Raw genomic sequence first — 57245 nt, forward strand, 5'->3', positions numbered from 1 at the left:
GCTGCTGCTTAAGCATTTTGATGATAGGTACGGGTTCTTCGAGTGGCAAGCTTTATCCAATCCTGACGTATATCAGCTTACTTTCGTCGATGGCTTGCCTAGCATTCAGCGAATCTGGACAGTATGATTGCATAACAAAGGGGCCGATAGCCCCAGATCATGCGGGTGGAATTGAAGCATTCATTCCCTTAGCAGCGTCCTGTTGTTCTTCGCATATTCTCTCGGCGATTTGCCGACCGCAGCTTTGAAATCTTTGCTGAAATGAGCTTGATCCGTATAGCCAAGGTCCATCGCCAAGTGAGCCAGGTCCAAGCCCTGCTCGATCAACTCTCCCGCTTCATGCATTCGGTATCGTTGAATCATCCACTTGGGACTCACACCAATGTATTGACGAAATAACCGTTGTAGCGTTCGCTTCGTCATGCCGAACCGCTCCACGACATGTTCGACTTGCGTAATTTCACGATCTTTCACAATGCCATTGATTACATCGTTCAATATAACAATGGTCTCATCGCGGTCAGGCATCCATTGCACCAATAATCGCTCCACCATCTCAATTCTCTTCCCATGATCCTCTAGCGAAAATAGTTCTTCTTCGAATGTACGACAATCGATGGGGAAGTAATCGGAAAGAGGTGCGGTGTGATCGTTCAAGGTTGCTGCGGGTGTTTTAAAGAAACTATAAAATGCACCTGGTCTGAACAATACACCCACAATCTGTCCCTCTTCTTGGAGCAGATTAACGGACTTTCTGCGATCAATACCGCTTATGCGAGAGTTGCCCTGTTCGAAAACAATATTCACCCCCGGATGCTGCAAGACTTCTTGCGTGTATGGCTCCTGTCCGCGCAAATCCCACGCAATAAGCCAATAATGTTGTATCCAGAACCCTAACTCTCCGGAAGAAGGATAACGAGAAATCGAAAACTTGGTTTTCCCTGTATTAAAATGTAGAATCCCCTGATTCGGATTACGTTCCATAGGTATCCCCTTCACCTCTCAGCACCGAATTTTACAATTGCAAGAAGCATAGCGCGTTTTTACAAGAATGCCAGCTGACATCGTGTTAAGATCGCTGTATTCGAGAGAAATTCAACTCGTATAGAGGAGGTATTTCACATGAAGCTGGAATATACGTTCTACATCAACACAAACCCTGAACAGGTATGGGAGGTTCTGTGCGATCCTGAGAAATCATTCCACGCCTTCATGGGCGGGGTCATCCGGTCAAGCTATCAGATCGGTGATGATATCACGTTCGTAGGACCCGGCGCTGATGGCGAGCAAACTATCCATATTTACGGAAAAATACTGGCATATGAACCGTATCGGATCCTAAGCTATACAGACCACCCTGGGCCCTCCCACTATTCGCAGCACGCAGAGATGGAAAGCCGCGTAACTTTAACACTTGAACAAGTCGGTTCATGTACTCAATTGCATCTCATCAACGATGCTTGGACCGAGGACAACCCACTCTTCGGCAAAACAGAGCGGTTTTGGTGGATGATTCTAAGCAATATCAAGACGATCGCGGAAACCGGAAAATCACTTGATTTTGGGTTCTAATTGTTCATTATTTGTTATACTTCACCCGAATCTCATCCAACTTCGAACGAAGCTCATCTTCCAAGTCATATTCGAAATAGTTCGCTAATTTACAGAGATAAGCCAGGCAATCAGCCAGTTCTTTGCCTAAGTTCTCACGAACTTCTTGCTTCGCCTGTAAAAAAGCCGCATTCTGAGCCATCCCCTTCTCGGTCAGGTCTTTCGTTCGATAGAGAATCGTTCGGAATTCTTCAGCAACTTCGGCGACCTCCGTCGTTAACAGCATGTGAATGTATAATAAGAACTCCTTGCTGGATTGAAAATCTTGTGGATCAACCTTGTCCCAGCCCATTTCCTCTTGGAAGGTTTGGTAGTATGCTTGTACGTCCTTCAAGTCATGTCCATCCTCTCGTCACCAATTCTCTAACCCTTATTTTAAGTTGATTTCTATTGAATTGGAAGATATTATGGGGTATGCCTTTTTATCATCATACAAGGACTGCATGGTGGGGTTGATATATCCATCGACTACGCGGATACCTTTGTGTATCTGCTTTTTTTTATTGTTCGACGGAAATAAACCATCTCGATTGACCTACATGATCGCGTCCTCAACCTATGGAGGGAATACGTTATGACACAATTACACCGTCAAATCGCCATCGTTACAGGGGCCAGCAATGACCGCGGTATCGCTGCTGCAATCTGTCGCAGGCTAGCCGCGCAAGGAATCGATATTTTCTTTACATACTGGAAGTCGGAGCCGGAATGGCCCGATGTATTTCAACAGGAGATCACCCGTCTGGGCGTTCGATGTGCAAGCATAGAGATTGATTTATCGCGGATCGATGCTCACACTTCGTTGCTAGATAGCGTATCAGAACAGCTCGGTTTCCCTACGATTCTGATCAATTGCGCCGCCCATTCTATCGACTCGAACTACATGGATCTCGATGCCAAGACACTCGATGATCATTACTATACGAACGTCAGAGCAACGTCCTTGTTAAGTGTGGAGTTTGCTCGTCGTTACGAGCGATTGAACTTATCTTCAGGTCGAATTATCAATTTAACGTCGGGTCAAGCTCTAGGTCCGATGCCTGGGAATCTGGCTTATGTGGCATCCAAAGCAGCCATCTCTGCGTTCAGCCAATCTTTGTCCGCGGAGTTAGCGCCACTTGGGATCACGGTCAATGCGGTGAACCCTGGGCCAACCGATACGAATTGGATGACGGATGAGATCCGAGATCATCTCTTGCCGAAATGCCCCATGGGACGAATCGGTATTCCGGAAGATGCAGCGCGTGTGATCGCGTTTCTGGCGAGTGAGGATGCTGGTTGGATCACAGGACAAGTGATTCATTCGGAGGGTGGATTTTATCGGGGTTAACCCGTACGGCTAGCACATCCTAAAGCGCGGTATCACCGGACGGCTAACGAACCCCATGAAGCTTATTTCGTCCAAAAAAGGTGTTTTGACATTGTAATGAATCTCAGAATCGTTATTCCCATCAAAAGCGCCACATTCCACCTAAAATTTACGAAATAACATCGCTAGAGTTCGTTAGCTTGAAAAAGAAGCTATTTTCCGGGCAATAAGTAACGTACGATTCGTTAGCGGATAGAGACACCTCATCCACACGACAATCATCATCAAAAAGAGGGGCTTTCGCCCCTCTTTTTTCCATCACGTTCCGAAGCTCACACTTCTGCATGATCCTGCAACAGCGATGCATAAAAAGATCGTTTATCCTCCGCGATCCCCTTCACGCGCTCTAGTTGCTCCATCTGCTGATTCAACCATTCGATATGATGATCCAGTATTGCCATTCTTTTCTGCAACGTTCCTGGTAAATCTTCGATCCCCTCACCATCCTGCTTCAGCAGGCAACCGTCTTCGGTGAATGATGCAATATCTTCGAGCTTCATACCTGTCTGCTTCAACCCATGGATGAACCGAATATACGAGAGGTCTTGATCGCTATATCGCCGTATCCCATTTGGCTTGCCGTCATGCCGTGCAGGGCTGGGAAGAATGCCTATTTTCTCGTAATAACGCAAGGTGTATGCCGTAATGCCTGTCATTTGAGATATTTGTTGGATCGAATACATAGACCGCACACCCGCTTTCTGTATCAGTTAATCAGTACAATTTTACCGACAGATTGGGATTTCTCCAGCAATTCCTGTGCATATGCCGCATCATGCAGCGGAATGCGTTGAGAGATAACCGGGTTAATACGGCCTGCTGCTAACCACGTGAACACCACCCCGGCATCCTCACGGAACCAGTCCAATCGTTCTCTGCGCAGCGCAGTAATACTATAGACATGAATCGGTTGGCCTGCATCGGTTGTTCCCCGAGACGCAAGATTCGTCCAATCCTTGACCCAATCTTCTGGCTTGCCATCAGCCAAGACCGAAGTGTAGCCATAACCTACGAACCTCCCTTGCCGGCTTAAAGTCTGAAGCGACCGCTCGAAGTTCGCTCCGCCAATCGGATCGAATACAACATCCACGCCTCCGGGTGTCACCTGCTGCAGTACCTCGACGAAATCCTCTTGCATATAGTCTATCGGAATGGCTCCGAACTGCGCAACGACATCATGCTTCGACCTCGATGCCGTGCCGTACATCTCCAGCTTCGCTAACCTGCCCAGTTCCAGCAATGCAGTGCCGACCCCTCCACTTGCGCCGTGGATCAAGATTCGCTCTCCCACTTCGACCTCCGCAATCCGGTAGAGCATTTGATATGCTGTTACATAGTTCAGCATCGCTGCTACCGCGGCGCCGGCATCGACTTCTACCGGCACAGGGACAAGCTCCTCCACCTGTGCATACACGTAATCTGCATATCCACCGACACCGTCAAAGAAAGCTGCAACGCGATCTCCTTGGTGATATCCTTCTACCTGCGCACCCACCTCATCAACGATACCAACCACATCATAACCCGGGGTAAAAAAAGGCAGAGGCGATTTCGGGTATTTCCCCTCTCTTCGCATAATATCAGCAAGCGCAACCCCCGCACTCTGAACGCGAACCCTAACTTCCTGCGACCCTACTGTTCGCAAAGGCTCCTCTATCACCTTGAGCACTTCCGGTCCTCCGTAACGCGTTACAATGACACGATGATTCATCATCAGCATTCATCCTCCATCCATAAATATGTAATGTCTGGATTATAGAAGTTCGAGTTGACTCGAAGTCAAGCGACTTTCACGGACTTTTATGGTATCCTTATATGTTATGACGTAAATGATCCAAATCCGTTCCATATGAAGGAGACAATATGACTTTTAACGACTTACAATTAAACCCTGCTATATTACAAGCTTTAGCTAAAGAGAACTATACAACGCCAACACCGATACAAGAACAGGCAATCCCCTCCGTGTTAGCCGGCCGAGATCTGCTTGGCTGCGCACAGACAGGGACAGGGAAGACGGCTGCCTTCTCGCTGCCGATCATTGATCGATTACTGAACCAACCGCGTAAATCCGGTTCGATTCGCCCAATTCGTTCCCTCATCTTATCACCGACACGCGAGCTTGCGATCCAAATCGCAGATAATATCACCGCGTATTGTCAATTTACAGATTTGCGCTGTACGGCGATCGTTGGAGGTGTGTCCCAGCGCGTACAAGAGCGAGCGCTCAGCCGAGGAACGGACATCCTAATTGCAACACCGGGAAGACTCATTGATCTGCTCAACCAGAAGTGCATCCAGTTGCATGATGTGCACACCCTCGTGTTGGATGAAGCCGATCGTATGCTGGACATGGGCTTTATTCATGATGTGAAGCGGATTCTGAGCAAGCTGCCGCGTGAGAAGCAGACGTTATTCTTCTCCGCCACGATGCCGCCAGAGATTACGAAATTGGTCAAATCGATTCTCGTGAATCCCGTGAAAGTCGAAATTACACCTGTATCTTCGACCGTGGACCGCATTCAGCAATCCGTCTATAAGGTAGAAAAGGGCAATAAACGACATCTCTTGAAGCACTTGCTGGAGGATCCATCGATCGGCTCAGCATTGGTATTCACTCGGACCAAGCACGGCGCAGACCGCATGGTGCGTGAACTGAAGAAAGCGGATATTACAGCGCAAGCCATTCATGGTGATAAATCGCAGAATGCGCGTCAATCAGCGCTCTCTAATTTCAAGAGCGGCGCAACTCGTATCCTGGTCGCAACGGATATTGCCGCGAGGGGTATTGATATCGAGGAGCTCTCGCATGTCATTAATATCGATCTGCCGAACATCCCTGAGACTTATGTTCACCGCATTGGGCGTACAGGACGGGCGGGGATGAGCGGAATCGCCATTTCCTTCTGTGAAGAAGAAGAGTTCCCTTACCTGAAGGATATTGAGAAATTAATTAAGAAGCAGATCCCCGAGGTGAAAGAGCATCCTTATCCGATCGGAAGCTTCGTCCCTGCTCCGCAGACCGACAAGCCTTCGAGACCAGCAGGAATGAGGCCTTCCAAACCCAAAGCGCGTACACACGCACCACGAGGCAAGCATCATGCCGGACAACGAACGGTATAAAAGATTAAGAGTACCTCTCCGAACGAGAGGTACTCTTTTTTCATGTTGGCATGGCATCAAATTTCTAGTAAATTCAATGATCAGCAGCAGCTTGTGTGTTCTTGCGATAATCATTCGGCGTAATGCCGTTGTTTTTCTTAAAGATCCTATAGAAGTACGAACTGTTCGTAAACCCGGTTTTTTCAGCGATTTCAGAAACCGTATACTCGGAAAGGCGCAACAGCTCTTTCGCTTTGTTCATGCGCATTTCACCGATGACATCAGACAGCGAATTAACGGTTAGCTGCTTATACAGCCGGCTTAGATAAATCGGTGATATCGATAGCTGATCCGCGATGAAATTTAATGAAAGATTCGGATCGCTGTAATGCTGAGCGACGATCTCGTGCACTTTGTTGACAAAATCCTCATGTTTCGTGCTGCGTTTCTCCTCCAGCATTCTGCTGATATCTTCGAACAATTTGAAAAAAGGCAAATGGATCTCTTCCATCGTTTCGGCTTGATTCAATGATGAGACGGACATATCGAAGTCAGGCGTAACGATAAAAGCATTATTCTTTTGCAAGGATCTTAAGATGTTGTTGATCGTAATCGTTAAATGAGAAATGACCAGTTGTAGTACCGCAAAGGGATATTGTTCTGTTTCACTTACGATTACGCAGAAAATGCTCTGGGATTCGTCCATACTGCCCTTCATGATACTTTCTGAGAGCTGTTTCTCTTTATGTGCGGGGAAAACATATTCCTTGGATTTCAAATTCATGATGTCTTGCGAAAAGATGATGCTCCCATGTCCCTTAAACAGCCGATGCATGGAAGCTTCCATGATTTGTATGTACGCTCCGGTCCATTGTTCGACCGACTCATTCATCGGACTTGCAGTGAAAGAGACGGAGAGCTTGATGTGATTGAGAATTGAAGTTTGCATTTCATGCATCATGTCCAGCATCGCTTCCTGATTATGTTCCTGCAGCGGATCGCGAATATTCAGGATCAGCAAAATATGATTCTCTCCCATGTCAATGGTCTCAACGTTAAAGGTAGAGGACGCAATTTCTGCGCTAATATTCATGATGGCATACTTCATTAGCTTCAAATCTCCATGATAATGCTCCAACCAATAGGCGTATTGATCGATCTTGAGCAGAACGAGGCATGATGGATGATCTACGATTAATTTCGATTCAAAATATTGCAGCTTTTCCTGTATAACTCCTGAAAGATTCGTTTCCCGCCCCAATATCGTATTCCTCAGAAAATCTTGCTTCAAAATATACTGATGATCTCGTTTTTCGGCCTCCAGCGTCTTGAACTTGCGAAGGACTTTATCGAACGGAAGGTAAACTCTGTGGGAATAAATATAAGAAACACATAATCCTAAGAGCAGTATACCTCCAATAATATAAAGCGTCCGAAAACGCATTTTGCTAATGTCATGTGTAATGTTGCCATAAGGGGTTATGCGAACATATCTCCAGCCTAACGTATCCGGAGACGTGTAAGAGATTAATGAACGAACTCCATTCACCGTATCTACAAAATAAGAAGAGGAATCCGTGTCCGTAAGTATCTTCTGAATATAGCTTAGATCGGATAAATCGGTAAGTATGGGCTTGATCCAGTTTTTAGAATATAGAATTCCGTCCTGATTCATGATAAATGTCTGTTCCCCCGCAGGATTCCCATCCGTTGGCTCCACACGCTGAGTTAGCCAGGAGTCCGCAATGTTGACAACTACCGCTGTATTTAAGAAGTCATTATCGTTGATGACACTGTAGCACAAGTAGGTGTAGCTGGACACTTTGGTCTTCTCGATCGAACCGATGTTGTACGTTCTCGGAATGGGCTGAAAAGGCTTATATTTTTTGAAATTATTAAAAATATTCAAGATTCCTTCGTCGTCCAGCCCGGCTTTCGGTTGGATTCCGTTTCGCATGCTATGTGAGCTGATGTAGAACTGTTTGGATTTTGCGTTATACACATAGATGGATTCAATAAATGGCAATGATGCCCGATAATTATCCAATTGCTGCTGTGCGAAGATCGCATCGTAAATGTTCGGATTCTCATAATACAGTAATTTCGATACGGCTGAATCGTTGTAAATTTGTGATGATAGGGAAGTCGCGGTTTCGGTCATCTTGGATACTTCGTTCTTGATCTGGACAAGACTGTTGGAATTGGCATGGTAGACTTGCTTGAGCGCAATATCCTCGAAGTTCATGTACAAGATTGTAGATGTCGCGAGCAGAGTAAGGATCACACAACCAATAAAGCTCATCAGGATTCGTATATATACTTTCTTGTGCTCCCTGGACTCTGGAACTGTCATCATTTATGAAACCCCTTTCAATATGTACTGAAAGTATACAATATCAATTTATGCCTTTCAATTATTGAATTCGTAAAGGGTGCAAATGTAGAAAAGATTCATGAATGTACAAAAAGTTCACTCCCGAAAAGTGCAGTTTTGTCAGCGATATGCGGCAGGATACAGTATATTTGTCGGAACACTCTGATCTACACTGTGAACATAGCAAGCAACACACTTCATATGGGGGAGGCCGTAGAACATGTTAAAGAAGAGAGGCTTTTTTTACGAATTGAACAAAAATAAAGTCATGTTTTTAATGCTATTGCCGACAGTTATTTTTTTCTTGATCAATTCCTATTTTCCGATGGTCGGTATTTATTATGCATTCACAAGCTATGATTTTGCAGGCGGTTTGTTCGGAAGTCCGTTTGTCGGACTCGATAATTTCAAATTTCTATATCAATCAGGGGCATTATGGAAGCTAACGATCAATACGATCGGATACAATGTTGTGTTCATTATATTAGGTAATGTATTGGCTATTGCAATCGCAATTCTAATTAGTGAGATTCGCGGCAAGTTATTCAAGAAATTTTCCCAATCGATTATGTTTTTGCCCTACTTTATGTCTTTTGTGCTTCTTAGCGTTCTCGCATATAACATGTTTAATTTCGAATCGGGATTTTTCAATCAGGTTTTAAAATCGCTAGGGATTGCACCGGTGGATATTTATAATACGCCTTGGGTTTGGCCGATTCTTATCACGGTATTTTATATATGGAAGAATCTCGGCTACAGTATGATCATTTATTTGGCCGCAATTATGGGGATCAGCGACGAATATTATGAGGCTGCCAAAATTGACGGAGCTAATATCATGCAGAGAATCTGGCACATTACGGTGCCGATGCTTAAGCCAACCTTTGTGATCCTCTTGTTATTTGCGCTTGGCAGCATTATGAAGGGACAATTCGATCTATTCTATCAACTCGTAGGGAATAACGGTCTACTGTTTGATGTCACGGACATTATCGATACGTATGTTTACCGCTCGTTGAAGGTGAATTTTGATATCGGTATGGCTACAGCAGCTGGCTTGTATCAATCGCTGTTCGGATTTGTACTTATTATGTCGGTGAATTATATCATCAAAAAAATAAACGAGGATTATGCCTTGTTCTAGACGGATATAAAGGAGGGACTACCTTGAAAGATAATAATGCCGGCATGTCGTTGTTATTTAAAACGTCAGCCTATTTGATCATCATGCTGTTTTCACTTGCTTGTCTCTTTCCCTTTCTACTTATGATTTCGGGTTCATTGACATCGAACGAATCGATTATCCGAGACGGATTTCATTTGATTCCAAAAGTGTTCTCACTGGAAGGGTACAAAATGATCTTCACATTCCCGGACCAACTACTGAAAGCTTATGGCGTAACGATATTTGTGACGGTTGTTGGAACGGTAACCGGACTATTTCTCATCACCATGACAGGATATGTCTTGCAACGGAAGGATTTTAAGTATCGCAATAAATTCTCCTTCTTCATTTATTTCACTACGTTGTTCGGTGGCGGACTTGTACCGTGGTATATCATGATCACCAAATATTTCAATTTGTCAGACACATACGCCGTTCTTATTTTGCCGGGATTGATGACGCCGTTTCTCATCATTTTGATGAAAAATTTCATAAAATCAGCTGTTCCCGAGGAATTATTCGAGTCGGCCAAAATCGATGGGGCAGGTGATTTCAAAATTTACTATAGCATTGTGCTTAAGTTATCCATGCCGGGCGTAGCGACGGTTGGGTTGTTCTTGGCGCTGACCTATTGGAACGACTGGTTCTTATCTTCACTGTTCATTAATGACACAAGCATGTACCAGCTGCAGTACTACTTATACAATACGGTCAATACGATGCTGTTTTTATCGCAGATGGCAACAGGCACAGGTGTTACCCTTGCTAAAGAAATTCCGACGGAATCTACCAAAATGGCAATGGCGCTTGTCGTTACAGGACCTATCGTGTTCCTGTACCCGTTCGTGCAACGGTATTTTGTAAAAGGGTTGACGATTGGCGCAGTTAAAGGTTAGTACCGAAGTAAACAAATCTATTGTTGTTTGCATTCGGCTGACATATATTATTCTATTATAGGGGGAATACGGATGGTAAAGCGTAGGATAATTTCGGTATGCATGATCATGACGCTCGCGGCAAGTATGCTTGCAGGGTGCGGTGGCAGTAAGGAGAAAGACGCCGGGAATACGACGACCGACAGTACACAGACGAAGGACAACGGAACTGCAGCCAACACTTCGGATTCAAAGGATAATAAGCCGGGTGGGATCGATACCTCCGAAAAGGTCGAGCTTCAATTCTACATGCTGGGAGACGCGCCGAAGGATTTGCCGATCATTCAGGAAGAGATCAACAAGCTGGCAACGGCCGATTTGAACGCAACGGTGAAGTTCAATTTTACGACATGGACAGACTGGGAACAGAAATATAAGCTTCTGTTGTCTTCGGGGCAGCCGATTGACCTGATCTTCACAGCAGACTGGACGCAATATCAATCCTATGCGAAGAAAGGCGCCTTCCTTCCATTAGACGATCTACTGCCAAAGGCTGCGCCAAAATTAAATGAGTTTGTACCGAAGGACATGTGGGAAGGAGTCAAAGTCGACAAGAAGATTTACACCGTTCCTGCAACATGGAAAGAGTATGTTAACGAAGGTATTGCTTATAGAGAAGATTTGCGCAAGAAATACAACTTGCCGAAACCTGAATCGATTGAAACATTAGAGCAATATTTGGACGGAATCCGTAAGAACGAGCCGAATATGCTTCCATTAGCCGATAATCAAGGGTATCAAACAGATGCAATCCTTCAATTAACAACCAAGATCATTAACAGCAGTGGTAACATTCCATATGGTCAGATTATGATGTATGATACTCCAAGAGATATAACTTCTTATTGGGGTTCTCCGAAGCATCTTGAAGATTTGAAAATGTACAAAAGATGGGCTGACAAAGGGTACTGGCCAAAGAACGTCCTGAATGTAAAAGATAGTGCGCATGATGTATTTGCAAGCGGTAAGGCAGCTGCTGTTCTGGGTGGCGAAAATCCGAACCGTTTCAACGATTCCGTCATCAAAATCAAATCGACTCACCCGGATTGGGAGCTAGGTTACTTCCCTTATCCAAATGCGAAAGGGTTTGCTTCGCCGGTACATCCAATTCATAATGGGTTTGCCATTCCGCGCAGCAGCAAGCATCCAGAGAGAGCGCTTGCTTTCTATGAAAAATTGGTTACGGATAAAAAATACAATTGGCTGACACAATACGGAATTGAAGGTAAAAACTTCGAAGTTGAGGACGGCAAGTATTATAAAATGATCGGTGACTCGCAGTCGAGCGGTTTCCCGAGAGAAGGTATGCAGAGCTGGGCATGGAGAAATCCGGAGTTCATGCTGTTTGATAAGAGCTTTGATTCTGTATTGGCCATGTTCAAAGAATTCGATAAAGTTGCGAGACCAGAAATTTTCCAAGGGTTCCCTGAGGATTGGACGCCATATCAAGCTGAGAAAGCAGCTGTTTTACAAGTGGAAAAGCAATATCTATACCCGCTTAACGTAGGTCTTGTTAGTGATGTTGAGGGCGGCTTGAAATTGTTCATGGAGAAGGCCAAGCAAGCAGGGCTGGACAAAATTCAGGCAGAATACAAGAAGCAATGGCTCAAATATATGGATGATATCGGGAAATAACTTTTAGACAAAAGCCACAACCAGACGGTTGTGGCTTTTGGTCTGTGATTCTCGCCGTGGCTTCTCATCCGAGGCTGTATTGCGCTTGCATCGCATCCATTTTACGCTGAAAATATAACGGCTTCCCCGAGCTACTTCACATAGACGTGCATCAGCGGGAGCTTGCGATCGGGGAATACAGTAGAAGCAACCTCTCCAATTCGCTTCGCTCCCATTATGGCATAGAACGCTTCGGCATAAGGATCGCTATCTAATGTAAATTCTGCAATATGCAGCGCCTTCACCTTGCTTAGCAGATCGGACCACATCTGCTTGCCGTAGCCCTTCCCGATATGCTCCGGGTCAATAAACAACGCATCCAGCTTCTTGTCCTGGACCGAGAAACTATAAAATGCTATAAGTTCGTTATCTCGCTCCATGACATGCACAAGATGCTGCTCCAAATAGGCTTCGGTTACTGTCAGATCATCTCTGCATTTCGCAAGGAAGTCCTCGGAATATCCCCAGTGCGCTTTGGATCGATAGGCTAGGTTACTTAGGTTGTGGCAATCTTCTGTCATGGCTTTGCGTATCATCATAACTTATCTCCTCTGTTATGTATAAAGATCCCCGTTATCGATTGCATAACGAGGATCTTGGGGTTGATTATTTGCGTGCTACGATCATAAATCGTTCGGAATTCGTTCGAATCCCTCGATCGTACTGATGCTCCTCTACGAACTGATGGAGGATCGTATAGTCCATCTCGTCCTGACCGAAGTTCGGAATGATCGGCGTATGCTTCAATAGGAATAGGAGATCTTGAACGGATTCATAGTAATCCGTCGCATTGTATTCATAGACTTGAATGTCCTTCAAGCCTGCGTCCCTTAACTCTTGGATATATCGACGCTGCAAGGTGCCATCCGAGATTCCCCAGGATTGCCCTCTTCCGAACGCTTGCTTCAAGTTCCATTTGTCTCGTTCACTGACCTGCTGCGTGAAGAAGATTCCGTCGTCGGCTAGTACTCTAGCAACCTCTTGCGCATGAAATTCAGAGTGTCTGCAAGAGACGATATTGAACAACCGATCTGGAAAAACGAGTCGCTCCGCATCCATTTGATGGAATCGTACATTGGATTTCCCCGCTTGTCTTAAGTTATTCTCTGCCGTCTTCATCATGCCAGAAGAACAATCTATGCCAATTGCTAGTAGTACGGCATCCGCAATGGCTAACAGCGCTTCTCCCCCACCCGTACCGATATCCAGGAGGAGATCCGACTTTCTGCAGACCCTCGTGACTTCTTGATAGAGATCCCACTGTATCCCTTCCGAGACCACTTTCATCCTGCTGAAATCCCAGCCGTTCATTGCACCAACCTGATCATAAAATTGTCGATATTCTTGTTCATTCATGTCTATTTCTGCCACCTTCCATAATGATTCATATACAAACGAAAAAGCCTGCCAATTGACCTTAGTGGATATTCTCCGTTATGCAAAAGGGCATACGACCCCCTTGATAGCTGGTACGCGTGTTACCCAGCCCGGAGACTATCTACCTCGAATCATCTGGAAAGCCATGTTCCGTTCACCTCAATTTGGAAGAATACTTTAAGTATACTAGGTGGGGTTCTTTACATTCAAGTAAGCGGGACGGTCGTTACACGCCCATGCGGCTTTTTACCGTGATCATCGTCACTTGCTTGAACGTATCAATGTCTCGCATTAATTGCGTGATCGTGTCGCTATATTTCTGTTGTAGCGAATCTGTCAAAGACACTAGATTGATCTGAGCCGTCAACAAAGCCGATTGTGCCGCAGCCTCGAGCAAGATCGCGCTGATTCCTAGATCAGAGAGCACATGCGGATTGCAGCAATCAGCGATTCCCTTCGCGTACCGCACCCCCGCAAGGCATGCTTCGATCAGACGGATCGGCACATCAATCGCCTGAATCGTCGCTTGTTCCAGTGCCTGTTTACGTGCTTCTTTCTCCGATTCGGAGTTCCGCGGCAGCTTGAGAGCGGCCACGTACTGCTCGAAGCAATCCATATCCTGCGCAAGCAGTTGTTCATAGATTGTCGTGAGCGTGTTCACCCGCTCTAATGTCTCATGAATCTGCTCCTGATAAGCTGCATATTTCTCGCCTTGCGAGAGGTTGCCTACCATCGAGGTCATCGAGGCGCCTAATGCCGCAACAAGCGCAGCGACACTGCCTCCACCCGGTGTAGGACTTGAGCTCCCCGCTTGTTCTATAAAAGTCCGAATGGATTGATCCCATAGGTTCGTACGCATGATTAACGCACCTCCTTCTGCAGACGGATGGCCTTCATGAGATTCTGATAGAGAATGGCCGTCGTTAACGTCCCAACGCCGCCAGGTACGGGGGATACGGCTTGTAAATGTGGGGCCACGTCAGGCGAAATATCTCCGACAATCTTCCCTTCATCCGTTTCATTAATGCCTGCATCAATAAAGACGAGCTTCGCATGCACCATATTCGGTTGAATCATATGTGCGCGCCCTACCGCTGCAATCGCAATATCCGCATGATGCAGATGCAACGCAATATCTGGCGTTCTCGAATGGCAGACCGTCACAGTCGCTTGTTCATGCTGAAGCAGATGGAATAACGGCAATCCTACCGTCTGCCCCCGGCCGATCAAGGTCACATTCTTCCCTTCCAATGGATAGCCGTAATGCTTCAGGAGCTGAATGCAAGCCTGCGGCGTAGCTGGATAGAGTCCCGCTTCCCCTGTAATGGTCGCTCGCTGATTGCTCGGGGTCACCCCATCAATATCTTTCCATGGTGCGATCGCATTCACAATGGTTGTCGCCGATAGATGCTTCGGCAAAGGAAGCTCTAGCATAATCCCGTGCACGTCGGCATCGGCATTCAGCTGTGCCACTTGCTGCATAATCTCTTCCTCATGCACCGCTTGCGGGTATTCATAGAGATCGAATGCAACCCCGAGCCGCTGTGCAATCTTCTGCTTTGACTGCGCATAATACGCGGATGCCGGATCCCCTTCCACCAGGATGACGGCTAGCCGGGGCTCGTGCCCTCTCCCCTTCCATTCTTCTACATGCTGCTTCACATTCTCATACACTTGGTCTGCTGCTTCCTTCGCCTTCATTATTGTCGTCATTTCGACAACCTCCTATTTGAATAAAATAAGAAACAAAAAAAAGTATTCACAGCAGACTCGTACCATACGAATCTTCTGCAAATACTTTTCCCCAGGCGAACGGATCGGTAGAGCGGGAGGCTTCCTCGTGGTTCATTCCACTCATTTTCGCCAGTCACATCCCGCTTTTTTTCTTATTTTAGCAGAGATGATCTTAAGATGCACCCCTTGATTCTCAGACGAGACGTACCCTCCGCTATTGACACCCAATTTTGGAATATGGTATATAGAAGTAAGAATTAGCACTCATTCATCCAGAGTGCTAATCACCCTTGCAGCCGTACTACATAATCATAGCAGCAACACATATCTGATTTTTTAACCTTGAAAGGAGATTTATTCATGACTAAGAAGCAATTTCAAGCCGAATCCAAACGATTACTGGAAATGATGATTAACTCCATCTATACGCAGAGAGAAATTTTCCTGCGTGAGTTAATCTCGAACGCGAGTGATGCCATTGACAAAATGTACTATATGGCCCTTAGCAATGACAATCTTGTTTTTGACAAAGAGAACTATTTCATTAAGGTCACTGCGAACAAAGAAGCTCGTACGCTGACGATTACTGATACGGGGATCGGGATGACGAAGGAAGACCTTGAGAACAATCTCGGCGTGATCGCGAAGAGCGGATCGCTAGCCTTTAAGAAAGAGAACGAAGCGAAAGACGGACACAACATCATCGGTCAATTCGGCGTCGGCTTCTATTCGGCTTTCATGGTTGCAGACGAAGTGAAGGTATACAGTAAGGCTTTCGGAAGTGACGAAGCTTATGTATGGGCATCAGCAGGTGCTGACGGCTACACGATTGAGCCATGCGAGAAGGCTACAGTGGGAACAGAAATTGTCCTTAACATCAAGCCGAATACGGAAGAAGATCAATACGATGAATATGTAGAGGAATATCGCCTCAAATCCATCATCAAGAAATATTCCGACTTCATCCGCTACCCAATTAAGATGGATGTGCAAGGCAAGCGTCCCGTTGAAGGTAGCGAAGAACTAGAGGATTACCAAGAAGAACAGACAATCAACAGCATGGTGCCGATCTGGCGCAAAAATAAAAACGAGTTAACAGCCGAGGATTACGATAATTTCTATGCGGAGAAACGCTACGGATTCGACAAGCCGCTGAAGCATTTGCATATCAGTGCTGACGGTGCTGTCGTATATAATGCGATCCTCTACATTCCAGAGAGTACACCTTTCGATTATTACACGAAAGAATATGAGAAAGGCCTTGAGCTATACTCCAACGGCGTATTGATCATGAATAAATGCGCAGACCTGCTGCCGGACTACTTCAGCTTCGTCAAAGGTTTGGTCGACTCCGAAGACCTCTCCCTCAATATTTCCAGGGAGATGCTGCAGCATGACCGCCAGCTGAGCTTGATCGCGAAGAACATCAAGAACAAAATTAAGAGTGCATTATCTAGCCTCTTGAAGGATGACCGCGAGAAGTATGAGCAGTTCTTCAAAGCTTTCGGCAGACAGCTGAAATACGGTGTATACAGCGACTACGGCATGAACAAAGAAACACTGCAAGATCTGCTCATGTTCTATTCTTCCACCGAGAAGAAGCTGGTTACGCTGGATGAATATATCGCGCGTATGCCGGAAGATCAAAAGTACATCTACTACGCAGCAGGCGAATCCGTCGAGCGGATCGAGAAGCTTCCACAGACCGAGCTTGTGGCGGATAAAGGCTACGAAATCTTGTTCCTCTCCGATGATATTGATGAGTTCGCGATCAAGATGATCATGAACTACAAGGATAAAGCCTTCAAATCCGTATCCAGCGGCGATCTTGGCATCGAAGCGGATGCGAACGACAAGGCTGCAGAAGCGGAAGAACAGGATAATCAAGCCTTGTTCGACCACATGAAGACGATCCTCGCAGGCAAAGTGAATAACGTCAAAGCTTCGAAACGCTTGAAAAGCCATCCGGTCTGCCTCTCCACGGAAGGTGAGCTTACGATTGAGATGGAGAAAATCCTTAGCGCTATGCCGAACAACCAAGATGTAAAAGCCGACAAGGTGCTTGAAATCAACGTCAACCACGATGTGTTCAAATCGCTCAAAGACGCTTATGCTGGGGATCAAGAGAAGTTAAACTTGTATGTGAATCTTCTCTACCACCAAGCGCTACTCATTGAAGGATTGCCGATCCAAGATCCGGTTGCCTTCACGAACGATATCTGTAAAGTTATGGTGTAAGAACCAAGTAACACAAAAGGCAGTTCCCACAATGATGGGAGCTGCCTTCCTCTTTTTACATAGGGTCAAGAACGGATTTACCATTTCGTAACTGCTTTATAGTATATCGACTCACTCGCTTGAATCGCAATCGCTTCTGACGTATCAACGCCTTGGATTGCGAACAACTTGGTTCCTGGCGGATAGGAAGTCGCATGATTATTCGGGGTTTCCAGCATCTCGTCCGTCGATTGCGTTGCAATCTCGCCGATTTCTTCCCCGATATCCGTCACTTCTTCCGTTGTCTCATGGTACACACGATCATTCCATTTCACACTCGGTGAAGAAATAGAAGCGATGGCATGATTCACCGTGACTGTATCTGTCTTCTCCCCGATCTGACTCGCCGAGCAACTTGTTAATAGTAATAATGCTAGTAGGATCGTTAAAGTTTTCAAGAGCAAATCACCTCAATCTTCTAACGTCATTCGATGTTCTCCGAATCGTTTATACCCGTCTTGACTGGAATACGCTCCAGAATAATTCCATCCTTCGACCGATTAGTCAGAATAAAATTCTGTTGATAGAAACCGAGAAAACCTGAATATGTCCATACCTTCTCCATTTCTATACTCGAGAGAACATTGCCTTTCTGATCAACCTGCGTCATCGTACTTGTGTCCGAATCCATCAACAGGAGTTGTTGTCGATCATATTTCGTCCTCCAAAAGCTTTCATTGTTATGGAAAACGACTCTTTTTTCATAAATCGGTTTACCTGTTGTGATATCATACCTTCCATAGACCAAGTTACCGGGGGCTGGCAAGGGTCCGCCCGGACCTGGTGTAATACTTGAATTATTAACCACTAATACGCCTTGTTCTATCGTAAAATCGCTGGAGGTGTTCCAATCCATCAGAATATCGACTTTTTTCTTCGTGACTGCATTGTAGATGGAATAGAACTCCCGCACTTGCACTAGAGCTCCCCCCTCATGCTGGACAATGAGATAAGGCCATTCCAATTCAAACTCCCCTGTTAAGACTCTTTCATATGATGAACTAGGTGGGATATTCACATCGATTTTCGACAATGGTTTCTTCCAAGGATATTCATAGATCAATACCGGACCTTCCGAATAAACGGCAAGCTTTTCTGTCGAACCAGAGGCGGGAGGTGACCAACTGATATGGACAGATTTGTTCTGTTTCATCCACGTCTGAACTGTAGGAATTACAATTCCCTGCTGCGTCAGAACTTTCCCCCTCGGTACTTAGCGTAAATTTCATCACTTTGCCCCTGTCTTTGGCGATGACGATGATCTTGGATGGATTATTCATTATCCGAATGTCATAGATGAAATCAAACTTCTTTTCCCACAATTGTGTAAATGTTGCTAGATCAATGCACTCGATTTTACCCAAGAAATTGTCAATCAAAAGACGGTGCTGGTCATCGATCGCTTTCGAACTCCTAAAATCAAACGAGATCATAGATTGATTGACTTTAGATGTATCCGATGCAACTGCCAATGAAGGGACGAATAATAACAAGACCATGATCATCCAACATATTTTTTTCATCCTACATAGATCTTCCTTTCCTCGAAATACATAACATCTTAACGTGATTCTCAATACAAAAGTTGCTAGTATTTTCCTAAAATTACAGAAAACAAACGCGGCAAACAAACCGTATTGTGCCAACTAATTATTCCACTTTTTTGTCATATATAGGAAAATATTTTCATAGAAAGAAGGTTTTTGTAAATTTGTACAGAATGATATATTTGTCATTTATTAACATTGTAGGAGGTTTTATGATGGGAAGAAATCAACAAAGGCTGGGTACCATGGCTGTAGCCGTAGCTACCAGTCTTACTTTATTGCTTGGCAGTACGCCTATGTTCGCAGCACCAACATCCTTCGGGAAATGGGCTAGCCGTACGCAAACGCTATCTGTCTCTAGTAGTGCAGATTTATCGGCTTGGTCTAGTGGAGCATCCAAATGGAAGAATTCCTCGAATTTCCAGGTGACTGCGAAATTGGGTGTGGATGCAACGTATTATGCGACAGATCTTTATAATGCAAATGTAGATTGGGATGGAAATGCCTCCTATTCCACGTTGAGCGGCACGATTACAAAGGCGACATTGAACTTGAATACATACTTCACGAATCAAACGAAATATACGAGCAGTATCAAAGCAGGAGTTGCAGCGCATGAAATCGGACATTCCTTGGGCCTCAATCATACGTCCGTCGTGGAGACTTCTTCGATCATGAATCCATATACCTTTACAAGCACGGGTTCCCTGAACAGACCACTCTCGCCGGCTTCCTCCGATATTTCCGTGGTGAACGGTCTATATCCGGCATTTTTCATGAACAATCCGCCAGAAGAACAACCAGCAGCTGGCGCTGATAGCGAAGAAGTAATCCATATGCATCCTTCATGGGCTATCTATTATGCGAACGAAGCAGAACTTGCTGCGGCTGCAGATCTTGTCGTCCGTGGAAAAGTAGTGGAATCCGGTCAGAGTTTCTTCCGCCAAGGCGATGCAACGTCCTATGCAACATTGAGTCAAATCGATGTTCTTGATATTGTTAAAGGCGATGCTGCCCAAGTGGACAGTTCGATTACAGTAACGCAAATGGGAGGAGACTTCGGGAATCTCAAAGTACAGGCAGATGGTTCTACCTTGCTGAATCAAGAGCAAGATGTTGTCTTGTTCCTTCGCGACAATGGGGACGGCACCTATCGTCCAATTAACCAGGATGATGGCATTTATGTCAGCACAGGCGGGGTATTCCAGAATATCTCGAACGCGAACACGCTCCATTTCTCCAGCTTAACAGAGCAGTAAAATCGACAAGATCAGCGATCCCTCTACAATAAAGGGGTCGTTTTATTTTATTACCTGTCTTGATGCAAGTGAAACATTATGCTCTTGGAAGCCGTCTTTAGGGATGGAGGTGGTGGGAAAATGAAGAAAATGATCATGATATTGGGTGTCTTATTCCTCACAGCATGCTCATTTCGAAGTGAAATGGATCCCGTACAACTACATATCCCCCATTCCACGACCTCTTCCGAGGCACCAACAACGTCAATCATCAAAGAGATTGAGACCTTGTATCTAAACCCATCGTGGCCTGTCTTTTATAAAGATGAAAATGAGCTGGAAGCTGCCGCAGACCTTGTCATTCGTGGAAAGGTAGCGTATCGGGTCAACAACTCATTCGTTGAAAACAATATTTCTACGTATCTCACCAATACACAAGTCATAATTCTTGATGTGATCAAAGAAGACTCCAGTCCCGTTAACGACACAATTATCGTCTCTCAAATGGGTGGAACGTTCGGGAACCTCCACGTGGTCTCAGCTGCTACTGTTTTACTCACAGAAAATCAAGAAGTTGTGCTATTCCTGCACAAAACTAGCGAAGGCGTGTATCGACCGATCAATGAAGATGATGGCGTCTATGTCAAAGCAGGAGACGTATTCCAAAATATTGCGACGAAAAGCATACTACGTACGGATTATTACACAATACAATAACACATTCGAAAAAGAGCAGTTCCCATGATTCATCTTGGGACTGCTCTTTACTCTATCCTACAATCACAACCTGTGTCGGACCTAACATATGCAGCCGCTTAAGCTGCAAGGCCATATAAGCAGGTGTATACGGCATCCCCGCTTCGAGCCAATACGTGATAAGACCCAAATGAGCCGATGTTGCGTAACGAGCGACCAACTCCATCGGAGTCTTGGGCATCGCCTGCGAATCGGCTTCCGCGAGCTGTAGACGATGATAGAAGGATTCGCGAATTATCTGCTCCATGCGTCCGGCGAAGCCCGGGATTCCTTTATCACTTAACATTAGACGATAGAAGGCTGCATGTTCTGCAATGTGCTCGAACAAGCGAATGAAAGAGCTTGGCGGGATTTCCGGATCTAAGGATAAATCCTCGAACGCAAAGCTCGATGGTAGTGAAATCGCAGCGAAAAATTCCTCCATACGATTCCTTACGATTTTGTCGAGCAACTCGTATTTGTCCACATAGTGGCGATAAAATGTAGCTCGGTTAATCTCCGCATGCTGCGTAATATCTCGCACGGTGACATGCTCGAATCCCTTCTCATTCATGAGCACGATCATCGCGTCCGAAATAACGAGAAGTGTACGCTTGATTCGCGGATCGATCTGTTCTTGGTCATGCGACATATACGTCTCTCCCTGTCTCATTTTTTATCGATCTACAACATGGGGCCCTATTGTGTTGTTTAAGCAACAGGCACCTCCATATTGTCGGTTGCGAGTCCCTTCTTTGCGCTTTATTATAAACAACACAACATCGCAAAAGCAACATAGTGTTGCATTATAAAGAAAGAAGGTGTCTTCACACGTGTCCGTAACCAAACAAAACACAACGCTCATTACGACTGGGTTATTATTTGGCTTGGTACTCGCTTCCATCGACCAGACGATTGTAGCAACAGCCATGCCAACCATTGCAAAGGGATTGGGCGGGCTATCGCTCTATAGTTGGGTTTTTGCCATCTATATGCTCGCTTCGACGACCACGATGCCGATCTACGGGAAGCTAGCGGATCTATTCGGGCGACGTAAGATGTATCTCATTGGACTTACCATTTTCCTTATCGGCTCCCTCTTATGCGGGTTCGCAACCACGATGATGGAACTCGTTCTATACCGCGGAGTTCAGGGGCTTGGTGCTGGAGCTTTAATGCCGCTATCTATGACCATTGCTGCAGATATCTTCCCTCCGGAACGTCGTGGAAAATTTATGGGTTTATTCGGGACGGTCTTCGCCATCTCCAGCATCATCGGCCCGACACTCGGAGGTGCCTTGGTGGATTACGTCCACTGGAGCTGGATCTTCTTCATCAATCTTCCGCTGGGACTTATGGCGATCTTCTTCATTCGCATCGGATTGACCGATAATCGAACGGCTGAAGGGAAACGCGCCATAGATTGGCTTGGGGCGATTACTCTAACCAGTGCAATCATCTCCATCCTCTTGGCCCTTGTACTGGGTGATCCCAGTCAGAACACAAGCTATACCTCTATTATCGCACTATTTGTCTTAGGAGGACTGCTGCTCGGAGCCTTCGTCTTCATCGAATCCCGGGCCCAAGAACCGATCATCCCTCTACATTTATTCCGGATTCGAGAGATTTCATTCGGCAGTATGATTGGCTTCTGTATGAGCGCAGCGATGTTCGGCGCCATTGCGTATATTCCATTGTTCGTACAGGGGGTGATCGGCGTAAGTCCCACGATGGCGGGCTACATTCTAACCCCGTTGATGTTATCTACGGTTGTCACTTCAACGACGAGCGGACGAATGATGCAGCGATTCTCCTATCGCACGATTCTAGTCGGCAGCCTCATCACCATGATGACGGGATTTGGTCTGATGGCGAGCATGGATGTGCATACGTCCATAACGGAAATCATGGTCTACATGATCATCACAGGCCTTGGTATGGGTGCCGTGTACCCGACGCTCGGTACAGCAGCTGCGGGTGCAGTCGACTGGAACCACCGCGGCGTTGCGACCTCGTCATCGCAATTTTTCCGTTCTATTGGCGGTACGATTGGAGTAAGCATCCTCGGCAGCATGCTAACCGAACGAATGACTGCGGGTCTTGGCAATTTGCGTACCGAACTGCCTACAGCCTCAGACGGTACGTTATCTCTGCTTACAAACCCGCAGACACTGCTCGATCAAGAAATCCGTTCAATTCTGCCTCACGACGCCTTACTTAGCCTTCAACGTGTATTCAGCCATGCGTTACATGATATATTTATCGTCGCTGTTCTTTTTATTGGTTTTGCGCTGCTCGCCAGCTTCCTCATCGGAAGAGCTCGAATGATTCAGCCGTCGAAGAACGCATGATAGGCATACGAATCATGAATATAACAAAGGGAGCCGCAGCTAAGCCGCGACTCCCTTATCTTTTTTACTTGGAATACCAATACAGCGCATATTCGGTCATGACCGACGGAAGTCCTTGGTCACGAAGCATAGTTGAGATATTGCCGCGATGATAGGTGCCATGATTAACCACCTGCAGAATCACTTCCCCATAACTGACATCCTTCACACCGGTATACGGGTTATCAAGTACAAATGTCTGATTTAGATCTTCACAAGTCTTGAAAAAATCCCGATATCCTTCAGCCAGCGCCTCGAACGCGGCTTCTAGCTCATCCAATGACTTCGCCTCGACTTGCTCGGTCAACGCTCGCGCCTCGTGCCCGGAATCGCGCATGTTCTTCCCAATAACAATACCTAGCCAGTTGGTATCCACAATGTAGATATGCGGCATCGCCTTGGAGATCGATGAGAATGAGCTCTGTACTTCCTTGGTGTATACATCATGAGGAATCTCCTTCAGTCGCTGGATCATTGTTCGATTTGCCCACACATGGAATTCGAACATTTCAATCGCATGGTGTGTCATCGTTATACACTCCTCTATGTTTGATTCCCTACATCCATTGTACAAGCCCGCCTTCCCATCTATGCTGCCAAATGATCGTTGCAGGTTCCGTCGCCCGGACCGCCGTACGAAGTGGAACTTTATAATGCTCATTCGCATGTTCTTGCGTTGTTTTCGGCTGATCGATAAATCGGTTTTTTGTTACTGTGTTTGCCCATACGTGATAATCATACAATTCCATCATTTGATGCGTCATAGTCCATAACTCCCCTGTCTGTTTTGTTCATAGACGCATCATAAGCTAGAAAGTCTGACAACACATTGTCATACTTCCTGATAAGTATGTAACATTTTCTCCAGTATTTCCTTCACCTGCATCCGAATCTCGAGCGGCTCAACAACGCGTATCTTATCGCCAAAGCTCAAGATGATCGGCATAAGCCAACCCAGGCCTGATGCATCGCTAAGATTGATCGTAATCAGGAGGGTGCCATCCTCTAAGAACGTACGCTCATCATCATAGAATTGATCCAAGGCTCTCGCCAGTCCATCCACCGTCACATGCAACTTCACCGCGATTCCTTCATTGTTCGCATTCGCTTGCGTCCCTTGGTCATCCTCTGAATTCGGCAGCTCCTGATGAGGCTTGAAGTGCTCCGTCATCATTCGCAATGCACCCATCCGGGTGACTTTGAACTCCCTGTAGTCATTCCGTAATCGACAATAGCCGTAAATATACCAAGTCCGGTATTTATACATAAGTTGAATGGGCTCGACGACACGGTTCACACGTTCATTCTTCGCGCTAATGTATTCGAACCGCACGACGCGATGCTCCGTAATCGCTGTCCGCAATAGCTGAAGCGTCTCGCGATACGGCCAACTGCTAATATCCATCGTGACGCTCGGAGATTTCTGATCGTTCTGAAGCGTCTGCAACTTGTTGATGGTCTCTTGCGCACGGTCATCCGAGAATACGGTGGACATGCTGTTCAAGATCGTAATCAACGTGCCGACGTCGTACGAACCCAGCAGGCTCCGATCCATTTTGTATTCCTCAATAATCCCATAACCGCCATTCACGCCTTGATACGACACAACCGGTATTCCCGCAGCGCAAATCGTCTCGATGTCCCGGTAAATCGTTCGTTGGGAGACGTTGTATTTCTCTGCAAGGGCTGTCGCCGAGACAACCTCATTACTCAGCAGCATGTAGATCATGGAGATTAAACGTTCTAACTTCATGAAGGTCCCCCAATCGTTCATTATCTGTTATATTATACCAATTACATTCACACAACGGTAAGACTATTCATTCTTCCTATTCAAAATATTCGCTAAAATACGTATCCCTGTCTCCATCTGGTCCATTGAGGCGTAGGCATAAGACAAACGAATATGCTGCGAATCTGCTCGATCATACAAATGACCGGGATTGAGCAGCACCCCTTGTGCTAAAGCTTTATCGAAAAAGGCTTTCATTGAAAAATCAATCGTAATGCGCAGCCAAATATAGAATCCACCAGTTGGCGCCTCCCAAGAGGTCACATCGGATAAATGGGCCGCGAGCAGCCGCAGCATATGATCTCGCCGCACACGCAGTGAAGCTCGAACCTGTTCCAGATGCTTCGCATAAAATCCACCCTCAAGCCACGCCGTCACCGCCCACTGCGACAATGAGCTCGCACCGTAGTCCATCTGCATCTTCAGATCGGCAAGCCGATGAATCACCGCTTCCGGACCGATGATCCAACCGATGCGCAGACCCGCACTAAGCGTCTTGGACATGCTCCCTAGATAGAGTACAGTGCCGCTGTGATCTCGTGACTTGAGCGGCGGCGGCGCTTCTGCATCCAGCCACAGATCCCGGTACACATCGTCTTCGATGATCGGCAGCTGCCGTTGTAGACACAGCTCATACAGCATTTCTCTTCTACGTTCTGACATCACCCTACCTGTCGGATTCTGAAAGCTCGGGATGGTATAGAGAATGGAGCCACGACCCGCTTCCGTATAGTGCCTGATCGGATCAAGTCTGACACCTTCATCATCGAGCGGCAAGGAAGCTAGCTCCATCCCGGCCGATTGGAACACGTGCAGCGACTGGAGGTAGGAAGGGTTCTCCGTCAGTACCGCAGACCCTCTCAGCAGCAGTCCCATCGAGATCAGCTGCAGCGCTTGGAGTGCACCCGAGACGATCAGAATCGATGATGGGGATGCCTCAATGCCGTGCTGCTGCACATATCGGCTGATCTGCACGCGAAGCTCGTACAATCCTTTTGGCTCCGCATAGCCAAGATCCGTCATATGATCAGGGATGGTACGCAGAACTTCCCTCATCATCTCCTGCGGGAAAAATTCAGGAGACGGCTCCCCCGTGCCTAGACGAATGATACCTGGAATGAATTCTGCGTGATTAATCTCTTGAATCGTTGGCAGATTGGGCTCATGAATCCCAGCATTCATATATCGCTCCCAATCCGGAGGAGTTGCCGATGCCATGAGGCTCCAGGTGTTGTTCACGACGACCGTCCCCCTGCCGCTGTTCCCTTGCAGGAGGCCATCGGCTACCAGTTCTGCAAAGGCGCTCACCACCGTACTTCGATTGACACCGAAACTCTTCGCCAGCGCACGTTCGGTCGGAATACGGCTCCCCACCGTCCATTCTCCTTGTGTAATTTTACTGCGGATATAATCAGTAATTTGCCGATAGAGCGGAACCCCATTCCCCCGAACAGGCTTCCAATCGGTATCGAATATCATTTCCGTAACGCCTCCTTTCCCACGTTCTATTCGCTGTTAACTTGGTTGGGTCCGAGCCCAACCATTTGGATGGAGACATGGATCCTGCTCCCCATTAGAATGGTTCATATATTATTAATGAAATGGATATGTTGTTCGTTGTTGGCTTCATTTGTGCATGGATTTCTACTCGCACTAGGTCTTATTCTACCACTTGGCGTGCAGAATGTGTTCGTCTTCAATCAAGGGGCGCTGCAGCCCAAACTCCGGCATGCCTTGCCTGTGGTCATTACCGCTGCACTATGCGACACGCTCTTATTAACGCTCGCCATCCTTGGCGTCTCTGTCCTCATTCTAAGTGTTCCGCTGATCAAAAGTATACTATTAGTCACAGGAGTCCTCTTCCTGCTCTATATGGGTTATGTCACATGGCGCAGTCAGCCATCCGATCGACAAGGGCGTGAGGCGGAGTCTTATTCCGCTCGTAAGCAAATCACCTATGCTCTCTCCGTCTCCTTCCTGAATCCCCACGCACTCATGGATACGGTAGGCGTTATCGGCTCCAGCTCACTAAGTTACTCCGGCACGGAGAAATGGGTCTTCGCCCTCTCCTGCATTCTGGTCTCTTGGGTATGGTTCTTCGCGCTCGCGCTTGCCGGGAGATTCATCGGCTCGCTAAGCTCCTCAGACCGATTCATTCGCTATCTGAACAAAATATCTGCATGCATCATTTGTGCTTCGGCGGTGCTCATGATCTATTTGTGGTAACGTGCAGGGTAAGTAGGAATTTGCTGTTGACAGTAAATTCCTTTTGTTTTATCATCTCTTTTAAAGAATATCTAATTAGATGAACATTAAATTTTATTGAGAGGATGGATTCGCCTTCCATGCAATTAGATAAAGTCGTCCAGTATCACAAAGCCCTTGCTGACCCGACCCGAATTAAAATTCTCATCTTGCTCGCAGACGGAGAGCTGAACGGCCAGGTCCTAGCGGAGAAGCTAAGCGTTACCCCTGCGACCATTACACATCATGCGAGCAAACTACGTGAAGCCAGCCTTATTAACGAGCGCCGGGATAAGAACACGATCTATTTTTCATTAAATGATTATTTCATTAAGAACAGCGCGAGTGCGACCGAAGCGCTCATCTATCGAAGAACGAATACCAAAGGAGAAACTGAAATGCTGGATGAACAACAGTTAAAAGCAAGAGACGCCGTCATTCGGAACTTCTTCACCGAAGATGGCCGATTGAAGCATTTGCCAGGGCAATTGAAGAAGAAATTAATGGTCTTAGAGCATATGGTCTCGAAGCTGGACAAAGGGAAGAAATACACCGAGCCGGAGATCAATGCATTTATTAAGACGTTCCATGAGGATTTTGCTACTATTCGAAGAGAATTTATTATGCATCAGTTCATGTTCCGGGAAAATGAAATCTATGAACTGAATCCAGCCGAGATGTGGGCGCGGTGGGAGAATTTATCTTAAGTGTCCTTCACGACAGAAAGGTAGAGGTGAGTTGATGAGAATCAATCTACGTATCCTGAATCTCTCTGCTTGGATAGTTCTGCTTACGATCATCATTGTTCCAGGCAAAGTGTACACGGCAGGTATTTTGCGAACGGAATTTGGATTCCCGTTTCGTTTTTTTGTAGAGTATCACAATAAAGTGAATGAGAGCCATGTTTGGTTCCTTCGCGGGATTCGTATTGACCTGCTCTATTTTATATTCGATGTCTTGATCATTTACGGGATCCTTCATGGGCTGTTGTATATCTTATCGAGAGCAAAAAAGTGAGAAGCTTCTACCTTAAAGGGGGTATCCTATGAAATCCGCCTACAATTCCTTGGTGATCGAACCGTTATCGGGAAATCTCCGGAACGACATCGTCAATTTCTTAAGGAATAATGGCTGTCCGAAGACGGCCGAACATAGTATTAGAGTTGGGAATGAAGCTAGAAAAATTGCTGGCCAATTTCTTGCTAGCATCGCGTCAGCCGAAATCGCCGGTTATTTGCATGATATTAGTGCCGTATTTGCAAACGATGTGAGGATTCAGGTTTCTCGCGACCTTGGGATTGAAGTGCTGCCTGAAGAAGAGACATTGCCGATGATTATTCATCAGAAAATCTCCAAAGAAATGGCTAGAGATATTTTTCATATTCAAGATCAAGAAATCCTGGATGCCATCGGTTGTCATACGACCCTGAGAAAAAATGCAACGCTGTTAGACAAGGTTCTATTTGTTGCAGATAAAATTGAATGGGACCAAGCAGGAAGTCCACCTTATTTGAATCAAATTTTGCCGCATTTGGACCATTCGTTGGATCATGCAGCTTTCGAATATATTGATTATCTGTGGCGTCAAAAAGAGAAACTGCGCGTCATTCATCCCTGGCTTAGGGATGCGTATGACGAGTTGAGAGAGAAGATTGAATAGTTGATCGAGATAAACAAATTCACGATAGAAAGGTGTGCCTGATATGAATGAGTTATTTTTCATCCTATTCATCGTCGTTATCGCAGCGATCCTCGGGAATCAATATGCAACGATCAAGCGATTGGAAGGTCTGCAAAAATCATTAGATGAGATCAACGAAAAGCTGAAGAAGGATGAGGATGATCGCTAGGGACAAATCAATGTCCAAGAAATTGATCCGGTCACCATTATTCATAGCCTCATACGCTCCTATATTGGAATTTATCCACTAACTTTAGCCTGCATCAACCAACTTCGTGCGCTATGGTGGATTTCTGCACTAACTTCGGGTGAATTCACCACAATTGAACCGTTATAAGCCTGCTACCGTGCGAGAATCCATTATAGGCAACAGATCAAGGATGATTCCACTTTCTATCCTACCTGGAATACAGTGTAGCTATGCATGACGATGTTCATCACCCAATATCATTTATTTGTATATCGAATTTATGTTGAAAGCAGGAAGCCTATGAATATTAAACTCGTTCCCACCACACGAGATAACTGGCGAGAAGCCATGCAATTACAAGTTCATCAGGAGCAGTCTCCTTATGTAGCTTCGGTTGTCGTATCGTTAGCCAAGGTACATATTCGGCCCGACGGAGAACAATATGATTATGCGCCGTTCAACATATACAATGCCGAAGATCGCTTAATCGGATTTATCATGACCGCTGTTGACGACACGACCACATGGTCTTATTGGTTGACTGGATTCATCATTGATGCGATGGAGCAAGGAAAAGGGTACGGTAAGGCAGCATTGCAAGCTGCGATCGATCATATTCGGACGCAATTTCCGCAGAGTCAGCGGGTGAATTTAACGGCGCACGCGGATAATACGAGGGCGAGAAGACTCTATGAGAAGTTCGGATTCACCGAAACGGGTGAAGTATATGACGGGGAAGTTGTATATCGGTATGATCTTGATCATCCAGATAGTGATGCTTAGATCTCGATGTGATACAGGTATTTTGCGAGTCATAGTATAATGCCTCCATCGTCCTCTAAAGTACAGGGCGCTTCTCGTACTCAATAACTGTTTTTTGGCAATTATTTCGAGAGCGAAGCTCCATGGCCTGCTCAATAACTGCTTTTTGGCAGTTATTTCGACTGCGGGGCAACTTCCTGCTTACAAGAAAAAGGATAGGGACCCAGCCGATGCTGAATCTCTATCCTTTCTTATTTCATACGAAATCTATACGACTTCCAGTGCGATATCGTCATTCTTCTCATCGTACACGATGTGAAGCTCTTTATGTCCTAAATACCACATATTATCATCCTCAATATAGAACCGGATGCCTTCCACGACTTCTGAGAGCGCAGGATTTACTGGCTTATCTTGCATCACACCCAGCGATAGACCGGGCACCACACTGCCACAACCGCCCATTCGCACGAATATTCTCAAATTATCGCCATCCGATAAAGACATTTCTCTTTTGTACCAACGAGCTGCGGGTGCTTCCACTATCATTCTCATCGCTACTCTCCCCTTTCCCATATTATGATTTTATTTTATCACAAATGAACGGGGTCGTCCTTTACCTTCCTGTCAAATGTTTGAACGCGCGAATTGGTCAGATTGTCGGTATGAATTACTTCGTCGTGAATGTTACCCCAGTTGCCGTAGCCCATGCACCTACAGGTGTTACGGTATACGTCGTTCCTGCCGTTAGTTTGCCATTCTGAGTGAGATCAAATACACCCACTGCACCTTTACGGCTGGAATATTTGTAGGTTGCAACGAGCTTATCCCCGTTCGGTGCGGTCAATGTCACGCTGCGGCCAGAGAATAACTCATCACCTGGGTCTTGCGCCAAGATCACGTTGATCGAAGTCTCACTAGTTGCTTCGGCATTCGTCACTTGAAGGGCTTCGAAGGACGTTGCCACAAACGTTGGATTCGCAATATTCGCCCAATCCGAATTTACCGTGTATTTCACGCCTGGTGTCAGTGTCTGTCCTTCCGGAAGACGGAATTTCGGCTCCTGCTTCCCATCCGTCGATTGTGTGAACGGCACGTATTTCGCTATGATCGGTTGTCCGCCTTCTGGCGTGATTGTCACTTGTCTTGCTTGCATCGAAGAGATGATTTGATACGTTTTACCATCCGCTTGCTCCTGATCGTTCAATACGAATGCATTCGCTCCACGGCCGCCGCTGTATGCAGAGATAATATAGCCATAGTCGACCACACCATTCGCTTTCAACGCTTCAATCTCGAACATATCGCTTGTTACCTGGCTGACTGTCGTCATATCCAATTTCGTCGCATTTCCTGTAAAAGAGCCAGATGGCTGACCTTTATAGGCTAAATTATAAGTCGTGCCTGCTTTTTGAACGGAAGTCGGGACGATATACGTCGCGATCGAACCCGTCTTCAGACGCGGCATGTTCGTCAATGTCAGGCCGTCATTGAATGCGAAATCTTCTTTCGCCTTCGCGAACACTTCATCCGTTGCGGTTAGTGGTTTATCGAAGGTAACGATCAATGTAATCGCATTTAAGGAACGAACACTTGTAATTTTCGCATCTGCTGAAGGAATGGCCTGACGTGCTGTTGCTAACAAGTAAGCGACTTCGCCGCGATTTGCGCTGCTATCTGCTGCGAAGAATGCGTTCATCCAGTGATTCACGGATTTCACATCGCGTTTCAACGCTTTAGATACCACTTGAACCAACTCTGTATCGGTTACCGTACCACTAGGATTAAATTGGCCATTTGCTGCTTCCATGATGCCAAGGCCTACAATTTCACTCGCATAATCCGCGTACCATGCATTCGGATTGACGTCCGTTAATACTGCTGTGTTCTCTGCTGTACCTTCGAGATTGAAGGTCTTCACGACCATTTTAGCGAGTTCTGCGCGCGTGATTAGCTTCTGCTGTCCCATCGAGTGATCTGCATAACCTTGCATAACACCTATCTTGCTTAATGTATTGATAGCGGATTGAATATCTTGATCGGTTAACGCCGCTTGTGCGTTAAGCACCGCGTAAGGAATTGTTGTCGCGCCAATGGCAGCTGCCAGCAGCATCGCTGCGATTTTTTTCGATATCTTATTCATGAATGATTTCCTCCTCATAACAGTTGTTGTTGCCTATACCTGTATGATAGAGGATAGAGATTAACACCCAAGAAACGAATGATTAACAAAATCTAAACTGGCGATTAATTTTTTCGAAACAAGCTGAGTCTTCCCTGCATTACACGGTAAAACGATACCCTGCACCCCACACGGTCTCGATATATTGCGGGTTCGATGGATCAACCTCCAGCTTCTCGCGCAGCTTGCGAACATGCACGGTCACAGTCGCAATATCTCCACTCGAATCAAGGCCCCAGATCCGCTCGAACAGATCTTCTTTGCTGAAAACACGGTTCGGATTGCTCGCGAGAAATGCCAGTAGATCAAATTCTCTGTTCGTAATCGCGACCTCCTTGTTGCGGACGAATACTCTGCGCGAGGCTCTGTCGATGAACAAACCGCGAATATGAATCTCATCCTGTGCACTCGGCTTCTGCTTACCAAGCAGACGCTCATACCTTGTCAGATGGGCTTTCGCCCTGGCAACCAATTCGCTCGGACTGAACGGCTTCGTAATATAATCATCCGCCCCGAGATTGAAGGCACGGATTTTATCAATTTCTTCTTTCTTCGCGGATACGATCAAGATCGGAACTTCCTTCGCTTCCCGAATGCGGCGGCATAATTCGAACCCATCCATTCCTGGCAGCTGCAAGTCGATAATGATTAGACTGTAGTCTTCTTGCAGTGCACGCTGCATCCCTTCATTCCCGGTATGGCACAGATCCACCACGAACCCATTCAGTTCGAAATAATCCCGCTCCAGCTGTGCAATGGTCGTCTCATCCTCAATGATTAGAATTCGTGTCATCCAGCTCCATGCCTCCCTCGTTCATTAACCGTTTCAATGTGAAAAATATGCTCGTGCCTTCGCCTTCCTGACTTGCCGCCCAGATCGAACCGCCATGTCCTTCAATAATTTGACTTGCAATCGCAAGTCCTAAGCCGCTTCCGCCCGTTGCGGAATTGCGTGAAGACTCGGCACGATAGAACCGCTCGAAAATATGTGGCAGCGCATCCTGTGGGATACCCCTACCGTTATCCGTTATTTCCACCGTGACGGTGTCGGCAGTTGGCATAAGCGATACTCGGATTTCCTTTTGCGGCTTATCCATATATTTGAGCGAGTTACCGATGATATTCAGCACCGTCCGCTTTAATTTCTCAAGATCGGCAATGACCAAGACCTCGCCCGCTTCGTGCTGATTCCAGGTGATCCCAACACCCTGATCTTCCAGGTCATAACGTAGCTCTTCGATGCAATCGTCCAGGAAGCGCACGATATTGACTGGCTCGAAGGTGAACGGCACTTGATTCAGATCCAATTTGGAATAGAGGAATAACTCATCCACCAGTTTATCCATATCGACTGCCTTGGCATAGATGATATTGACGTACTTCTCCATTTTCTCTGGCGTATCCGCAACACCGTCGCGAATGCCCTCGATATACCCTTTAATATTCGTGATTGGCGTTCGCAGGTCATGCGAGATATTCGAGATTAACTCTTTCCGATTCTCCTCATATTGCAGCTGCAGCTGTACCGATTCTTGCAGCCGTTGCCTCATACTCTCGAAGGCCCCGCTAAGTTGCCCCATCTCATCCTTCGAATGGAGATTCAGTTCGAATTGCAGATTGCCATCCTTAATACGTTCCGCAGAGTCACGAAGCAGGTGAAGCGGCTTGATCACGCTGCGCGTCAGCCAACGATAGAGCAATATATTCGCTATGACTAAGACACCGACCAGTATAATCGATAGGATCGGGAGTAGATTACGTACGACTTCGGCAAAAGGACTCCGTTCTCGAATGACGAACACGCCGCCCTTGGTCCCGTCCTTGAACATAAAGTCAAACTTGGCATAAGCATAGAATCGGGCTCCAATATTGAATGTGCTGCGGATTTTACTGTTCCCCAGGTCGTACGGCGGGAGCGCCTGCTTCAATTCGGGCTGATTGAACGTCAGAGATTCATAGATTTGATCACTTTCATGCCGGACATAAAGTCCTGATTTCTCAGCGCGCAGCTTAAAATCATAATCCCGCAGCAGCGCCTTGTTCTGCAATTCATCAGGATCATTTTTGGCCAAATACTTCAAATCGAGGAAGATCGACTCCCCCTGTTCCGTCAAGGGATTGATCTGGTAATGCACTTTATAGAAATCCCGGAAACTGTGCACATCCCCGGTCGATGCAATCGTAAAGAGCGCAGCGGTAAGCACGATCATGAGCAGGCTAATGACCAGCATGCCTGTATAGGACAGTAATAATTTAATACGGATCGACATGATCTCACCTTCTCACGCGCATAGTTAGTCCACATCTTATCATAAGCAATGATCGTTTGCTATTTCGAATAATAGAACCTCAGGCTGCTCAGGCCTGAGGTTCTATCTCTTCAAAGCTTAAATTCACGGGGTGTTCCGGAAGCTCATTTGATTGTTCATAGAAGGTAGTTGAACATAGTCGCTTGCGGGATTATAATAACATCGGGTATATTTACCTATAACCTATGACTTTCGTACCTGGAGCGATCAGATCAGATGATGTGGACAATCATATTTTTTATTGGATTAGGAATATTCTGCGCAAGCCTCGGCTTTCTGCTTCATGCCGTGCTAGAACGAAATAGTAGAAGACTTCTATTTGCGATTCTAACTGCTGTCAGCTACTGTGTTCTACTGTATGGGGGCATGCAAGCCATTGATGAATATAAGATGCGCCATGCCATCAAAGAACAAGCGACGATCAATACACTGAAAGAACTCACGACAAAGACCACGAAGAGCACGGCTGGAGGCACCTCCAGCTCACCCCAAAAATAATATGTTCGATTCTACGGCAACCCTTCTCCGAAAAAACGCATTCGGAACCGGTTGCCGTTATTTGCATGTCCTCCCTCTCCGCATGAGCCCATGTTGTTCAATGGTAGACTTCAGCCCGCTCAGCCCTCTACGCAGGTACATATGATATTTCAGTTGAAGCGCCCTACGAGCGTACAACAGGCGCGGAAAGTCTAGCCGAAGGAGGTGCACCCATTAAAATTCTTATTGTCGCCCCTGAACAAATTCCTGTCCCACCGATCAAAGGTGGTTCCGTAGAAATTTGTATTCTTGCCATCGCTCGTCGCCTGGCTAAATCGCATAAAGTGACCGTCATCAGTAAGAAAACGCCCAAGTACCCAAATAAGACGCAAGACGGTAACCTTACCATAGAACGTGTCGATTCCGGCTCACCTACCAAATATTTGAAAGCTGTCCTAGACAAAATCAAGGGCAGGCATTTTGATGTGATTCAGGTCGATAACCGACCACGCTTCTTGCCAAAAATCAAAAAAATGTTCCCGCATATCCCGCTTTCATTATTCCTTCACTCTCTAACCTTTGTCAGCTCGTCCCAGATTCCTCGTCAAGAAGCCGCTCATTGCATGCAATATGCCGATTTGATTATCGCGAACAGCCAATCATTAAAGTCAGAGCTCCTCGTGCGTTATCCAAAGATCAAAAATAGAATCAAAGTTGTATATCTCGGCACAGACGTCCATCGCTTCAGACCTCCGACAGATAAGGAGCGAAGTTCTGTTCGCGCGAAGCTTGGCGTGTCAGGCGCGTATGTGGTGGCCTTTGCGGGTCGAATCATTCCGCGGAAAGGCTTACCCGTACTTATTCGCGCTATACATCATGCTAAGAAGTCGGTTCCGAACTTACAACTCCTTGTCGCAGGGAATACACAACGCAAAGGCTATGGCGCCCAAGTGAAGAAGCTTGCTGCGCAGCTAAAAGTACCGATGAAAATGGCCGGATACTATGCCCATAAACGCATGCATCAATTCTATTGGGCAGGAGACTGCTTCGTCTGTCCTTCCCAGAAGCATGAAGCCTTCGGACTCGTCAATATCGAGGCCATGGCATCCGGTCTGCCCGTTGTCGCATCTGACATCGGAGGGATTCGCGAGATCATCCGCCATGAAAAGAACGGTATCCTCATTAGACGATTCCATGAGCCTTCAGCCTTTGCCACAGCCATTCAGCGTCTTGCCAGTCAACATAAATTCGCCAAGTCCATCCGTCGCACCGGACTTACCCATGTCAAAAAACAGTTCAGCTGGCAAGGAACGGCGGACCGCTTAATCAAGCTGTACACTAAACATCAGACCTAACTAGAGCGTTAGAGAAAGGAGCTCAGATGTCACGTTATATCTCAAGCAAATGGAAGAAAACACTGGCCCTGTTAAAAGACAACCAATTGCGAGCAATTATTCCTACGACGGTGAGGTTCAACGAACAGAATTTGAATACGATGCTGAAGAAGTATGCGATGCTCTATGTCAAACCGGAGAACGGCTCATTCGGCAAAGGTGTCATACGCGTTGAGAAACATCAGAAGCATTTTCAGTACCAATCCAAAGAAAAAATATATAAATTCAACACGTATAACTTGATGTACGATGCACTGAAAAAGATGATAGGTAAGCGATCCTATTTAATTCAGACGGGCATTGAACTGCTCAAACACCAGAAACATGCCTTTGATCTACGTGTGATGGTGCAACTTAATCCCAAACATCAATGGGAAACGACTGGCATTATCGGGCGAGTAGCCGCACCGAAAAAAATCGTAACGAACTATCATAGCGGAGGGACACCGAAGCCGCTCGAACCTCTGTTAAGCCCCTATTTGTCGAAGGACGATTTACGTAAGAAGACCGTCGAACTGAACCGAATTGGCGTCCGTACAGGCCAAGCGATGCAGCGTAACTTCGCGGGCGTCTGTGAGCTTGGGGTGGATATCGGATTGGATGGGGCGCGTAGACCATGGATATTTGAGGTGAATACATCACCGGATCGGTATATTTTCAAGAAACATCCGAATAAAGCCATTTTCCGTAAAATTATGTCCTATGCAAAATCTTATGAGGCGAGAACGAAGAAAAAGAAGAAATAACACTCTTTCGTACAAAAGGGAGGCTCGACAAGAGCCCCCTTTATTAATAGCTAGACTATGGCGCTTCCGAGACTGGTGCTTCTTCCTCTGCTTTCTTCGTCGATCGGCGTCTAATGAAATTCCATATTGCTACAGGAATCGCAATGACCAGGAACCAAGCCTTCTTCAAGAAAACGAGTCCCAAGGCCAGAAGTCCCACCTTCTTCGCGACCGCGATCCCCGCAGCGCCAAGAATCAATCCCGACAACCCATATTCTGCGGTCTTGTCTACACTTGCATCATATTCTTCATATTTCGCACCGGATTTGAAGCTGAAATTTGGAAGGATTTTATCTTCCAATTCTTTCTTATCGTGTGCCAAGTTCGCTGGATCCGATATGAGCACAGCGGATACATAGCCTTCTTTGGACAACAGGCGAACATTATAATTAATAAACTTCTCATTATTGGAATCATGCCCCAGCAGCGACCATGACAAATGATGCGACTTGTCATCATAGAACGGCGCTACATCCCATCCATCCACGTACAATTTTTGGCTATCTTCTAGCGTCTTGTTGTTCTCTTCCGTTCCTTCTTTGTAACTCTTTAGAATACCGTCGGCATCGATGTCCTCTTTCTCGTCATCAACGATATGGCCTGGTTCATCGTATTCGAAGATAACCGCCCAGCCCGCTTTCTCATCCATCGGGAAGACGGATCCAATCTCTTTATTCGTTGCGTAACCATTGTATTTCTGCTGCATTTTTTGAGTATCTTCGGCACCTAAGAACACCATCTCTTTGTCCAAGTTCAGCGAAGCCAAGTTGCTGCCAAGATCAACAGCCGCACCTCCTGGAATCCAGTTGTACGTGTTTCCTGCCTCCTCAGCCCATGCTGCAGTTGATCCAAATACCGTCCCCAATGCCACGACGAACGCAAGGATCAGGTAAGGTATTGATCGCCTTGTTGCTTCCATTCATATTCTCTCCTTTTCTAGAAAAAAGTACCAACGTATTATAGACGAGTATGAAATTATGCGTCAAGAGGACTATGTTCCTAGATGACGTAAGTCGGATAGGTCTTTAGTGGCAGATTATGGTATGATGGGGAGCAAGACCAATAGCCTTTTTACATACCGGAGAGAGGAAGCCATACAAATGATGAATTTACGAAACATGGTGATCGGACTTGCTTCGGATCAAGTCGCATTACAGCTCATTCAGCATTGGGAATACGACGCTGGCACACCCACCTTCTGGCGGGCTAGCTCCAATTTTGCAGACATCTCGGGTAAAAATAGACCAATTCCTGAAGGGATATAAATCTATTCGCGCATTGGATGAAGAACTCATCGGGCAGTTCCCACTTTTTCTTAGATTCTCCCGGCTATATACATTTGCTAGAATTCTTCGATCACTTGAAGATAGTGATATGAACCCAGAAGAAGCAACCGATTGGTATGAGGGTTTAAAGCTTAAACTGATTGCGAGCAACACAAATAAAAGACTACAATTTGGCAACGCCTGGCCTACCCAACTTATAAAGGAGTGAAGTCTATGACGAAGCAAATCATCTTTCCTAAACCTCTTACGCAAGGCGATACGATTGCTGTAACCGCGCCTTCAAGCGGCGTAACTGCGGATCTGCATCCGCTCTTACATAAGACCCGCAGCCATATGGAACAGATTGGATTTAACATCAAAGAGGGAGAAACGATTTGGACCCATAACAAATGCGTCAGCGCACCACAAGAAGTAAGAGCTCGCGAGCTGATGGATTTCCTAATGCATCCGAACATCCAGGCGATCATTCCGCCATGGGGCGGCGAATTCCTGATGGATATCCTTCCACTGCTCGATTGGGAACAATTGAAGCAAGCCCCTCCGAAATGGGTGCTCGGCTACTCCGATATTAGCACGTTCTTATTCGCTTACACGTTACGCACAGGTGTAGCAACGGCGCATGGCCCGAACTATGTAGACTTAAGCACGGATCCATTAGATCCCTTAACCGCACGTTGGCTCACAGTGCTCGGTAACCCTAAAGGCTCTGCAGTTGAGCAAGTCTCATCCAAGCACTATCAATCGGCATGGAATCATGAAGTACCCGGGTTCAATCTGGATACGAAGTCAGAATGGAAATCCCTCACCGGAGGCGCAACGACTTCTTCAACACCTGAGATTTCCTTCACAGGTCGATTAATCGGCGGTTGCATGGATACGATCTCCATTCTGATCGGGACGCCATACGCCCCTGTTCAGCAATTCGTTCAAGACTACTGCCGTGAATCTGGTGTCATCTGGTATCTGGAGAGCTGTGAGATGAACGCCGCCGATATCTATCGCCATCTCTGGCAGATGAAGCAGTGCGGCTGGTTCGAGCACGCGAAAGGCATTCTGATCGGCAGACCTGCTGGATATTCATCGATACAAAATTTTGAATTAACCGATGCCCTCACCGCTGCACTAGGCGATCTTGGGGTCCCGGTCTTATATGATACGGATATCGGCCACATGCCGCCCCAACTGACGCTCATTAATGGCGCACTCACCACAGTTACCTATCAAGAAGGCCAAGGTAAGGTCGTCATGTCATTTGAATAACAAGCTTACCTATGTCAAATAGGCCTCACTTTTTAACACATCATGGTGTGGAATTCACCAAAAAGGAGACCAAGATCAATCTTGGTCTCCTTCTTAATTCTCATATATCCCATTCCTATGGCTTTGTAATATATGCCACATAATCTCTTGCGCTGGCTTGGATCGCTTCATCCGTTGCCCCCAGTGCGCCGTGGTAAATAAATGCCGGCTTGTACACCGTCCCAATCAAATTACTCGTGGCTAGGAATGGCTTCAGCAGCTCACTCATCGAAAAGTGATTGCCGCCGCCGGCTTGATATTTGCCCGCTTCACTTCCCGTGGACACTGCCAGAATCAGCTCTTTGCCATGCAGCTTATTGCCTTCGGCCCCGTAGGCCCATCCATAGGTCAATACCTCATCTTGCCACTTCTTTAAGAGTGGCGGAGAACTGTACCAATAGAATGGAAACTGTAATACAATCCGATCATGTGCAAGACATAATTCCTGCTCACGTTCGACATCAATCTTCTCATCCGGATACTCTTTGTAGAGTTCATTAATTGAAACGTTATGTTGTCTTTCTAGTGCGCTTAACCACGCTGCATTCACACGCGATCCTTCAATATTGGGATGTGCAATGTTCACAAGAATTTTCATATCTAAGCTGTCTCCTTTTCCCTCTCGTTGCATCAAAAGTGTATCTTATCATAATTAGCGTAATAACGCTGGATCTATTCGAGGTACAAGCCCTTCATCCGCAGCGCGTGTTAGTAAAGCGGTGATCGCCGCATAACCGTCTTCCCCTAAGTTCGCTGTAAACTTATTCACATAGAGATCGATATGCGCTGCCGCCACCTCAGGCGATAATTCTTGCGCATGCTGAAGGATATACGCCCGGGATACCTCTGGATGCGCCCATGCGTATTCGACAGAAGCCTTAATCCAACCGGCTAGAGATTCCAAGTCCATCGATCTGCGCGCAATTATCGCACCAAGGGGGATCGGCAACCCCGTATCTGTCTCCCACCACTGCCCTAAATCCGTCATCAATGATAAGCCGTAATTGGGATAGGTGAAGCGCGCCTCATGAATCACGAGACCTGCATCCATCTGGCCGTCTCGTACGGCTGGCATAATCTGATCGAACGGCATAACGACAATTTCCCCTAGACCCCCAGGCACATGATCGGCTGCCCAAAGTCGGAACAATAAGTAAGCTGTTGACCGATCACTTGGGACAGCGATTCTTTTACCAGACAACGATGCTGGATCTGATCCGCCACCCTTCATAAGCACAAGCGGACCGCAGCCCCGCCCAAGCGCACCGCCGCACGGGAGCAATGCGTAATCTTTAAGTAGCCAAGGCAATGCAGCATACGAAATTTTGAGCACGTCGGGCCCTTCGCCTCTTGCTGCCAAATGATTCGTAATATCAATATCCGCATACATTACTTCAAGTTCTGGTGCGCCTGGAATCAATCCATGCACCCAAGCATGAAAGACAAATGTATCATTGGGACAAGGTGAAAATGCAATTTCCATTTATAATACCTCCTCTAATCGAGCACTAGCCAAAGTCAAGGCATTCAACGCTTCTGGAATCCGCCAAGCATCACGATTGCGCGGACCAATGCTGTTCGAAATCGAGCGGAGCTCAAGCACAGGAATGCCATAAGCCGCTGCAGCTGCAGCAACGCCGTACCCTTCCATCGCTTCAGCAACAGCTGTTGGGAACCGAGTCTCGAGCGATTCAGCTGTCTCCTGTGTCCCCGTAACCGTCGATAAGGTTAGAATCATACCTGCTTGTACCGATAAATCGGCTGCACGCAGCCCTTCAGTCACCCGCTCCACCAGCGAATCATCCACTGCAATTCGTGCCGTTCCAAACCCGAGCTCGTCCACTGAAATAAACCCATCCGCAGACTCAGCACCAAGATCCGCAGCGATAATCGCGTTCGACACGACCAAGGAACCTATCGCAGCGCGACCCACGAATCCCCCCGCGATGCCTGCGTTCACAACCATATCGTAGGTCGCTGCTTGAAGTGCCTTCGTTGTGTTAATCGCAGCCTGTACAGAGCCTACACCTGCCACACATACATCGAACCGCTGATGATCTTGGAGTCCGCGTAGCACGGCTTGTCTTTCGGCTTCGACCGAGGTCATGATTAGAACACGTAATTTCTGTTCTGCTATCGCACCATCTTCATTATGATGTGTCATCATTTTCCAATCTCCTTTATACCTTCTACTCCCTACAACCATATATAAATAGGGTATCATGCTTTGTCTCCATTTGAAAACGAATCTGAAGTTGTGATCATTTTAATTGACATTCTGTAAAATACTTCACAAAACAATCACAAAGATGTATAATACAAGTAGGGACCCGATCCAATGATATCGCTTGCAGGCAAATCATACATTCTAAAGATAAGAAGGTTGATCTTCATGGGACGTTTAACAGGTAAAGTAGCTATTATTACCGGAGCAGCAACAGGAATGGGCGCATCTGAAGCGATGCTCTTCGCACAAGAAGGCGCTAAGGTTGTAGCAACAGACATCCAAGAAACACATTTGCACGAGCTTATCACGAAAATCAAAGCAAACGGTGGCGAAGCTATCGGGCTAAAACATAACGTAACATCTGAAGAAGAATGGAAACATGTCATTCAAGAAACAATTAACCACTACGGTAAGATTGATATTCTGGTCAATAACGCTGGTGTCGCTTCACCAAAAACGATCGAGCATATGGAAATGAATGAATGGAATCGTATTTTGGATATCAACCTCAATGGTTGTGTCATCGGTATGAAATATGTTATTCCTGAAATGAAAAAAGCAGGCGGCGGCTCGCTCGTTAACATCTCTTCCATCGGCGGTATCGTCGGTATGGCCGGAACAAGCCCTTACACAGCTGCCAAAGGCGCACTTCGTACCTTGTCGAAATCCGCTGCCGTAGATTATGGTAAGGATAAGATCCGCGTGAACTCCGTACATCCAGGTATTATCGTAACACCAATGACGGAGGAATCATTCAAATCGGCTGAACCATACTACCGTACGTTCACACAGCTTCCATACTTCGGTAATCCAGAAGACGTTGCTTACGGCGTGCTCTTCTTGGCATCCGATGAATCCCGTTTCATGACGGGTGCAGAGCTTGTTATTGACGGTGGATGGACAGCGATCTAAATCGAATATCAATCAAAAATAAGCCCCCGTCCACGTTGGATGAGGGCTCTCTCGCTATATTGTGTCCAGTCGATGTTGTATTACTGCTCTTTCTTCGCTTCCAATACCGGATTACGAATATACGGCCCTTGTATGGATAGATCCATCAATTGTGATGCCATTTCTTCTTCGGAATACGGCATATTCTGCTCTATCCACCAGATGATCACTTCAAGAAAAGCAGATTCGACATATTTAATAATAATTTCTCGTCTCGCTGTTAGGTTGTTATCATCCGGCTCTGTACGGTTAATCCCGGTTGAGACGAACTCATGAATGACTGCCATTAAGCCTTGCGTAAAATAAGGAATGCGATTCGTTACTAGCAGTGCACGATAAAAATGAAAATGTATTGCGATCTGATGGAACATCTGAATAAAATTCGGGTGCGGCTTACCTATTGTATAATCGAATTTCTCATCTTCATGACGAATACTCACTTCACGCTCAAACTCATCCAATACCGTATCGATACAACTCTCTAGCAAATCAACCTTATCCTTGAAATGCAGATAGAACGTTGCCCGCTTCACTGTCGCGTGATCGGAGATATCCTGTACGGTAATATGATCGAATTCCCGTTCTTCCATGAGCCTAATCAGTGCATCGCGAAGTAATCGTTTGGTCCGCATCACACGCGGGTCTTGTCTCGTTTGTCTCTCCACAATATCCATATCCTTTACCATCATAATGTTCTTAGTATAGACGGGAAACCCTGGATTGAACACCAAAAAACCTTCTTCACAGGTCGTGTAAGAAGGTCCATCAGGCGAATCTCAATGTACTACTTAAGCAGCTTCATCATATTCTGATAGCTTTCACGCACACTCTCAAGCTCGGACTTCGTCGTTACATCCTGCTCCAGAATAATATATTTTACCGATTCGAGTTCTTCTGCTTTCTTCAAGATTCCCGGAATATCCATTACACCTGTTCCAATCTCGACGAAATCCTCTGGTTTCACGGTACTGAAGACAACCTCCGGCGTTAGGACACCCGAGACTTGCTCGAGCTCGAATAAGTTCACGGGCGATGCAGAAGCGCTCAAATCTTTCTGATGTAATAACCCAAGTCGGCTTCCCAGCTGGTCCATATACGCGATCGGATCCACGCCTGCCCGCATAGCCCAATATGTATCGAATTCCACAAGCACATGTGACGGATCGGTATTCTCCAGCAGAATATCCATGATTGTCTGACCATCGAACGCCTGGAATTCATGAAAATGATTGTGGTAATAGAAGTCCATGCCTTCCGCTCTGCACTTCTTCCCAGAAGCATTCAACCATTCTGCCAGACGAAGCGCATCATCCTTATCCTTGAAGAAATAACCGGGCAAAACAACACCGCCGCTGCCCAGCTCTGCATTATAACGAATGACTTGATCCCAGTCTAAATTCGGATGATAGGAGACATGACTCGTTACAACCTGGAGCCCCATCTGCTCCATATTCGATTTGAGCTCTTGCGCTGTATAACCAACCTCGAAGCTACCATCATTCGATGTGTTATGAAAAGCGAACTCCACATGGGTATAACCGATGTCCGCCACTTGACGTAACGTACCTAAGAAATCTTGGGCCATCGATTCGCGAACAGAGAATAATTGTAGACCGATTGGAATGTGATTCATGTTACCCCTCCTACTAGAATGAATATTGTAAACCCTTACATCGTCATTATATTCAACATGGAGTATGCCATGCTTCCCCTTTTTTATCTAAAAATGGGACCAATCTTCATCTATTTGCCGTACAGCATGGAACGAACGCGATTCGCAAATATTAAATTATAACTTAACTTTCAGAGACCAAAACCTTATACTAATGGGATATAGAAGCAAAGGGGACAGATTACTATGATGCACAAAGCACTAACCATTGCCGGCTCCGATACAAGTGGCGGTGCAGGCCTTCAAGCCGATCTCAAAACGTTTCAGGAACGCGGTGTATTCGGCATGACCGCAATCACCGTCATTGTCGCTCAAGATCCGCACAATGGCTGGTTCCATGATGTATTCCCGATCGAATTATCACTACTTGAGAAGCAAATCGAGACCGTTCTTGCAGGCATCGGTGTCGATGCTGCCAAAGTCGGCATGCTCGGATCGACTGAAATCATTGAACTTGTCGCACGCAAGATCGACCAATATAACGTTAGAAATTTCGTTATCGATCCTGTCATGGTATGTAAGGGTGCAGATGAAGCCCTTCACCCAGAGACGAATGAAGCGCTACGCGATATTCTCGTACCAAAGGCGCTTGTCGTGACACCGAACCTATTCGAAGCTTCTCAGCTTAGCGGTATGGCACCGATTAAGACCGTGGATGAAATGAAAGAAGCTGCGGCGAAGATTCATGAGAAAGGCGCTGCTTATGTCCTTGTCAAAGGCGGCGGTAAACTGACTAGTGAACAAGCAGCCGTAGATGTACTCTATGACGGCAAGAACTTCGAACTGCTCCAATCCGAGAAATTCAGCACTTCCTTCACGCATGGTGCAGGCTGCACCTATTCCGCAGCGATCACCGCAGAGCTCGCGAAAGGCCGCGAAGTTAAAGAAGCCATTCATACCGCGAAGGCATTCATTACCGAGGCCATTCGCCATTCGTTCGCATTAAATCAGTATGTTGGACCAACAAATCATGCGGGGTATCGACTATCTGGTCAATAATATAGGTACTACATATACAGGATATCTCGACATCATGGATGCCGAGATTTTCTTTGTTGTTGGAACGATGTAGAAATTGAGAAAATTTGATACAATAAGAACATATCCCAAGCAGAATTCTGCGTGAAATAAAAGGAGATTGATCGCATGGCAACTTTCGAACAACAATTAGCGCAATATGCCGAACTTATCGTTAAAGTGGGCGTTAACGTCCAACAAGACCAGCAAGTCTTTATTACAGGTTCTACCGAAATGACAGAACTCGTCCGCCTCGTGGCGAAGAAAGCGTATGAAGCTGGCGCAAGCAACGTACATGTGGATTGGGTAGACGAGGCCCTCTCCCGACTGAAATACGAGAACGCGTCCGACGACCACTTCACGAAGTTCCCAGAGTGGGAAGTTGCGAAGCGTAATACGTTCTTGGATGCGCGTGCAGCATTCATCGCGATCGTATCCCCGAACCCGGATTTGCTCAAAGGCATTGATCCACAGCGAATCGGCAGTTTCCAGAAAGCTTCAGGACAGGCGCTCGAGAAGTACCGTCAATATGTACAATCGGACAAAGTAAGCTGGACGGTTGTTGCGGCTGCAACGAAGAACTGGGCTGCGAAGATCTTCCCAGACGTAACGCCAGATGAAGCACAAGTGCTATTATGGAATGCGATCTTCGAATCTGTTCGTCTGAATACACCTGATCCGGTTCAAGCATGGGAAGAACACAACGCGAACCTACATAAGAAAGTCGAAGTATTGAACGGATACCACTTCCACAAACTTCACTACACGGCACCTGGAACAGATCTCACGATCGAATTGCCTGAGAAGCATCTCTGGGTGGGCGCAGGCAGCACCAGTGAGAGCAATGTTGCATTCATGGCGAATATGCCAACTGAAGAGGTATTTACAGTACCTTACAGAAACGGTGTTAACGGATACGTATCCAGCACGAAGCCTCTGAGCTATGGCGGCAATATTATCGATAACTTCAAATTAACTTTTGAAGAAGGACGTATCGTTAAGGTTGAAGCCGAGCAAGGGCAAGCGATCTTGCAACAGCTTGTAGATACAGATGAGGGCTCACACTACTTGGGCGAAGTTGCACTTGTTCCACATGAGTCCCCTATCTCACAGTCCAACATTTTGTTCTTCAATACCTTATTCGATGAAAATGCATCCAACCACCTCGCGATCGGCAGTGGTTATGCGTTCAACGTTGAAGGCGGCAAAACAATGACAAGAGAAGAATTGGATGCGAGTGGTGTGAACGCAAGTATTACACACGTCGACTTCATGATTGGTTCTGCGAACATGGACATCGATGGCATTCAACAAGACGGTACTGTAGTTCCGGTATTCCGTGGCGGCAACTGGGCAATCTAATCAAAGACCATAAGAAAGACTGCATCTCCTACGATAGGGATGCAGTCTTTTTCAATATCATAAAACACTTGACTTTAGTATGTAATAAAAATATACTAACTTATATAAAGTAAGTTACTAATTAACGATTCAGGAGGTCATTCCTATGATACCATCATTATTTCTTGCCCATGGATCCCCGATGCTCGCCATTGAAGATACACCGTATACAGCGTTCCTCGAACAACTTGGACAACAATGGAAGCCGAAAGCCATTGTCATTTTCACCGCACACTGGGAAAGTGAAGTGCTTACGATTTCCACGCATGATCAAGTCTATGAGACCATTTACGATTTCGGCGGATTCCCGGATGCCTTGTATGAGGTTGTCTACCCTGCCAAAGGCTCCTCGCAGCTTGCCAATCAACTCGCTGAGCGGTTTAAACAAGCTGGTATCGAGACGCGCGCCGATGCGACTCGAGGACTGGATCATGGATCTTGGACGCTGCTGCATCGCATGTATCCTGCCGCAGATATTCCGGTCGTCCAAATTTCGGTTCATCCTTATCTTGCGGCAGAAGCACAGTATAAGATCGGTCAAGCGCTGCAAGGTCTAGGCGATGAAGACATCCTCATCATCGGCAGTGGCGTCACGGTACACAATCTGCGATTGCTTAATTGGGGTCAGAAGGAGCCTGAGGCCTGGGCTGTTGCTTTTGATGATTGGTTATTGAATAAGGTCGAGCACGGCGATCTGCCATCCCTGTTCGCCTATGACCAACTTGCGCCATACGCACGCCAGGCCGTACCTCGTGCCGAGCATTTCGTACCGTTCTTTATCGCGATGGGCAGTGGTTCATCGAAGCCGCAAGTGATTCATCGCAGCTATGATCTCGGAACGTTGAGTTATTTGAGCATGGCATTCTAAATCCTTATACGAAGAACCCCAAGGCGATCCCGTCCTAAGTCAGTTGGCGGAGCCCTGGGGTTCTGGTTATTACAACCCTAATTCTTTACGAATTTGTTCTTGATTGCTTGCATGATAATTCTTCATGTTCCGTGGGAAAGGTACGCCTTCGATCATGGCATCGATAGCTTCCTGGTTCCCTTCGATAATGTGTTGGCGCAGCGTCTCGATATAAGCAATCGACTGATCAATCCGCGTCTTCATTTCACTCGTATCCGTCGTAATATTCCCGTGACCTGGAGCAAGCACCCGAATATCATGCTTCTCCAGGACCTGATGCAGTTGACGCATCGTCGCTACGTAATCGCTACTGCTAGAGTAGATATACGGAAACTCGATATCCGAACAATAATCTCCAGCCAGCAAAATACCCTCCGGGTCGATGACCGTTACGATCCCATCATCCGTATGGCCCGGCGCAAGATAGAACGTCAAGAGCGTCTGCCCCAATTGAACCTGCTGTCCATTCTCGGCAATCAGGATATCGGCGACAGGATATTTCAGCTCATAATCCCGGGTTAAGTAAAACTTATCGTCAAAGGACTTAATCTGTTCCACGATTTCATCCGGATTCGGATGATGATGTAGCTTCTCGCTCGCGATCACCTTCGCTTCAGGAAATGCGCCGTAGCCTAGAATATGATCCCAATCGCTATGTGTGAAGAGCAGATAGATGGGCCAGCCTCTGCCTACTTGATCGACGTAATCACGAATCTCACGAACCTCTTGCGGCAACCATGTCGGGTCTACGACAATTGTACATTCATCCAAAGTAATAACTGAAGATGTCGTATGATACAACGCGCTCTGGAATACTGTAATTCGACTGTTCTGATAGACAATCAATTTCGTTCGCCCCTCTCGGTCTTGTTACTTCTTATTATAGCAAAAAAATAGGCAGCTCCCATGGACGGGAACTGCCTTTGTTTGTACGATTTGTGCAATTATGCTTTGCTGATGAATTCTTGCACCCATTCACCTTGGTAGTACGCTACACCAATGTGTGTGAAGTTCGCATTCAAGATATTCGCACGGTGACCTGAACTGTTCATCCAGTCATTCATCACTTGCTGTGGTGTTGTCTGACCTTTCGCAATGTTCTCACCTGCATAACCAAAAGCAATGTTATATTGCTTCATCATATCAAATGGCGAACCGTACGTTGGGGATTGATGATCGAAATAGTTGTTGCTATACATATCTTTTGCTTTATCTAGAGCCATTGCAGCAAGTCTGCTGTCTGTCGATAGCGGCTGCAGACCAGCCTTTGCACGTTCTTGGTTCACTAAGTTCACAACTTGTGCAGCGAAGCTAGTATCCCCTTGATTCGGTTGTGTTGGCTTATTGTCATTTGTCGGCGGAGTTGGCTTCGTTGGTTGCGTTGGTACCGTTGGCTTGCTTGGCTGTACAGGTTTCGTTGGTACTGTTGGAACGGTAGGCATAACCGGCGGCTGCTGAGGATACGTTGGGAATGTCACGTTTCCTGGGAATGTCGGGCATGCGCCACCACCTACAACCTGAACTTGCTTCGGCATATTTTTCAAGAAATTATTAATAATATCATTCCAGTTGCCTTGAACTGGTGCAGCTGAAACTGCTGTTGGCAACATCCACGCACATGCCACCGCAGTGACCATAACCGTCTTGGAGAAACGATTCATCATCTTCTTCTTCATATGGTATAAATCCTCCTTGTATGCATTGCATTTTGTTGTGTGAATGCTAAGCCCTCATTCACTGAAGGAAGTGTAACATACGTCATAAGATGCGATCATTACCAAAAATTTGGGAATCTCATTATTTTCCAGATGTTTTACGCTCTCGGTACCACTGATACCAATAGATACAAAATGCAAGCCAACTGCCTGATACCAGGTAGCCAGCGAGTACATCACTCGGATAGTGCACGCCCGCATAGACGCGGCTAATTCCGATCATCGCAATGATCAACGAACCAAGAATTAACAGCAAAACACGTCCCCATCTCGGCCGAATGTGCTTCCAGAGCAGGAAAACAATGACCCCATATAGCGAGAAAGCAGCCATGGCGTGCCCCGATGGGAAACTATAACCTGTTTCTTCTAGTATCCTGTGAATTGTCGGACGTTCACGTGTAAATAATCTTTTTAACACCACATTCAGTAATGCCGAGCCACCGACTACAATGACGAAGAGGATTAATTCTTCGCGATGCTTCAGAACAAAAAATAGGAATAACATGGTAATAATCGCGATAACGATGACAGGTAACGTCGATCCGATAAAGGCACAGAATTTTGCAAATCCCGTCCAGAAGGGCGACTCCTTCCCTTGTACAAAGTGAATAATCGCATCATCAAATGCGGAGATACGGTTGGTCGCTACGAAATACGCCACGACGATGGATGCGATAAGTCCTACGAGTGTAAGATACAATGGCGTCTTTCGTACTTTCATTGCTTGCATGCTCTAATTCCTTTCTATTCAGAGATCGAGGGTTCCTTAGCTGTTCGTGCTGGTAAGCCAGCAATCTCATAGATTAATGCGATATTCATGGATTTCCGCGTCTCATCAGCCAATCGATCGAAGGCGAGCTGCTGTCGGTCTGCAAATGGAACGATATCCTCGATCGCACGCAATCCTTTGCGCGTACGTATCTGATTGAGCCACTGTCGACGGAAGACATCATTATGGAAGACCCCGTGCAAATACGTGCCCCATACTTGACCATTTTCCGATGCTAATCCTTCCGCCCTAAGATCGGACATCTGGAACAGCGGATAGACGGATTCCTTCTTGCCATCCAATCGAATCGTCTGACCCATATGGATCTCATACCCGGTAATCGCTGTGCCATTCCCTTGGCCCCACTGCGGCTGCGAACAATCGATAACACCTTGAACCCGTTCGGTTTTCTTCTCCGCATAGAAGGTTGTCTGCAGTGGAAGCAAACTAAGCCCCAGCGTTTCGGCTCCCGCTTCAACCTCAACCCCATGCGGATCAAGGAGCTGTTCGCCCAGCATCTGATATCCACCGCAAATACCAACGATGTCACAGGAAGAGTGGCCCTCATCCTCATGAACATGAGCGAAGGTAAGTATGGCGTCAGCTAGACCCGATTCACGTAAGAAGCGTAAATCATCCATCGTATTCTTCGTTCCTGGTAAAATAATCCCATCCGGCGTCCCTAGCTCGGCGAGCGATTGCACATAACGAACGCGAACATCCTGTTCCGCGACCAAGGCGTCAATATCCGTAAAGTTCGAGATTCGCGGATATCGGATGACAGCAATATCGAGTTCATATGCTTCATTGTCCCCGAGTGCCTTCCCTTTATATGCATCCAATACGACGGAGTCCTCTTGCTCAATATCGATATTCGGCAAATAAGGCAGTACACCGACCACGGGAATACCCGTCCGCTCTTCGAGCCAGTCCAGACCAGGCTGAAGCAAACTGAGGTCTCCGCGGAATTTATTAATAATGAAGCCCTTGACACGATCACGTTCATGCGGTTCTAAGAGTTCCAACGTTCCGACCAGCGAAGCGAATACGCCGCCGCGATCAATGTCCGCAACGAGCAGGACAGGTGCTTCTGCCCACGCTGCTAGATTCATGTTCACGATATCATTTTGCTTCAAATTGATTTCCGCAGGACTGCCTGCGCCTTCAATGACAACGACTTCGTACGCAGCACGCAACCGTTCAAGAGCAGCCACTACCGTTGTTTTGGCAAAAGGGAGAAATTCGGACCGATAATCACGCGCGCTTAACTGCGTATAGGGTTTGCCATGGACGACGATCTGTGCGTTCATCTCTTTCATCGGTTTGATGAGAATCGGGTTCATATCGGTTGTTGCAGCGACCTCACAGGCTTCCGCTTGAACGCCTTGCGCACGCCCGATTTCTTTGCCATCCATCGTCACATACGAATTTAGCGCCATGTTCTGCGATTTATAAGGAGCAACCTTCCATCCGTCCTGCTTCAAAATCCGGCATAATGCCGTCGTCACAATGCTCTTGCCTACATCGGATGCCGTTCCTTGCAGCATAATGGTTCTTGCTTTAGGCCGTTCACTGGACATGCGGTTAGCCTCCTTCTAGACGATTATTGTACATATAAGCAGCAGTAGAATTTCCAAACATTCGTTCAATGCGCCATAAGTGTCGCCGGTTAGACCACCGAGCTTATTCGCCATGGATCTTGCTATGATCATCCCGAGCAATAACGCGCCCATCCCAATCCATACAATAGATAACCCGTCTGATGCGATGATTGTACCTATGCCACCCCACATCGCAGTACCAATCCAGATCAGCACAGATACAACAACCGCCATCAGCGTTGCTCCCGTTACATGCCGCGCACTCACGCCTTTAAAATAACTGCCGAGTCCAGATTCCTTCCTTGCATAAGGAAATGCTGCCATCCCAATGACCATAAACCAGCGGCTCCAAATGAAGGGCAGGACGATCTCCCAAGACCATTTCTGATCCAACAAGGTGTAGAAAATAACGGCCTTGAGCAGCATTGCAAGAACACAGACGATGACGCCCATCGCCCCGACGCGGCTGTCCTTCATAATTTCAAGCATTTGTTCCCGTGGACGATGACTTAGAACCCCATCTGCGGTATCCATTAACCCATCAATATGTAAGGCCCCTGTCAAAGAAACCGTCCAGACCAAGGTCAGGACGGCCGCTAGTACAAAAGGGAAGAGCAATGAGCTGCCGTAGCCGAAGCCCCAGACGAGCCCGCCGAGAACTGCGCCAACAAGCGGATAGAACACCACGCTGCGAGCGAATACCTCTTTGGAATAATGAATTTGAATCGGCAGCGGCAGCCTCGATAAGAATTGAAAGGCTGCTACACAGGCTTGCGCTGCTTGTTTCATAACTGAACCGCCCTGCTCTTGAGTTCGATCGGGATGCCTGCGGTGACTAGATACACTTGTTCACAGACCCCCGCTAGCTTCCGATTCATATAACCAGCTAGATCGCGATATTGCCTGCCTAGCGGATATTCCGGCACAATCCCGCTGCCAACCTCGTTCGTCACGAAGATTAGCGTACCAGCGTAAATTCGAACTCGTTCCACCAACTGTTCAATCTGCTGCTTCACCAGATCGGTTGCATTCGGCTCCGCTTCACAGCGAAGTAGAATATTCGAGAGCCACAGGGTCAAGCAATCGACGAGAATCATCTTCGACCCTTCGAGATCTCCGAGTAAGGCGATTAAGTCGTAGGGTTCTTCGATCGTCTTCCATTCGAAAGCAGCTTGATCCCGCTCCATTTGGTGCATGCGAACCCGTTCTCGCATCTCATCATCGTAGAGTTGTGCCGTCGCGATGTAGATTCCGCGATCGCCATAGTTTGCGCAGAGCTTCTCTGCGAAGGAGCTCTTCCCACTTCGCGCACCGCCAGTTACCAGAATCGGCATGCCTTTTCTCTCCCCTCATATGATACATCCATTCATCATTTCTTTATTCGCCTGAGCTTACGCCCGCACTTGCGAAGGTTGCCATCTCGCGCATGATTTTCGTTGCCGCATCGATCAAGGTAAAGGCAAGCACGGCACCTGTCCCTTCACCAAGCCTCATGTCCAATTGCAGCACTGGCGTTAATCCGATTTCTTCGAGCAGGCTCTCATGCCCTTGTTCTTGGGATAGATGCGATCCGATCATATAACCGCTTGTTAGCGGTTCAATACGGCTGGCTATCAACGCTGCTGCAGAAGAGATGAATCCATCAATCACAACAGGGCACTGATGTCTTGCTGCGCCAAGGATCACGCCGACCAGACCAGCGATCTCGAGTCCCCCTACCTTCGCCAGGACATCCAGCGGGTCCTTCGCATTCGGACGGTTCACTTGAATTGCTTGGCGAACAACCGCTTGCTTATGTAACATCCGTTCATCATCGATGCCAGTTCCGCGTCCTACCGTCTCCTCGGATGACATGCCCGTGAGCACACTTAGAATGGCTGCACTCGCTGTCGTGTTCCCAATGCCCATCTCGCCTGTCGCGAAGATCTTATACCCATCGGCAACATGCTGCTCCACAATCTCAGCTCCTGCGAGAATAGCTTGGATCGCTTCATCTTGTGACATGGCTGGGCCCTTCGCCATATTCGCCGTCCCTTTGCGGACATTACGGGACACCAGCTGAGGATGCTCCATATCTGCATTCACGCCGATGTCGACACATACGACATCCGCACCTGCATGACGTGCCAACACATTCACGGCTGCACCGCCGTTCAAGAAATTATAGACCATCTGCGGTGTCACTTCCGAGGGGAATGCACTGATCCCTTCTTCACACACGCCATGATCTCCTGCCATGACGATAACGGCTTTCTTCGCGAATGCCGGGTGCAATTCACCTGTAATCCCTGCGACCTGCGCCGCAATATTCTCAAGCTTACCAAGGCTCCCTGGAGGCTTCGTCAGCTGATCCAAATGCTGCATCGCTTCCTCGACCATCTGCCCATCTAACGGTTCAATGTGTGAAATAAGTTGCTCCAATTGTTCTTTCATTATCTCGCTCCAATCTGTGTATGATTCTCATTGATGTCATTAAAATTCTATTTTGCTTCATTTCCTAGTGTCTCATGGGAACCCGGTTGAAGCAAGATTTGTGGCGTGCCATTTACAGGATGGGGAATAATAATCGGTTCTGTGCCAAAAACTTCATGGACGCGCTCCCGGCTTAATATTTCAGCTGGCTCGCCAATGGCTACCTGTTTCCCTTCATGCAGCACAAGCAATTGATCACAATATTGCGCCGCTAAGTTCAGATCATGAAGAACAGCGATGATCGTCAAGCCGCAGTCACGCTGCCATTTCCGTACATAATCCATAAATTGCAGCTGATAACGAATATCCAGATACGTCGTTGGTTCATCCAGCAGCAGAATTTCAGGCTGCTGAACCATCACTTTGCCAAGGGCGACACGTTGCCGTTGCCCACCGCTAAGTTCATGCAGTGGTCGATCGAGCAGTTCCACTAAATTCAATTGCTCCGCGACCCCAGCGATAAGCGAGGATGCATCCGTCTGATCCCGGCCGAGCCAATTCTGGAATGGGAACCTTCCCATCTCAAGAACCTCCTGCACCGAATATCCAACGGGTGGTAGCGTCTCCTGCTGTAAGACCGCAAGATGCTGAGATAGTGATTTTCGGGAATACTGCGATAAAAGTTGTTTGCGTATGACGATCTCGCCCGCAGAAGCCGGCTCCACGCCGGATATGCATTGCAGCAACGTTGATTTCCCGCTTCCGTTCGGACCGATGATACCTAGACAAGTCCCTGACTCCACTTCAAAATGAATATTTTGCAGCACCTTCGCAGCACCATAATGCTTATCTACATGTTCGACTCGGATCATGACAATCGACCCCTTCGCGTTTTTTTGTTACGGTGCAGCAGATAGGCGAAGAATGGTGCGCCAATAAATGCGGTTACAACGCCAAGCGGAATTTCAGTGGGTGCGAGTACCGATCGAGCAAGGGTATCTGCAATCACCATGTAGATTCCACCACCAATTGCGGATAACGGGACGATCAGTTTGTAATTCGAGCCGACCAGCAATCGAATCATATGAGGGACGATCAACCCGACGAAGCCGATAACACCTGATACGGATACGGCAGCAGCCGTCATAAATGTCGCCGTTAATAGAATAATCATCTTCGTTCGATCCACACGAATCCCTAAATGCGCGGCTTCACGTTCCCCTAGCGCGAGGATATTCATCGTCCTGGCGTAACCCATCACAATAATAAAGCCAACGATCAAATACGGCCCAAGCACCGCGGTATATGCCCATCCACGCAGCGAGAGGCTGCCCATGAGCCAGAACATAACTTCATTAATCGTCTTATCCGACAACGCGACGAGTAAGGATACGAACGCCCCAAGGAAGGCCTGCATGACAACACCAGCGAGTATTAAGCGTTCCGTCGGTATTTTGCCTTCATCTTGCGCAAGCCGCATCACAAGCCACAGGGTTAAGACCCCTGTCGTGAAAGCAACAATGGGTACGGACCACTGTCCAACAAGTGAATATTGGATGCCAAAATAGATCATAAAGGCTGCGCCAACGGAGGCGCCAGATGATACACCCAGCGTGTACGGGTCCGCCAGCGGATTGCGCAAGACCCCCTGAAATGCCGCACCGGATAAGGACAAGCAAGCGCCAACCAAGACCCCAATCGCAATGCGAGGAATCCGTACCTTTAATAAGATCTGTTCATAGGAACCTGGCCACGTCTTGGGAATCATATCTTGAAGCCAAGGAATCTGATGCAGCAGAATGGCTGGGATTTGCTGCAGCGGAATATGCACTGAGCCAATGGTAGCCGAGACGCAAATCGTAAAAAGGAGGAGGAGTATTCCTCCTCCTCCCCACAGCAATCCTGTTCGGTTCATTATTTCACCAAATCCGGATAGATCGCCTTCGCCATGGCGATCAAGCCATCGGTTAGACGTGGACCTGGTCTGCTAAGCAAGTTGCCATCCACGCCAATCACTTGATTATTCTTGATCGCATCAATTTGATCCCAGCCGCTGCGACCTAGAATGATATCTTTAATCGGTTTGCCTGTCTCATAATCTTTGGCATCATTCGCGAATAGAATGACATTCGGATTCGAATGAATAATATTCTCTTCATTAATCTGCACCCAGCCTTGTACGTCGGATGCCACGTTCACACCGCCGGCGATCGAGATTAGCTCATCCATGAATTCGCCTTTACCTACCGTCCAGCCTGGGGAGAATTCAATGTATACTTTCTTCTTCTGATCCGCAGCGACATTCTTCACCGCTTCGATGACCGAATCGCGGTCCGCCTTCATCTTATCGATCACTTGCTTCGCTTCCGCTTGACGATCCGTAATTTGACCGTACACTTCGATATTTTTCATAATATCTTCAAGCGTCTTCGGTTCAACTTTGAAAATTTTGATTCCCAGATCACGAAGCTTCTTCACGGATTCTTCTTTCATGGAAATTCCCGTAAAGACGATGTCTGCATTGGCACCGATAACCGCTTCTTCATTCGGCTTCATAATACTGCCCATTTTCGGCTTGGAGCTTGCTGCTGCTGGGTAGTCGTCATAATCCGATACACCAACGATTTGTTGATCCAGTCCGAGT

Annotated in this window: 63 protein-coding genes and 1 riboswitch (2 of these 64 running past the window's edge); of the genes, 26 read left to right on the forward strand and 37 right to left on the reverse strand. The window is 46.8% G+C overall.

Going from position 1 to position 57245, the window contains the following annotated elements:
• Positions 1-127: the 3' end of a histidine phosphatase family protein gene (locus C558_RS0110955; protein ID WP_018756313.1), read on the forward strand. It extends 416 nt beyond the left edge of the window; 127 of the gene's 543 nt are visible here — the last part of the coding sequence; the start codon falls outside the window, past its left edge; its stop codon occupies positions 125-127.
• Positions 128-180: 53 nt separating this feature from the next.
• Here the strand turns inward: C558_RS0110955 and C558_RS0110960 are convergent, their stop codons facing one another.
• Positions 181-984, reverse strand: coding sequence for an AraC family transcriptional regulator (locus C558_RS0110960; RefSeq protein WP_018756314.1), 804 nt, complete (start codon positions 982-984; stop codon positions 181-183).
• Between the two features lie 138 nt (positions 985-1122).
• Here C558_RS0110960 and C558_RS0110965 point away from each other — a divergent pair, with 138 nt between their 5' ends.
• Positions 1123-1572 carry an SRPBCC domain-containing protein gene (locus C558_RS0110965; protein ID WP_018756315.1) on the forward strand — a complete coding sequence of 150 codons (450 nt, stop codon included), beginning with the start codon at positions 1123-1125 and terminating at the stop codon, positions 1570-1572.
• Between the two features lie 7 nt (positions 1573-1579).
• Here the strand turns inward: C558_RS0110965 and C558_RS0110970 are convergent, their stop codons facing one another.
• The gene (locus tag C558_RS0110970; protein ID WP_018756316.1) at positions 1580-1945 is read right to left on the reverse strand and encodes a MazG-like family protein; all 366 of its coding nucleotides are present in this window, start codon (positions 1943-1945) and stop codon (positions 1580-1582) included.
• Positions 1946-2185: 240 nt separating this feature from the next.
• Between C558_RS0110970 and C558_RS0110975 the strand changes: the two genes are divergently transcribed.
• Positions 2186-2941: an SDR family oxidoreductase gene (locus C558_RS0110975; RefSeq protein WP_018756317.1), complete on the forward strand. Its 756-nt coding sequence runs from the start codon at positions 2186-2188 to the stop codon at positions 2939-2941.
• A gap of 311 nt (positions 2942-3252) precedes the next feature.
• Here the strand turns inward: C558_RS0110975 and C558_RS0110980 are convergent, their stop codons facing one another.
• Both C558_RS0110980 and C558_RS0110985 read right to left on the reverse strand, forming a co-directional pair.
• Positions 3253-3663, reverse strand: a complete 411-nt coding sequence (locus C558_RS0110980; protein WP_018756318.1) for a MerR family transcriptional regulator — start codon at positions 3661-3663, stop codon at positions 3253-3255.
• A gap of 23 nt (positions 3664-3686) precedes the next feature.
• Positions 3687-4694, reverse strand: a complete 1008-nt coding sequence (locus tag C558_RS0110985; RefSeq protein WP_018756319.1) for a medium chain dehydrogenase/reductase family protein — start codon at positions 4692-4694, stop codon at positions 3687-3689.
• 149 nt (positions 4695-4843) lie between these two features.
• Between C558_RS0110985 and C558_RS0110990 the strand changes: the two genes are divergently transcribed.
• Complete coding sequence (locus C558_RS0110990; protein WP_018756320.1) at positions 4844-6103, forward strand: DEAD/DEAH box helicase; 1260 nt, start codon at positions 4844-4846, stop codon at positions 6101-6103.
• A gap of 73 nt (positions 6104-6176) precedes the next feature.
• On the opposite strand, the gene C558_RS0110995 is transcribed toward C558_RS0110990, so the two are convergent.
• A complete protein-coding gene (locus tag C558_RS0110995; protein WP_018756321.1) occupies positions 6177-8438 on the reverse strand; it encodes a helix-turn-helix domain-containing protein in 2262 nt (753 codons plus the stop codon).
• 238 nt (positions 8439-8676) lie between these two features.
• Between C558_RS0110995 and C558_RS0111000 the strand changes: the two genes are divergently transcribed.
• The 3 genes from C558_RS0111000 (at position 8677) to C558_RS0111010 (ending at position 12191) form a co-directional block, all read left to right on the forward strand.
• Entirely contained in the window at positions 8677-9600 is a 924-nt protein-coding gene (locus C558_RS0111000) for an ABC transporter permease (RefSeq protein WP_018756322.1), read from the forward strand.
• Positions 9601-9644: 44 nt separating this feature from the next.
• Positions 9645-10517, forward strand: coding sequence for a carbohydrate ABC transporter permease (locus tag C558_RS0111005; RefSeq protein WP_040674845.1), 873 nt, complete (start codon positions 9645-9647; stop codon positions 10515-10517).
• Between the two features lie 72 nt (positions 10518-10589).
• A complete protein-coding gene (locus C558_RS0111010) occupies positions 10590-12191 on the forward strand; it encodes an ABC transporter substrate-binding protein (RefSeq protein WP_018756324.1) in 1602 nt (533 codons plus the stop codon).
• Positions 12192-12322: 131 nt separating this feature from the next.
• On the opposite strand, the gene C558_RS0111015 is transcribed toward C558_RS0111010, so the two are convergent.
• From C558_RS0111015 to C558_RS0111030, 4 genes are all read right to left on the reverse strand, one after another.
• Complete coding sequence (locus C558_RS0111015; protein ID WP_018756325.1) at positions 12323-12769, reverse strand: GNAT family N-acetyltransferase; 447 nt, start codon at positions 12767-12769, stop codon at positions 12323-12325.
• Positions 12770-12836: 67 nt separating this feature from the next.
• Positions 12837-13586 carry a class I SAM-dependent methyltransferase gene (locus tag C558_RS0111020; RefSeq protein ID WP_018756326.1) on the reverse strand — a complete coding sequence of 250 codons (750 nt, stop codon included), beginning with the start codon at positions 13584-13586 and terminating at the stop codon, positions 12837-12839.
• A gap of 247 nt (positions 13587-13833) precedes the next feature.
• Positions 13834-14466, reverse strand: coding sequence for a cyclodeaminase/cyclohydrolase family protein (locus tag C558_RS0111025; RefSeq protein ID WP_018756327.1), 633 nt, complete (start codon positions 14464-14466; stop codon positions 13834-13836).
• 2 nt (positions 14467-14468) lie between these two features.
• Positions 14469-15320 (reverse strand): bifunctional 5,10-methylenetetrahydrofolate dehydrogenase/5,10-methenyltetrahydrofolate cyclohydrolase, encoded by an 852-nt coding sequence (locus C558_RS0111030; RefSeq protein WP_018756328.1) that lies wholly within the window; start codon positions 15318-15320, stop codon positions 14469-14471.
• Positions 15321-15402: 82 nt separating this feature from the next.
• A riboswitch (ZMP/ZTP riboswitch) is annotated at positions 15403-15488 on the reverse strand.
• Positions 15489-15701: 213 nt separating this feature from the next.
• On the opposite strand from C558_RS0111030, the gene htpG reads away from it, so the two are divergent.
• Entirely contained in the window at positions 15702-17579 is a 1878-nt protein-coding gene (gene htpG, locus C558_RS0111035; protein ID WP_018756329.1) for a molecular chaperone HtpG, read from the forward strand.
• A 77-nt stretch (positions 17580-17656) separates the two neighbouring features.
• Here htpG and C558_RS0111040 read toward each other — a convergent pair whose 3' ends face one another.
• The 3 genes from C558_RS0111040 to C558_RS0111050 form a co-directional block, all read right to left on the reverse strand.
• Complete coding sequence (locus C558_RS0111040; RefSeq protein WP_018756330.1) at positions 17657-18016, reverse strand: hypothetical protein; 360 nt, start codon at positions 18014-18016, stop codon at positions 17657-17659.
• A 26-nt stretch (positions 18017-18042) separates the two neighbouring features.
• Complete coding sequence (locus tag C558_RS0111045; protein ID WP_156826063.1) at positions 18043-18537, reverse strand: hypothetical protein; 495 nt, start codon at positions 18535-18537, stop codon at positions 18043-18045.
• Positions 18538-18670: 133 nt separating this feature from the next.
• Complete coding sequence (locus C558_RS0111050) at positions 18671-19123, reverse strand: hypothetical protein (protein ID WP_211220751.1); 453 nt, start codon at positions 19121-19123, stop codon at positions 18671-18673.
• A gap of 254 nt (positions 19124-19377) precedes the next feature.
• Between C558_RS0111050 and C558_RS0111055 the strand changes: the two genes are divergently transcribed.
• Positions 19378-20424, forward strand: coding sequence for a matrixin family metalloprotease (locus C558_RS0111055; RefSeq protein ID WP_169445355.1), 1047 nt, complete (start codon positions 19378-19380; stop codon positions 20422-20424).
• A 120-nt stretch (positions 20425-20544) separates the two neighbouring features.
• The gene (locus C558_RS0111060; protein WP_018756334.1) at positions 20545-21120 is read left to right on the forward strand and encodes a rho GDP-dissociation inhibitor; all 576 of its coding nucleotides are present in this window, start codon (positions 20545-20547) and stop codon (positions 21118-21120) included.
• Positions 21121-21172: 52 nt separating this feature from the next.
• On the opposite strand, the gene C558_RS0111065 is transcribed toward C558_RS0111060, so the two are convergent.
• Positions 21173-21790 carry a TetR/AcrR family transcriptional regulator gene (locus C558_RS0111065; protein ID WP_018756335.1) on the reverse strand — a complete coding sequence of 206 codons (618 nt, stop codon included), beginning with the start codon at positions 21788-21790 and terminating at the stop codon, positions 21173-21175.
• Between the two features lie 181 nt (positions 21791-21971).
• Between C558_RS0111065 and C558_RS0111070 the strand changes: the two genes are divergently transcribed.
• Positions 21972-23489, forward strand: coding sequence for an MDR family MFS transporter (locus C558_RS0111070; RefSeq protein ID WP_018756336.1), 1518 nt, complete (start codon positions 21972-21974; stop codon positions 23487-23489).
• A 64-nt stretch (positions 23490-23553) separates the two neighbouring features.
• Here C558_RS0111070 and C558_RS0111075 read toward each other — a convergent pair whose 3' ends face one another.
• The 4 genes from C558_RS0111075 to C558_RS0111090 all read right to left on the reverse strand — a co-directional run bounded on the left by C558_RS0111075 (position 23554) and on the right by C558_RS0111090 (position 26799).
• A complete protein-coding gene (locus C558_RS0111075) occupies positions 23554-24057 on the reverse strand; it encodes a DinB family protein (protein ID WP_018756337.1) in 504 nt (167 codons plus the stop codon).
• A gap of 28 nt (positions 24058-24085) precedes the next feature.
• On the reverse strand, positions 24086-24292 hold the full coding sequence (locus tag C558_RS0111080; protein WP_018756338.1) for a hypothetical protein: 207 nt from the start codon (positions 24290-24292) through the stop codon (positions 24086-24088).
• 68 nt (positions 24293-24360) lie between these two features.
• Positions 24361-25281: a helix-turn-helix transcriptional regulator gene (locus tag C558_RS0111085; protein WP_018756339.1), complete on the reverse strand. Its 921-nt coding sequence runs from the start codon at positions 25279-25281 to the stop codon at positions 24361-24363.
• Between the two features lie 63 nt (positions 25282-25344).
• Positions 25345-26799, reverse strand: a complete 1455-nt coding sequence (locus C558_RS0111090; protein ID WP_018756340.1) for an aminotransferase class I/II-fold pyridoxal phosphate-dependent enzyme — start codon at positions 26797-26799, stop codon at positions 25345-25347.
• A gap of 138 nt (positions 26800-26937) precedes the next feature.
• On the opposite strand from C558_RS0111090, the gene C558_RS0111095 reads away from it, so the two are divergent.
• From C558_RS0111095 to C558_RS0111120, 6 genes are all read left to right on the forward strand, one after another.
• Complete coding sequence (locus tag C558_RS0111095; RefSeq protein ID WP_018756341.1) at positions 26938-27546, forward strand: LysE/ArgO family amino acid transporter; 609 nt, start codon at positions 26938-26940, stop codon at positions 27544-27546.
• A gap of 119 nt (positions 27547-27665) precedes the next feature.
• A complete protein-coding gene (locus C558_RS0111100) occupies positions 27666-28271 on the forward strand; it encodes a DUF2087 domain-containing protein (protein ID WP_018756342.1) in 606 nt (201 codons plus the stop codon).
• Positions 28272-28305: 34 nt separating this feature from the next.
• A complete protein-coding gene (locus C558_RS0111105) occupies positions 28306-28581 on the forward strand; it encodes a hypothetical protein (RefSeq protein ID WP_018756343.1) in 276 nt (91 codons plus the stop codon).
• 28 nt (positions 28582-28609) lie between these two features.
• Positions 28610-29224 carry an HD domain-containing protein gene (locus tag C558_RS0111110; RefSeq protein ID WP_018756344.1) on the forward strand — a complete coding sequence of 205 codons (615 nt, stop codon included), beginning with the start codon at positions 28610-28612 and terminating at the stop codon, positions 29222-29224.
• Between the two features lie 43 nt (positions 29225-29267).
• A complete protein-coding gene (locus C558_RS34240) occupies positions 29268-29414 on the forward strand; it encodes a hypothetical protein (protein WP_018756345.1) in 147 nt (48 codons plus the stop codon).
• Positions 29415-29735: 321 nt separating this feature from the next.
• A complete protein-coding gene (locus C558_RS0111120; protein WP_026263848.1) occupies positions 29736-30218 on the forward strand; it encodes a GNAT family N-acetyltransferase in 483 nt (160 codons plus the stop codon).
• A gap of 246 nt (positions 30219-30464) precedes the next feature.
• On the opposite strand, the gene C558_RS0111125 is transcribed toward C558_RS0111120, so the two are convergent.
• The 4 genes from C558_RS0111125 to C558_RS0111140 form a co-directional block, all read right to left on the reverse strand.
• On the reverse strand, positions 30465-30752 hold the full coding sequence (locus C558_RS0111125) for a HesB/YadR/YfhF family protein (RefSeq protein WP_018756347.1): 288 nt from the start codon (positions 30750-30752) through the stop codon (positions 30465-30467).
• Between the two features lie 115 nt (positions 30753-30867).
• Entirely contained in the window at positions 30868-32340 is a 1473-nt protein-coding gene (locus C558_RS0111130) for an S-layer homology domain-containing protein (RefSeq protein ID WP_018756348.1), read from the reverse strand.
• Positions 32341-32479: 139 nt separating this feature from the next.
• Positions 32480-33172, reverse strand: coding sequence for a response regulator transcription factor (locus C558_RS0111135; protein ID WP_018756349.1), 693 nt, complete (start codon positions 33170-33172; stop codon positions 32480-32482).
• Positions 33150-34649, reverse strand: a complete 1500-nt coding sequence (locus tag C558_RS0111140) for a sensor histidine kinase (RefSeq protein WP_018756350.1) — start codon at positions 34647-34649, stop codon at positions 33150-33152. Before C558_RS0111140 ends, C558_RS0111135 begins: the two co-directional genes overlap by 23 nt.
• A 255-nt stretch (positions 34650-34904) precedes the next feature.
• On the opposite strand from C558_RS0111140, the gene C558_RS0111145 reads away from it, so the two are divergent.
• From C558_RS0111145 to C558_RS30865, 3 genes are all read left to right on the forward strand, one after another.
• Positions 34905-35186 (forward strand): hypothetical protein, encoded by a 282-nt coding sequence (locus tag C558_RS0111145; RefSeq protein WP_018756351.1) that lies wholly within the window; start codon positions 34905-34907, stop codon positions 35184-35186.
• 257 nt (positions 35187-35443) lie between these two features.
• Complete coding sequence (locus tag C558_RS0111150; RefSeq protein ID WP_425413925.1) at positions 35444-36520, forward strand: glycosyltransferase family 4 protein; 1077 nt, start codon at positions 35444-35446, stop codon at positions 36518-36520.
• 26 nt (positions 36521-36546) lie between these two features.
• A complete protein-coding gene (locus tag C558_RS30865; RefSeq protein ID WP_018756353.1) occupies positions 36547-37305 on the forward strand; it encodes a YheC/YheD family protein in 759 nt (252 codons plus the stop codon).
• A 55-nt stretch (positions 37306-37360) separates the two neighbouring features.
• On the opposite strand, the gene C558_RS0111160 is transcribed toward C558_RS30865, so the two are convergent.
• Positions 37361-38263, reverse strand: coding sequence for a DUF2167 domain-containing protein (locus tag C558_RS0111160; protein WP_018756354.1), 903 nt, complete (start codon positions 38261-38263; stop codon positions 37361-37363).
• A 181-nt stretch (positions 38264-38444) separates the two neighbouring features.
• Between C558_RS0111160 and C558_RS33750 the strand changes: the two genes are divergently transcribed.
• The gene (locus C558_RS33750) at positions 38445-38609 is read left to right on the forward strand and encodes a hypothetical protein (protein ID WP_245583778.1); all 165 of its coding nucleotides are present in this window, start codon (positions 38445-38447) and stop codon (positions 38607-38609) included.
• A 234-nt stretch (positions 38610-38843) separates the two neighbouring features.
• Complete coding sequence (locus tag C558_RS0111170; protein WP_018756356.1) at positions 38844-39890, forward strand: S66 family peptidase; 1047 nt, start codon at positions 38844-38846, stop codon at positions 39888-39890.
• Positions 39891-40005: 115 nt separating this feature from the next.
• Here C558_RS0111170 and C558_RS0111175 read toward each other — a convergent pair whose 3' ends face one another.
• From C558_RS0111175 to C558_RS0111185, 3 genes are read right to left on the reverse strand one after another with little or no spacing between them, the layout of a single operon-like run.
• A complete protein-coding gene (locus C558_RS0111175) occupies positions 40006-40527 on the reverse strand; it encodes an NAD(P)H-dependent oxidoreductase (RefSeq protein ID WP_018756357.1) in 522 nt (173 codons plus the stop codon).
• 54 nt (positions 40528-40581) lie between these two features.
• Positions 40582-41412 (reverse strand): 1,4-dihydroxy-6-naphtoate synthase, encoded by an 831-nt coding sequence (locus tag C558_RS0111180; protein ID WP_018756358.1) that lies wholly within the window; start codon positions 41410-41412, stop codon positions 40582-40584.
• On the reverse strand, positions 41413-42096 hold the full coding sequence (locus C558_RS0111185) for a futalosine hydrolase (protein WP_018756359.1): 684 nt from the start codon (positions 42094-42096) through the stop codon (positions 41413-41415). It lies immediately after the preceding gene.
• 225 nt (positions 42097-42321) lie between these two features.
• Here C558_RS0111185 and C558_RS0111190 point away from each other — a divergent pair, with 225 nt between their 5' ends.
• Positions 42322-43068 carry an SDR family NAD(P)-dependent oxidoreductase gene (locus C558_RS0111190; protein ID WP_018756360.1) on the forward strand — a complete coding sequence of 249 codons (747 nt, stop codon included), beginning with the start codon at positions 42322-42324 and terminating at the stop codon, positions 43066-43068.
• An 80-nt stretch (positions 43069-43148) separates the two neighbouring features.
• On the opposite strand, the gene C558_RS0111195 is transcribed toward C558_RS0111190, so the two are convergent.
• Together C558_RS0111195 and C558_RS0111200 are read right to left on the reverse strand one after the other, a co-directional pair.
• On the reverse strand, positions 43149-43772 hold the full coding sequence (locus tag C558_RS0111195) for a TetR/AcrR family transcriptional regulator (protein ID WP_169445357.1): 624 nt from the start codon (positions 43770-43772) through the stop codon (positions 43149-43151).
• A gap of 119 nt (positions 43773-43891) precedes the next feature.
• Positions 43892-44740 carry a sugar phosphate isomerase/epimerase family protein gene (locus C558_RS0111200; RefSeq protein WP_018756362.1) on the reverse strand — a complete coding sequence of 283 codons (849 nt, stop codon included), beginning with the start codon at positions 44738-44740 and terminating at the stop codon, positions 43892-43894.
• Between the two features lie 228 nt (positions 44741-44968).
• On the opposite strand from C558_RS0111200, the gene pdxK reads away from it, so the two are divergent.
• The 3 genes from pdxK (at position 44969) to C558_RS0111215 (ending at position 48065) form a co-directional block, all read left to right on the forward strand.
• The gene (gene pdxK, locus C558_RS0111205) at positions 44969-45778 is read left to right on the forward strand and encodes a pyridoxine/pyridoxal/pyridoxamine kinase (protein WP_026263851.1); all 810 of its coding nucleotides are present in this window, start codon (positions 44969-44971) and stop codon (positions 45776-45778) included.
• Between the two features lie 147 nt (positions 45779-45925).
• Complete coding sequence (locus C558_RS0111210; RefSeq protein WP_018756364.1) at positions 45926-47158, forward strand: aminopeptidase; 1233 nt, start codon at positions 45926-45928, stop codon at positions 47156-47158.
• Positions 47159-47303: 145 nt separating this feature from the next.
• Positions 47304-48065, forward strand: coding sequence for a DODA-type extradiol aromatic ring-opening family dioxygenase (locus tag C558_RS0111215; protein ID WP_018756365.1), 762 nt, complete (start codon positions 47304-47306; stop codon positions 48063-48065).
• Positions 48066-48134: 69 nt separating this feature from the next.
• Here C558_RS0111215 and C558_RS0111220 read toward each other — a convergent pair whose 3' ends face one another.
• The 10 genes from C558_RS0111220 to C558_RS0111265 all read right to left on the reverse strand — a co-directional run.
• Positions 48135-48950 carry an MBL fold metallo-hydrolase gene (locus C558_RS0111220; protein ID WP_018756366.1) on the reverse strand — a complete coding sequence of 272 codons (816 nt, stop codon included), beginning with the start codon at positions 48948-48950 and terminating at the stop codon, positions 48135-48137.
• Between the two features lie 98 nt (positions 48951-49048).
• Positions 49049-49780: a CAP domain-containing protein gene (locus C558_RS0111225; RefSeq protein ID WP_018756367.1), complete on the reverse strand. Its 732-nt coding sequence runs from the start codon at positions 49778-49780 to the stop codon at positions 49049-49051.
• A 121-nt stretch (positions 49781-49901) separates the two neighbouring features.
• A complete protein-coding gene (locus C558_RS0111230) occupies positions 49902-50549 on the reverse strand; it encodes a phosphatase PAP2 family protein (protein ID WP_018756368.1) in 648 nt (215 codons plus the stop codon).
• 14 nt (positions 50550-50563) lie between these two features.
• Positions 50564-52168, reverse strand: coding sequence for a cobyric acid synthase (locus C558_RS0111235; protein WP_018756369.1), 1605 nt, complete (start codon positions 52166-52168; stop codon positions 50564-50566).
• Between the two features lie 15 nt (positions 52169-52183).
• Positions 52184-52978 (reverse strand): adenosylcobinamide-GDP ribazoletransferase, encoded by a 795-nt coding sequence (gene cobS / locus C558_RS0111240; RefSeq protein WP_018756370.1) that lies wholly within the window; start codon positions 52976-52978, stop codon positions 52184-52186.
• Complete coding sequence (gene cobU, locus C558_RS0111245) at positions 52975-53523, reverse strand: bifunctional adenosylcobinamide kinase/adenosylcobinamide-phosphate guanylyltransferase (RefSeq protein WP_018756371.1); 549 nt, start codon at positions 53521-53523, stop codon at positions 52975-52977. The genes cobS and cobU overlap by 4 nt, the downstream gene beginning before the upstream one ends.
• A gap of 43 nt (positions 53524-53566) precedes the next feature.
• On the reverse strand, positions 53567-54622 hold the full coding sequence (gene cobT / locus C558_RS0111250) for a nicotinate-nucleotide--dimethylbenzimidazole phosphoribosyltransferase (protein WP_018756372.1): 1056 nt from the start codon (positions 54620-54622) through the stop codon (positions 53567-53569).
• Positions 54623-54669: 47 nt separating this feature from the next.
• Positions 54670-55473 carry an ABC transporter ATP-binding protein gene (locus C558_RS0111255; RefSeq protein ID WP_018756373.1) on the reverse strand — a complete coding sequence of 268 codons (804 nt, stop codon included), beginning with the start codon at positions 55471-55473 and terminating at the stop codon, positions 54670-54672.
• Positions 55470-56516, reverse strand: coding sequence for a FecCD family ABC transporter permease (locus C558_RS0111260; protein ID WP_018756374.1), 1047 nt, complete (start codon positions 56514-56516; stop codon positions 55470-55472). The genes C558_RS0111255 and C558_RS0111260 overlap by 4 nt, the downstream gene beginning before the upstream one ends.
• Positions 56516-57245: the 3' portion of an ABC transporter substrate-binding protein gene (locus tag C558_RS0111265; protein WP_018756375.1), read on the reverse strand. Its footprint extends 275 nt past the window's final position; 730 of the gene's 1005 nt are visible here — the last part of the coding sequence; the start codon falls outside the window, past its right edge; it ends in the stop codon at positions 56516-56518. Before C558_RS0111265 ends, C558_RS0111260 begins: the two co-directional genes overlap by 1 nt.

This window comes from Paenibacillus terrigena DSM 21567 (genome assembly GCF_000374845.1).
Taxonomy (GTDB): Bacteria; Bacillota; Bacilli; order Paenibacillales; family Paenibacillaceae; genus Paenibacillus_K; species Paenibacillus_K terrigena.

Bases quoted from the DNA above. Each gene is read 5' to 3' on its own strand.
- C558_RS0110960 (WP_018756314.1), bottom strand. From the start codon at position 984: ATGGAACGTAATCCGAATCAGGGGATTCTACATTTTAATACAGGGAAA.
- C558_RS0110965 (WP_018756315.1), top strand. From the start codon at position 1,123: ATGAAGCTGGAATATACGTTCTACATCAACACAAACCCTGAACAGGTA.
- C558_RS0110975 (WP_018756317.1), top strand. From the start codon at position 2,186: ATGACACAATTACACCGTCAAATCGCCATCGTTACAGGGGCCAGCAAT.
- C558_RS0110980 (WP_018756318.1), bottom strand. From the start codon at position 3,663: ATGTATTCGATCCAACAAATATCTCAAATGACAGGCATTACGGCATAC.
- C558_RS0110985 (WP_018756319.1), bottom strand. From the start codon at position 4,694: ATGATGAATCATCGTGTCATTGTAACGCGTTACGGAGGACCGGAAGTG.
- C558_RS0110990 (WP_018756320.1), top strand. From the start codon at position 4,844: ATGACTTTTAACGACTTACAATTAAACCCTGCTATATTACAAGCTTTA.
- C558_RS0110995 (WP_018756321.1), bottom strand. From the start codon at position 8,438: ATGATGACAGTTCCAGAGTCCAGGGAGCACAAGAAAGTATATATACGA.
- C558_RS0111000 (WP_018756322.1), top strand. From the start codon at position 8,677: ATGTTAAAGAAGAGAGGCTTTTTTTACGAATTGAACAAAAATAAAGTC.
- C558_RS0111005 (WP_040674845.1), top strand. From the start codon at position 9,645: ATGTCGTTGTTATTTAAAACGTCAGCCTATTTGATCATCATGCTGTTT.
- C558_RS0111010 (WP_018756324.1), top strand. From the start codon at position 10,590: ATGGTAAAGCGTAGGATAATTTCGGTATGCATGATCATGACGCTCGCG.
- C558_RS0111015 (WP_018756325.1), bottom strand. From the start codon at position 12,769: ATGATGATACGCAAAGCCATGACAGAAGATTGCCACAACCTAAGTAAC.
- C558_RS0111020 (WP_018756326.1), bottom strand. From the start codon at position 13,586: ATGAATGAACAAGAATATCGACAATTTTATGATCAGGTTGGTGCAATG.
- C558_RS0111025 (WP_018756327.1), bottom strand. From the start codon at position 14,466: ATGCGTACGAACCTATGGGATCAATCCATTCGGACTTTTATAGAACAA.
- C558_RS0111030 (WP_018756328.1), bottom strand. From the start codon at position 15,320: ATGACGACAATAATGAAGGCGAAGGAAGCAGCAGACCAAGTGTATGAG.
- htpG (WP_018756329.1), top strand. From the start codon at position 15,702: ATGACTAAGAAGCAATTTCAAGCCGAATCCAAACGATTACTGGAAATG.
- C558_RS0111050 (WP_211220751.1), bottom strand. From the start codon at position 19,123: ATGATCATGGTCTTGTTATTATTCGTCCCTTCATTGGCAGTTGCATCG.
- C558_RS0111055 (WP_169445355.1), top strand. From the start codon at position 19,378: ATGATGGGAAGAAATCAACAAAGGCTGGGTACCATGGCTGTAGCCGTA.
- C558_RS0111060 (WP_018756334.1), top strand. From the start codon at position 20,545: ATGAAGAAAATGATCATGATATTGGGTGTCTTATTCCTCACAGCATGC.
- C558_RS0111065 (WP_018756335.1), bottom strand. From the start codon at position 21,790: ATGTCGCATGACCAAGAACAGATCGATCCGCGAATCAAGCGTACACTT.
- C558_RS0111075 (WP_018756337.1), bottom strand. From the start codon at position 24,057: ATGACACACCATGCGATTGAAATGTTCGAATTCCATGTGTGGGCAAAT.
- C558_RS0111080 (WP_018756338.1), bottom strand. From the start codon at position 24,292: ATGACGCATCAAATGATGGAATTGTATGATTATCACGTATGGGCAAAC.
- C558_RS0111085 (WP_018756339.1), bottom strand. From the start codon at position 25,281: ATGAAGTTAGAACGTTTAATCTCCATGATCTACATGCTGCTGAGTAAT.
- C558_RS0111090 (WP_018756340.1), bottom strand. From the start codon at position 26,799: ATGATATTCGATACCGATTGGAAGCCTGTTCGGGGGAATGGGGTTCCG.
- C558_RS0111100 (WP_018756342.1), top strand. From the start codon at position 27,666: ATGCAATTAGATAAAGTCGTCCAGTATCACAAAGCCCTTGCTGACCCG.
- C558_RS0111105 (WP_018756343.1), top strand. From the start codon at position 28,306: ATGAGAATCAATCTACGTATCCTGAATCTCTCTGCTTGGATAGTTCTG.
- C558_RS0111110 (WP_018756344.1), top strand. From the start codon at position 28,610: ATGAAATCCGCCTACAATTCCTTGGTGATCGAACCGTTATCGGGAAAT.
- C558_RS34240 (WP_018756345.1), top strand. From the start codon at position 29,268: ATGAATGAGTTATTTTTCATCCTATTCATCGTCGTTATCGCAGCGATC.
- C558_RS0111120 (WP_026263848.1), top strand. From the start codon at position 29,736: ATGAATATTAAACTCGTTCCCACCACACGAGATAACTGGCGAGAAGCC.
- C558_RS0111125 (WP_018756347.1), bottom strand. From the start codon at position 30,752: ATGAGAATGATAGTGGAAGCACCCGCAGCTCGTTGGTACAAAAGAGAA.
- C558_RS0111130 (WP_018756348.1), bottom strand. From the start codon at position 32,340: ATGAATAAGATATCGAAAAAAATCGCAGCGATGCTGCTGGCAGCTGCC.
- C558_RS0111135 (WP_018756349.1), bottom strand. From the start codon at position 33,172: ATGACACGAATTCTAATCATTGAGGATGAGACGACCATTGCACAGCTG.
- C558_RS0111140 (WP_018756350.1), bottom strand. From the start codon at position 34,649: ATGTCGATCCGTATTAAATTATTACTGTCCTATACAGGCATGCTGGTC.
- C558_RS0111145 (WP_018756351.1), top strand. From the start codon at position 34,905: ATGATGTGGACAATCATATTTTTTATTGGATTAGGAATATTCTGCGCA.
- C558_RS30865 (WP_018756353.1), top strand. From the start codon at position 36,547: ATGTCACGTTATATCTCAAGCAAATGGAAGAAAACACTGGCCCTGTTA.
- C558_RS0111160 (WP_018756354.1), bottom strand. From the start codon at position 38,263: ATGGAAGCAACAAGGCGATCAATACCTTACCTGATCCTTGCGTTCGTC.
- C558_RS33750 (WP_245583778.1), top strand. From the start codon at position 38,445: ATGATGAATTTACGAAACATGGTGATCGGACTTGCTTCGGATCAAGTC.
- C558_RS0111170 (WP_018756356.1), top strand. From the start codon at position 38,844: ATGACGAAGCAAATCATCTTTCCTAAACCTCTTACGCAAGGCGATACG.
- C558_RS0111175 (WP_018756357.1), bottom strand. From the start codon at position 40,527: ATGAAAATTCTTGTGAACATTGCACATCCCAATATTGAAGGATCGCGT.
- C558_RS0111180 (WP_018756358.1), bottom strand. From the start codon at position 41,412: ATGGAAATTGCATTTTCACCTTGTCCCAATGATACATTTGTCTTTCAT.
- C558_RS0111185 (WP_018756359.1), bottom strand. From the start codon at position 42,096: ATGATGACACATCATAATGAAGATGGTGCGATAGCAGAACAGAAATTA.
- C558_RS0111190 (WP_018756360.1), top strand. From the start codon at position 42,322: ATGGGACGTTTAACAGGTAAAGTAGCTATTATTACCGGAGCAGCAACA.
- C558_RS0111200 (WP_018756362.1), bottom strand. From the start codon at position 44,740: ATGAATCACATTCCAATCGGTCTACAATTATTCTCTGTTCGCGAATCG.
- pdxK (WP_026263851.1), top strand. From the start codon at position 44,969: ATGCACAAAGCACTAACCATTGCCGGCTCCGATACAAGTGGCGGTGCA.
- C558_RS0111210 (WP_018756364.1), top strand. From the start codon at position 45,926: ATGGCAACTTTCGAACAACAATTAGCGCAATATGCCGAACTTATCGTT.
- C558_RS0111215 (WP_018756365.1), top strand. From the start codon at position 47,304: ATGATACCATCATTATTTCTTGCCCATGGATCCCCGATGCTCGCCATT.
- C558_RS0111225 (WP_018756367.1), bottom strand. From the start codon at position 49,780: ATGAAGAAGAAGATGATGAATCGTTTCTCCAAGACGGTTATGGTCACT.
- C558_RS0111230 (WP_018756368.1), bottom strand. From the start codon at position 50,549: ATGCAAGCAATGAAAGTACGAAAGACGCCATTGTATCTTACACTCGTA.
- C558_RS0111235 (WP_018756369.1), bottom strand. From the start codon at position 52,168: ATGTCCAGTGAACGGCCTAAAGCAAGAACCATTATGCTGCAAGGAACG.
- cobS (WP_018756370.1), bottom strand. From the start codon at position 52,978: ATGAAACAAGCAGCGCAAGCCTGTGTAGCAGCCTTTCAATTCTTATCG.
- cobU (WP_018756371.1), bottom strand. From the start codon at position 53,523: ATGCCGATTCTGGTAACTGGCGGTGCGCGAAGTGGGAAGAGCTCCTTC.
- cobT (WP_018756372.1), bottom strand. From the start codon at position 54,622: ATGAAAGAACAATTGGAGCAACTTATTTCACACATTGAACCGTTAGAT.
- C558_RS0111255 (WP_018756373.1), bottom strand. From the start codon at position 55,473: ATGATCCGAGTCGAACATGTAGATAAGCATTATGGTGCTGCGAAGGTG.
- C558_RS0111260 (WP_018756374.1), bottom strand. From the start codon at position 56,516: ATGAACCGAACAGGATTGCTGTGGGGAGGAGGAGGAATACTCCTCCTC.